The sequence below is a fragment of the Devosia sp. WQ 349K1 genome (genome assembly GCF_016595685.1).
Classification (GTDB): Bacteria; Pseudomonadota; Alphaproteobacteria; order Rhizobiales; family Devosiaceae; genus Devosia.
In genome coordinates, this window is sequence record NZ_JAENGO010000003.1 from 517855 (window position 1) to 574791 (window position 56937).

Annotated in this window: 57 protein-coding genes and 1 tRNA gene (2 of these 58 cut by a window edge); 25 read left to right on the plus strand and 33 right to left on the minus strand. The window is 58.2% G+C overall.

Annotated features, from left to right (window positions below):
- The 8 genes from purD to JHL21_RS08605 form a co-directional block, all read right to left on the minus strand.
- Window positions 1–918, minus strand: partial view of a phosphoribosylamine--glycine ligase gene (gene purD / locus JHL21_RS08570; RefSeq protein WP_200212971.1) — the 5' portion only. 357 nt of this gene lie to the left of the window's left edge; the window shows 918 of its 1275 coding nt (coding positions 1–918); it begins with the start codon at window positions 916–918; the stop codon falls past the left edge of the window.
- Between the two features lie 64 nt (window positions 919–982).
- Complete coding sequence (locus tag JHL21_RS08575; protein WP_169195846.1) at window positions 983–2350, minus strand: glutamate--cysteine ligase; 1368 nt, start codon at window positions 2348–2350, stop codon at window positions 983–985.
- Between the two features lie 72 nt (window positions 2351–2422).
- Window positions 2423–3172, minus strand: a complete 750-nt coding sequence (locus JHL21_RS08580) for a 16S rRNA (uracil(1498)-N(3))-methyltransferase (RefSeq protein ID WP_200212972.1) — start codon at window positions 3170–3172, stop codon at window positions 2423–2425.
- A gap of 164 nt (window positions 3173–3336) precedes the next feature.
- Window positions 3337–3873: a spermidine N1-acetyltransferase gene (gene speG / locus JHL21_RS08585; RefSeq protein ID WP_200212973.1), complete on the minus strand. Its 537-nt coding sequence runs from the start codon at window positions 3871–3873 to the stop codon at window positions 3337–3339.
- Between the two features lie 304 nt (window positions 3874–4177).
- Window positions 4178–5992: a phosphogluconate dehydratase gene (gene edd / locus JHL21_RS08590; protein WP_200212975.1), complete on the minus strand. Its 1815-nt coding sequence runs from the start codon at window positions 5990–5992 to the stop codon at window positions 4178–4180.
- A 121-nt stretch (window positions 5993–6113) separates the two neighbouring features.
- Window positions 6114–6809, minus strand: coding sequence for a 6-phosphogluconolactonase (gene pgl / locus JHL21_RS08595; protein WP_254081972.1), 696 nt, complete (start codon window positions 6807–6809; stop codon window positions 6114–6116).
- 1 nt (window position 6810) lies between these two features.
- Window positions 6811–8292, minus strand: a complete 1482-nt coding sequence (gene zwf, locus JHL21_RS08600; RefSeq protein WP_200212977.1) for a glucose-6-phosphate dehydrogenase — start codon at window positions 8290–8292, stop codon at window positions 6811–6813.
- A gap of 11 nt (window positions 8293–8303) precedes the next feature.
- Complete coding sequence (locus JHL21_RS08605) at window positions 8304–9245, minus strand: BadF/BadG/BcrA/BcrD ATPase family protein (RefSeq protein WP_169195840.1); 942 nt, start codon at window positions 9243–9245, stop codon at window positions 8304–8306.
- Between the two features lie 931 nt (window positions 9246–10176).
- Here JHL21_RS08605 and JHL21_RS08610 point away from each other — a divergent pair.
- The 7 genes from JHL21_RS08610 (at window position 10177) to JHL21_RS17595 (ending at window position 16298) form a co-directional block, all read left to right on the plus strand.
- Window positions 10177–11667: a UbiA family prenyltransferase gene (locus JHL21_RS08610; protein ID WP_200212978.1), complete on the plus strand. Its 1491-nt coding sequence runs from the start codon at window positions 10177–10179 to the stop codon at window positions 11665–11667.
- Entirely contained in the window at window positions 11667–12089 is a 423-nt protein-coding gene (locus JHL21_RS08615; protein ID WP_200212979.1) for a GtrA family protein, read from the plus strand. Before JHL21_RS08610 ends, JHL21_RS08615 begins: the two co-directional genes overlap by 1 nt.
- A 41-nt stretch (window positions 12090–12130) precedes the next feature.
- On the plus strand, window positions 12131–13357 hold the full coding sequence (locus JHL21_RS08620) for a hypothetical protein (RefSeq protein WP_200212980.1): 1227 nt from the start codon (window positions 12131–12133) through the stop codon (window positions 13355–13357).
- 380 nt (window positions 13358–13737) lie between these two features.
- Window positions 13738–14340, plus strand: a complete 603-nt coding sequence (locus JHL21_RS08625) for a bifunctional adenosylcobinamide kinase/adenosylcobinamide-phosphate guanylyltransferase (RefSeq protein ID WP_248306553.1) — start codon at window positions 13738–13740, stop codon at window positions 14338–14340.
- Between the two features lie 203 nt (window positions 14341–14543).
- Window positions 14544–15440, plus strand: coding sequence for a cation diffusion facilitator family transporter (locus JHL21_RS08635; protein ID WP_169195928.1), 897 nt, complete (start codon window positions 14544–14546; stop codon window positions 15438–15440).
- Window positions 15441–15520: 80 nt separating this feature from the next.
- On the plus strand, window positions 15521–15856 hold the full coding sequence (locus JHL21_RS08640; protein WP_200212983.1) for a DUF4282 domain-containing protein: 336 nt from the start codon (window positions 15521–15523) through the stop codon (window positions 15854–15856).
- Between the two features lie 151 nt (window positions 15857–16007).
- Window positions 16008–16298, plus strand: a complete 291-nt coding sequence (locus tag JHL21_RS17595; protein WP_210338871.1) for a hypothetical protein — start codon at window positions 16008–16010, stop codon at window positions 16296–16298.
- Here the strand turns inward: JHL21_RS17595 and JHL21_RS08650 are convergent.
- The 3 genes from JHL21_RS08650 to JHL21_RS08660 form a co-directional block, all read right to left on the minus strand.
- Window positions 16279–16707 (minus strand): hypothetical protein, encoded by a 429-nt coding sequence (locus tag JHL21_RS08650; RefSeq protein ID WP_200212985.1) that lies wholly within the window; start codon window positions 16705–16707, stop codon window positions 16279–16281. The two genes, JHL21_RS17595 and JHL21_RS08650, sit on opposite strands and share 20 nt — an antisense overlap.
- A 5-nt stretch (window positions 16708–16712) precedes the next feature.
- Window positions 16713–16931 (minus strand): alkylphosphonate utilization protein, encoded by a 219-nt coding sequence (locus tag JHL21_RS08655; protein WP_169195836.1) that lies wholly within the window; start codon window positions 16929–16931, stop codon window positions 16713–16715.
- 115 nt (window positions 16932–17046) lie between these two features.
- The gene (locus JHL21_RS08660) at window positions 17047–17736 is read right to left on the minus strand and encodes a hypothetical protein (RefSeq protein WP_200212986.1); all 690 of its coding nucleotides are present in this window, start codon (window positions 17734–17736) and stop codon (window positions 17047–17049) included.
- 98 nt (window positions 17737–17834) lie between these two features.
- Here JHL21_RS08660 and JHL21_RS08665 point away from each other — a divergent pair, with 98 nt between their 5' ends.
- Both JHL21_RS08665 and JHL21_RS08670 read left to right on the plus strand, forming a co-directional pair.
- A complete protein-coding gene (locus JHL21_RS08665) occupies window positions 17835–18089 on the plus strand; it encodes a DUF2164 domain-containing protein (RefSeq protein WP_169195834.1) in 255 nt (84 codons plus the stop codon).
- 111 nt (window positions 18090–18200) lie between these two features.
- On the plus strand, window positions 18201–18557 hold the full coding sequence (locus JHL21_RS08670; RefSeq protein WP_302052375.1) for a DMT family protein: 357 nt from the start codon (window positions 18201–18203) through the stop codon (window positions 18555–18557).
- A gap of 16 nt (window positions 18558–18573) precedes the next feature.
- On the opposite strand, the gene JHL21_RS08675 is transcribed toward JHL21_RS08670, so the two are convergent.
- Window positions 18574–19755 carry a hypothetical protein gene (locus JHL21_RS08675; RefSeq protein ID WP_200212987.1) on the minus strand — a complete coding sequence of 394 codons (1182 nt, stop codon included), beginning with the start codon at window positions 19753–19755 and terminating at the stop codon, window positions 18574–18576.
- 122 nt (window positions 19756–19877) lie between these two features.
- Window positions 19878–20855, minus strand: coding sequence for a zinc ABC transporter substrate-binding protein (locus tag JHL21_RS08680; RefSeq protein ID WP_200212988.1), 978 nt, complete (start codon window positions 20853–20855; stop codon window positions 19878–19880).
- A 169-nt stretch (window positions 20856–21024) separates the two neighbouring features.
- Here JHL21_RS08680 and znuC point away from each other — a divergent pair, with 169 nt between their 5' ends.
- The 3 genes from znuC to JHL21_RS08695 all read left to right on the plus strand — a co-directional run bounded on the left by znuC (window position 21025) and on the right by JHL21_RS08695 (window position 23139).
- Window positions 21025–21825: a zinc ABC transporter ATP-binding protein ZnuC gene (gene znuC / locus JHL21_RS08685; RefSeq protein ID WP_200213053.1), complete on the plus strand. Its 801-nt coding sequence runs from the start codon at window positions 21025–21027 to the stop codon at window positions 21823–21825.
- Between the two features lie 89 nt (window positions 21826–21914).
- Complete coding sequence (locus tag JHL21_RS08690; protein WP_200212990.1) at window positions 21915–22733, plus strand: metal ABC transporter permease; 819 nt, start codon at window positions 21915–21917, stop codon at window positions 22731–22733.
- The gene (locus tag JHL21_RS08695; protein ID WP_200212991.1) at window positions 22723–23139 is read left to right on the plus strand and encodes a Fur family transcriptional regulator; all 417 of its coding nucleotides are present in this window, start codon (window positions 22723–22725) and stop codon (window positions 23137–23139) included. The genes JHL21_RS08690 and JHL21_RS08695 overlap by 11 nt, the downstream gene beginning before the upstream one ends.
- Window positions 23140–23207: 68 nt before the next feature.
- Here the strand turns inward: JHL21_RS08695 and rsmD are convergent, their stop codons facing one another.
- The 8 genes from rsmD to JHL21_RS08735 form a co-directional block, all read right to left on the minus strand.
- Window positions 23208–23768, minus strand: a complete 561-nt coding sequence (gene rsmD, locus JHL21_RS08700; RefSeq protein WP_200212992.1) for a 16S rRNA (guanine(966)-N(2))-methyltransferase RsmD — start codon at window positions 23766–23768, stop codon at window positions 23208–23210.
- Window positions 23769–23865: 97 nt separating this feature from the next.
- The gene (locus JHL21_RS08705) at window positions 23866–25785 is read right to left on the minus strand and encodes a pseudouridine synthase (RefSeq protein WP_200212993.1); all 1920 of its coding nucleotides are present in this window, start codon (window positions 25783–25785) and stop codon (window positions 23866–23868) included.
- Window positions 25786–25914: 129 nt separating this feature from the next.
- Window positions 25915–26628, minus strand: coding sequence for a hypothetical protein (locus JHL21_RS08710; RefSeq protein WP_200212994.1), 714 nt, complete (start codon window positions 26626–26628; stop codon window positions 25915–25917).
- A gap of 74 nt (window positions 26629–26702) precedes the next feature.
- Window positions 26703–27263: a signal peptidase II gene (gene lspA, locus JHL21_RS08715; protein ID WP_200212996.1), complete on the minus strand. Its 561-nt coding sequence runs from the start codon at window positions 27261–27263 to the stop codon at window positions 26703–26705.
- Between the two features lie 159 nt (window positions 27264–27422).
- The gene (gene ileS, locus JHL21_RS08720; protein ID WP_200212997.1) at window positions 27423–30347 is read right to left on the minus strand and encodes an isoleucine--tRNA ligase; all 2925 of its coding nucleotides are present in this window, start codon (window positions 30345–30347) and stop codon (window positions 27423–27425) included.
- A 156-nt stretch (window positions 30348–30503) separates the two neighbouring features.
- Window positions 30504–31475, minus strand: a complete 972-nt coding sequence (locus tag JHL21_RS08725) for a bifunctional riboflavin kinase/FAD synthetase (protein ID WP_169195823.1) — start codon at window positions 31473–31475, stop codon at window positions 30504–30506.
- Between the two features lie 4 nt (window positions 31476–31479).
- Window positions 31480–32346: a TIGR01459 family HAD-type hydrolase gene (locus tag JHL21_RS08730; protein ID WP_200212998.1), complete on the minus strand. Its 867-nt coding sequence runs from the start codon at window positions 32344–32346 to the stop codon at window positions 31480–31482.
- A gap of 80 nt (window positions 32347–32426) precedes the next feature.
- The gene (locus JHL21_RS08735; protein ID WP_200212999.1) at window positions 32427–33641 is read right to left on the minus strand and encodes an EAL domain-containing protein; all 1215 of its coding nucleotides are present in this window, start codon (window positions 33639–33641) and stop codon (window positions 32427–32429) included.
- Window positions 33642–33819: 178 nt separating this feature from the next.
- On the opposite strand from JHL21_RS08735, the gene JHL21_RS08740 reads away from it, so the two are divergent.
- Entirely contained in the window at window positions 33820–35253 is a 1434-nt protein-coding gene (locus JHL21_RS08740) for a sigma-54 dependent transcriptional regulator (RefSeq protein WP_254081973.1), read from the plus strand.
- Between the two features lie 84 nt (window positions 35254–35337).
- Here JHL21_RS08740 and JHL21_RS08745 read toward each other — a convergent pair whose 3' ends face one another.
- The 4 genes from JHL21_RS08745 to JHL21_RS08760 all read right to left on the minus strand — a co-directional run bounded on the left by JHL21_RS08745 (window position 35338) and on the right by JHL21_RS08760 (window position 37386).
- Entirely contained in the window at window positions 35338–35739 is a 402-nt protein-coding gene (locus tag JHL21_RS08745; RefSeq protein WP_200213000.1) for a hypothetical protein, read from the minus strand.
- A gap of 4 nt (window positions 35740–35743) precedes the next feature.
- Complete coding sequence (locus tag JHL21_RS08750) at window positions 35744–36709, minus strand: DMT family transporter (RefSeq protein WP_200213001.1); 966 nt, start codon at window positions 36707–36709, stop codon at window positions 35744–35746.
- Window positions 36710–36729: 20 nt separating this feature from the next.
- The gene (locus JHL21_RS08755; RefSeq protein ID WP_169195818.1) at window positions 36730–36921 is read right to left on the minus strand and encodes a hypothetical protein; all 192 of its coding nucleotides are present in this window, start codon (window positions 36919–36921) and stop codon (window positions 36730–36732) included.
- 105 nt (window positions 36922–37026) lie between these two features.
- Window positions 37027–37386 carry a DUF427 domain-containing protein gene (locus JHL21_RS08760; protein WP_200213003.1) on the minus strand — a complete coding sequence of 120 codons (360 nt, stop codon included), beginning with the start codon at window positions 37384–37386 and terminating at the stop codon, window positions 37027–37029.
- A 186-nt stretch (window positions 37387–37572) separates the two neighbouring features.
- Here JHL21_RS08760 and groES point away from each other — a divergent pair, with 186 nt between their 5' ends.
- The 3 genes from groES to JHL21_RS08775 all read left to right on the plus strand — a co-directional run bounded on the left by groES (window position 37573) and on the right by JHL21_RS08775 (window position 39932).
- Window positions 37573–37863 carry a co-chaperone GroES gene (groES, locus tag JHL21_RS08765; RefSeq protein WP_169195816.1) on the plus strand — a complete coding sequence of 97 codons (291 nt, stop codon included), beginning with the start codon at window positions 37573–37575 and terminating at the stop codon, window positions 37861–37863.
- Window positions 37864–37921: 58 nt separating this feature from the next.
- Complete coding sequence (groL, locus tag JHL21_RS08770) at window positions 37922–39562, plus strand: chaperonin GroEL (protein WP_169195815.1); 1641 nt, start codon at window positions 37922–37924, stop codon at window positions 39560–39562.
- A 136-nt stretch (window positions 39563–39698) separates the two neighbouring features.
- Window positions 39699–39932, plus strand: a complete 234-nt coding sequence (locus JHL21_RS08775) for a BrnA antitoxin family protein (RefSeq protein ID WP_200213004.1) — start codon at window positions 39699–39701, stop codon at window positions 39930–39932.
- Here the strand turns inward: JHL21_RS08775 and JHL21_RS08780 are convergent.
- Window positions 39929–40678 carry a TSUP family transporter gene (locus tag JHL21_RS08780; RefSeq protein WP_200213005.1) on the minus strand — a complete coding sequence of 250 codons (750 nt, stop codon included), beginning with the start codon at window positions 40676–40678 and terminating at the stop codon, window positions 39929–39931. The two genes, JHL21_RS08775 and JHL21_RS08780, sit on opposite strands and share 4 nt — an antisense overlap.
- Before the next feature lie 66 nt (window positions 40679–40744).
- Between JHL21_RS08780 and JHL21_RS08785 the strand changes: the two genes are divergently transcribed.
- A complete protein-coding gene (locus tag JHL21_RS08785; RefSeq protein ID WP_200213006.1) occupies window positions 40745–41692 on the plus strand; it encodes a glycosyltransferase in 948 nt (315 codons plus the stop codon).
- Window positions 41689–42084: a GtrA family protein gene (locus tag JHL21_RS08790; RefSeq protein WP_200213007.1), complete on the plus strand. Its 396-nt coding sequence runs from the start codon at window positions 41689–41691 to the stop codon at window positions 42082–42084. The genes JHL21_RS08785 and JHL21_RS08790 overlap by 4 nt, the downstream gene beginning before the upstream one ends.
- Here JHL21_RS08790 and JHL21_RS08795 read toward each other — a convergent pair.
- The 5 genes from JHL21_RS08795 to JHL21_RS08815 form a co-directional block, all read right to left on the minus strand.
- A complete protein-coding gene (locus JHL21_RS08795) occupies window positions 42081–42245 on the minus strand; it encodes a hypothetical protein (RefSeq protein ID WP_200213009.1) in 165 nt (54 codons plus the stop codon). The two genes, JHL21_RS08790 and JHL21_RS08795, sit on opposite strands and share 4 nt — an antisense overlap.
- 2 nt (window positions 42246–42247) lie before the next feature.
- The gene (hisG, locus tag JHL21_RS08800; protein ID WP_199531258.1) at window positions 42248–42940 is read right to left on the minus strand and encodes an ATP phosphoribosyltransferase; all 693 of its coding nucleotides are present in this window, start codon (window positions 42938–42940) and stop codon (window positions 42248–42250) included.
- Window positions 42937–44001, minus strand: a complete 1065-nt coding sequence (locus JHL21_RS08805) for an ATP phosphoribosyltransferase regulatory subunit (RefSeq protein WP_200213010.1) — start codon at window positions 43999–44001, stop codon at window positions 42937–42939. Before JHL21_RS08805 ends, hisG begins: the two co-directional genes overlap by 4 nt.
- 112 nt (window positions 44002–44113) lie before the next feature.
- A complete protein-coding gene (gene hisS, locus JHL21_RS08810; protein ID WP_169195807.1) occupies window positions 44114–45610 on the minus strand; it encodes a histidine--tRNA ligase in 1497 nt (498 codons plus the stop codon).
- Window positions 45611–45777: 167 nt separating this feature from the next.
- Window positions 45778–46041, minus strand: coding sequence for a hypothetical protein (locus tag JHL21_RS08815; protein WP_199531256.1), 264 nt, complete (start codon window positions 46039–46041; stop codon window positions 45778–45780).
- A 501-nt stretch (window positions 46042–46542) separates the two neighbouring features.
- Here JHL21_RS08815 and JHL21_RS08820 point away from each other — a divergent pair.
- Window positions 46543–48405, plus strand: coding sequence for a pilus assembly protein (locus JHL21_RS08820; RefSeq protein ID WP_200213011.1), 1863 nt, complete (start codon window positions 46543–46545; stop codon window positions 48403–48405).
- Between the two features lie 134 nt (window positions 48406–48539).
- Window positions 48540–48797: a 30S ribosomal protein S21 gene (rpsU, locus tag JHL21_RS08825; RefSeq protein WP_169195804.1), complete on the plus strand. Its 258-nt coding sequence runs from the start codon at window positions 48540–48542 to the stop codon at window positions 48795–48797.
- A gap of 75 nt (window positions 48798–48872) precedes the next feature.
- Here the strand turns inward: rpsU and JHL21_RS08830 are convergent, their stop codons facing one another.
- Window positions 48873–49124 (minus strand): hypothetical protein, encoded by a 252-nt coding sequence (locus tag JHL21_RS08830; RefSeq protein ID WP_169195803.1) that lies wholly within the window; start codon window positions 49122–49124, stop codon window positions 48873–48875.
- A gap of 378 nt (window positions 49125–49502) precedes the next feature.
- Window positions 49503–49579: transfer RNA gene (locus JHL21_RS08835), tRNA-His, on the minus strand.
- 305 nt (window positions 49580–49884) lie between these two features.
- Here JHL21_RS08835 and JHL21_RS17635 point away from each other — a divergent pair.
- From JHL21_RS17635 to JHL21_RS08860, 5 genes are all read left to right on the plus strand, one after another.
- The gene (locus JHL21_RS17635; protein ID WP_216860351.1) at window positions 49885–52752 is read left to right on the plus strand and encodes a histidine kinase dimerization/phospho-acceptor domain-containing protein; all 2868 of its coding nucleotides are present in this window, start codon (window positions 49885–49887) and stop codon (window positions 52750–52752) included.
- 132 nt (window positions 52753–52884) lie between these two features.
- Window positions 52885–54360 carry an ABC transporter substrate-binding protein gene (locus JHL21_RS08845; protein WP_200213012.1) on the plus strand — a complete coding sequence of 492 codons (1476 nt, stop codon included), beginning with the start codon at window positions 52885–52887 and terminating at the stop codon, window positions 54358–54360.
- A gap of 75 nt (window positions 54361–54435) precedes the next feature.
- On the plus strand, window positions 54436–55383 hold the full coding sequence (locus tag JHL21_RS08850; protein ID WP_200213013.1) for an ABC transporter permease: 948 nt from the start codon (window positions 54436–54438) through the stop codon (window positions 55381–55383).
- Window positions 55380–56207, plus strand: a complete 828-nt coding sequence (locus JHL21_RS08855; RefSeq protein ID WP_199531252.1) for an ABC transporter permease — start codon at window positions 55380–55382, stop codon at window positions 56205–56207. Before JHL21_RS08850 ends, JHL21_RS08855 begins: the two co-directional genes overlap by 4 nt.
- A 2-nt stretch (window positions 56208–56209) precedes the next feature.
- Window positions 56210–56937, plus strand: partial view of an ABC transporter ATP-binding protein gene (locus tag JHL21_RS08860; RefSeq protein WP_200213016.1) — the 5' end (the start) only. 838 nt of this gene lie beyond the right edge of the window; the window shows 728 of its 1566 coding nt (coding positions 1–728); its start codon is at window positions 56210–56212; the stop codon falls past the right edge of the window.

The window sequence follows — 56937 nt, forward strand, 5'->3', positions numbered from 1 at the left end:
CAGCGGAACAATGTCGCTCTTCATGCGCATCATCAGCACTTGCGTTTCCGGATCGCCAAAGCGCGCGTTGTATTCGACAAGCTTGGGACCATCGGCTGTAAGCATGAGCCCGGCGTAGAGCACACCAGCATAGGGCGTGCCGCGCTGCGCCATGCCGCGTACGGTCGGCTCAATGATGGTTTCCATGACCTCGTCATAAACTTCGCGCGTCATGACGGGCGCTGGCGAATAAGCGCCCATGCCGCCGGTGTTCGGGCCAACATCGCCATCAAAGGCGCGCTTGTGATCCTGCGCCGTGGTCAGCGGCAGGATCGCGTCCCCGTCGCAGAGAACAAAGAGGCTGACCTCTTCGCCTTCCATAAAGTCTTCGATGACGACGCTTGCGCCCGATGCGCCAAAGGCGCCGGAGAAGCAATCAATGACTGCTTCCTCAGCATCTTCCACATTCATGGCGACAGTGACGCCCTTGCCTGCGGCTAGGCCATCGGCCTTGATCACAATGGGCGCGCCAGCGGTGTAGAGATAGGCCAAGGCGCTGGCTTCATCTTCAAAGCGGGCATAGCCAGCGGTGGGAATATCGAACTCGTCGCAGAGGGCTTTGGTAAACCCCTTGGAGCCTTCCAGCTGCCCCGCTTCTTTCGAGGGGCAGAAGCAGGCAATCCCCGCGGCGCGCACATCGTCGCCGAGACCGGCGACCACCTGTGCGTCGGGGCCGACAACGACGAAATCAATGTTTTGGTCTTTGGCCGCAGCGATCACTGCGGCATGGTCGGTGACGTCGATGGAAAGATTGGTCGCGACGCCATCTGTGCCGCCATTGCCCGGCGCAACAAAGACCGCCTCGACCTGTGGCGACTGCGCGATCTTCCAAGCGAGCGCATGTTCACGACCACCGGAACCAATGACCAAAACGCGCATGCTCGCCTCCATCGCTAATGTATGGAGGCGTATGGACGAGACGGAGCTTTAGGGCAAGAGCTTCCTAAAGCTCAGCGGCCTTGAAGATGGGGGTGATGTCGCCGTTCCATTCGTTGTGGAAGCGATCGAGCCACACTTCGGCCGGGCTCTTGCCGCTGCGTACGGTTTCTTCGAGCGGGGCAATGTGGATGCTTTCGTCTTCGCCCTTGGCGTTGAGACGATTGCGGCGCGCTAGCCCCGCCGAAGCAATGCCCACAGCTTGTGCTGCGATATCGAACAGGGTTGAGCGATCAAACGGCGTGTTCAGCCCCAGACGCGGGACTTCGGAGCGCAGATATTCGCGCTCTTCATGCGTCCAGTTTTTGACCAGCTCCCACGCGGCTTCGAGCGAGGTTTCGTCATAAAGCAGGCCCGTCCAGAAGGCGGAGAGCGCCACCACATGGCGTTCGTCGCCCATGTCAGCGCCGCGCATTTCGAGGAACTGCTTCATCCGCACTTCGGGGAAAATGGTCGAGAGGTGATCTTCCCAATCGCCAATGGTTGGCTTTTCGCCCGGCAGCTGCGGCAGCGCGCCATCGAGGAAAGCGCGGAAGCTTTCGCCCGCGACATTGATGTACTTGCCGTCGCGAATGACGAAGTACATGGGGACGTCGAGCGCATAATCGGCATATTGCTCGAACCCAAAGCCTTCTTCAAAGGCGAAGGGGAGCATGCCGGTGCGGTCATTATCGGTGTTCAGCCAGATGTGGCTGCGGAAGCTGAGGAAGCCACTGTCCTTGCCATCGACGAAGGGCGAATTGGCAAAGAGTGCGGTCGCAATCGGCTGCAGCGCAACCGAGACGCGCAGCTTCTTGACCATGTCGGCTTCGCTGGAAAAATCGAGATTGGTCTGCACTGTGGCCGAGCGGTACATCATCGATGTCCCGAGCGTTCCCGTGCGACCCATATAGTCGGTCATGATGCCGTAGCGCGACTTTGGCATGGCCTTGATCTGCTCGACGGACCACAGAGGGGTTACGCCGAGGCCGAGGAAGTGAATGCCCAACTCACCGGCCACCTTTTTGGAGATGGCCATGTGTTGCGCCAGTTCATCGGCGGTCTGGTGAATGGTTTCGAGCGGCGCACCCGAGAGCTCAAACTGACCACCCGGCTCAAGCGACACGCCGCCAGCGCCTGCGGTATTGCTCAGGCCAATGGCGTTTTCGCCATCGTAGAAGGGCGTCCAGCCGGTTTCCTTGGCCACGCCCTCAAGCAGAGCCTTGATCCCGCGGTCACCGGCATAAGGGACCGAATCCAGCGGATTGGTATAGAAGACGTGCTTTTCGTGCTCGGTGCCAATGCGCCACTGATCTGCGGGTTTGCACCCGCGCGACATTGCCTCGATGAGGTCGTTACGCGATTCAATCAGCGGAGTGGTTTTGGCGCCGGCCATATAGTCCTCGAAGCTTGCAACCATAAAGTGCGCGGCGAACATAACCACCGCAAGGCGGAAAGCAATCGCCTTTTATCGCCAATCACCGATGGTCGCTTGGATAACCGCCATTGCAGCCACCGCCGCCGTATCCGCGCGCAGGATGCGAGGACCCAGGCTAATCGGCCTAACATATTCTAATGAGCGCAGTTTTTCGCGCTCTGCGTCCGAGAACCCACCCTCCGGACCGACGATCAGGCCAAATTTTTGGCCTGCAATATTTGTCAGTTGCTGAACAGGGGAAGACGATGCTTCGCCCTCATCGGCAAAAATCAGAATGCGGTCGCCGTGTACCTCGCCCCAAGTTTCGATCAGTCGCGTCAACGTCACTTCAGGCGCAATTTCAGGCACATTGAGAACCTCGCACTGCTCGGCAGCTTCAATGGCATTGGCGGAAAGGCGTTCCATCTTCAGGCGATGGACTTGCGTATATTCGGTCATCACCGGCTGGATGGTGCTCGCGCCCATCTCCACCGCTTTTTGGATGACGTAATCGAGACGCTCATTTTTGAGCGGCGCGAAGCCATACCAGAAGTCGGTTGCTGGGGACTGCGGGGCGATCTGTTCGACGGTTTGCAGGATCACATGCTTTTTTGAATCGGATGTGAGACGACAAAGCCAAGCGCCATCGCGACCGTTAAAGAGCACCACCTCGTCGCCCACGGATTTGCGCAGGACAGCCGCGAGGTAAAGCGACTGGTCCTTGTTCATCTCGACGCTAGCACCAAGCGTTAGATCGTTCTCGACAAACACGCGCTGCAATTGTGCAAATGACCGGGGCATAGTCTTACTCTCTCAACTCTGCCCCACATATCCGCGCTCCCCGGCTGGGGTGCAAGAGCTGATAGGCACCTTTGATGGTCCAATCGTCGCGAGGGGGCTTGCGGGGTTTAGCCGCCCCACCCCAACCTCTCCGTCAGGGGGAGGCAGGAGCGATGGTGTGTGTACTAGGTCTGTTCTGGTGTCAGGCGCTTGAGGTGGTCGGCTTGGAATAGGCACATGCGTAGGACGGTTCGGTATTCACCGTGCACGAAAAACTCGTCTTTCAACTCGCCCTCGATGATGAAGCCGAGTTTTTGATAGATGTGCAGCGCGCGGGCATTGTCCTTGTCGACGACAAGATAGAGCTTGTGCAGGTTTAGGACCGCAAAGCCGTATTCGAGCGCGGCACGGGCCGCTTTTCCCGCATAGCCTTTGCCCTGATGATCGGGGGCGACGATGATCTGGAACTCGGCGCGGCGATGAATGTGGTTGATTTCCACCAGCTCTACGAGGCCGACTGGCGTACCCGCGTCTTCGGCGACAAAACGGCGTTCGGTTTGATCGTGGATGTGGTCTTCGTAAAGACCCAGCAGCTCGTCAAAAGTTTCGAACGGCTCTTCAAACCAATAGCGCATGACGGTGGCATTGTTGTCGAGGCTGTGCACGAAGCGCAGGTCCTCGCGTTCCAGCGGACGCAGGCGAAAGCTATCGGGGGCAGACATGAAGGCTCCAAAACTGATTTGGAGAGGAACGACGTGAGGGCGGGTTTTGATCCGGGGGGCGTTACCGCCACCTAACTTCTAGCTGGTAGGGGGAGGGATGGGATCCAGTGTGCGGCCGCTGCGAAGCACCGTGGGGACGCAGTAAATAGAGAGCTGATGGAGGAATGCAATCACCCCACCCCGGCCCTCCCCTCAAGGGGAGGGAGAAGAAGGTTCTTTACCTGAGGAGGCGATTTTGGCCCCAAAGGGAAAGGCACAAAAAAGGCCCCGGTGGGGGCCTTTTTATTCTTGGTAACAATCGGGCTTAGCTGAAGACCGATGCGCCGTGGTCGGCGGCGCCGACGAGAGCGCGGAAGCCGGCGAAGAGTTCGCGGCCGGTGCCCCAGTGTTCATTGGTCAAATCTTCCGAGGCCGCAGGACGGGCGTCGAATTCGGCTTGGTCGCCGAGGAAGGTCAGCGTTCCGGCTTCGGCGTCGAGGCGGATCAGATCGCCGTCGCGGATTTTGGCGATCGGGCCACCCTGCATGGCTTCTGGGGTCATATGGATGGCCGCAGGGACCTTGCCCGAGGCGCCGGACATGCGGCCGTCTGTGACCAAGGCGACTTTGAAGCCGCGATCCTGAAGGATGGCGAGGGCTGGGGTGAGCTTATGAAGCTCGGGCATGCCCATGGCCTTGGGGCCGGAGAAGCGAACGACGGCGATCACGTCGCCCGTCAGCTCGCCGGCCTTGAACGCGTCCTGCATGGCCTGTTGGCCGTGGAAGACGCGCGCGCGGGCTTCGACAATGCGGTGCTCTGGCTTAACAGCCGACACCTTGATGACCGAACGACCGAGATTGCCGGTGAGAAGCTTCAGACCACCCGAGGTCTGGAATGGGGTTTTGACCGAGGTCAAAACCTTTGGCAGCGCGCTTTCATCGGGAGCGGGCGTGTGGGCGAGCTTGTCCTCGATGAGCTTGGCTTCAACGCCATAGCCCGAAAGGCCCGTGCCCCAGACGGTTTTGACGTCTTCGTGCAGATAGCCATCCGAGAGCAGTTCCTTGATGAGGAAGCCCATGCCGCCAGCAGCATTGAAATGGTTCACGTCGGCCACGCCATTTGGATAGACGCGCGCCAGAAGCGGGGTCGCATCCGAAAGGTCGCTCATATCGTCCCAAGTGACCTTGAGACCGGCAGCGGCAGCAATGGCGATGATGTGCATGGTGTGGTTGGTGGAACCACCGGTCGCATGCAGGCCAACCATAGCGTTGACGATGGCCTTCTCATCGACGATGTGACCGATTGGCGTGTAATTATTGCCCTGATCGGTGAGCGAAAGCGCGCGGCGCGTCGCTTCGCGGGTCAGCGCATCGCGCAGCGGCGTACCGGGATTGATGAAGCTTGCGCCCGGCAGGTGCAGGCCCATGATTTCCATGAGCATCTGGTTTGAGTTCGCCGTGCCATAGAAGGTGCAGGTGCCTGCCGAGTGGTAGGACTTGCTTTCAGCTTCGAGCAGTTCAGCGCGGCCGACCTTGCCTTCCATGAAGAGCTGACGCACGCGGCTCTTGTCTTCATTGGGCAGGCCCGATGGCATGGGGCCAGCAGGAACAAAGACGGCGGGCAAGTGACCAAAGGTCAGCGCACCGACCATAAGGCCGGGAACGATCTTGTCGCAAATGCCGAGGTAGACGGCGGCGTCGAACATATTGTGCGAGAGCGCAATAGCGGTCGACATGGCGATGACGTCTCGCGAGAAGAGCGAGAGGTCCATGCCAGCGTAACCCTGGGTAACGCCATCGCACATGGCCGGAACGCCACCGGCAACCTGTGCGGTTGCGCCGATTTCGCGGGCCGCTTCTTTGATGATGTCTGGGTAGAATTGGTAAGGCTGATGGGCACTCAGCATATCATTGTAGCTGGTGACGATGCCCAAATTGAGTGTCTTGCTGCCCGCTAGAGCTGCTTTTTCCGCCGGGGTACAGGCGGCAAAAGCATGTGCGAGGTTGCCACAACCGAGATGGGCACGGTGGACGGAAGTCTCACGCTGCGCTTCGAGGCGGTTGAGGTATTCCCGGCGCGAATCACGGCTGCGCGCGGCAATACGGTCGGTCACGTCCTGGATAGCCTGACGGACACTCATTTGGATCTCCATAGCTCGCAAGGACGCGCCAAAGGGGGGCCGCTGGCGCGGATGGGCCTTGCATCAAAAGACTGGCAGCCTCAAACGGCCAGAGCGGTCGATTGGGGACCGCTCCAGGAGTTTATGGACACCAGTAAACAGAGAGTGGCGCGCCGGAGCGCAGCACAGCCCGGACTGGCATATCGGCCACCGGACCATCGGCCAGCGCAGCCTCAAGCACGTCAGCCTTTTCCTGCCCTTCAATGTGCAGATAGAGGCCATCGGTCTTGAGCAGACGCGGCAGAGTAAAGGTAATGCGGCTTTCGCCTGCGCCCGGAGCGCGGATCGAGAGGGTTGGGCCCTCTTGGGTCAGCGCTGCGTCGAGCGTGTCGCCGCCAGGGAAGAAGCTGGCGGTGTGACCGTCGCTCCCCATGCCCAGAATGACGGCGGCAAAAGTGTCCGGCAGCGCCGACAACAGCGCGTTGGTCTTGGCGACCTGCGCATCTGTCGGCTCATCGCCACCGGAATAGAGTGGCAAGAAACGAGCGACCGCCGCCGGGCCCTGCAGCATCTTCTCGTTGACGAGAAGCGCGTTGGAGCGATCGGAGGTTTCATCAACCCAGCGTTCGTCAACCAAGGTGACGGTGACCTTGCCCCATTCGATGTCTTTGGTCTTGCCCAAAACTTGGAAAAACTTTCCAGGCGTTGAGCCACCGGAGACAGCGATTGCCGCACTGCCACGGGTGGCAATGGACTGGCGAATGCGGTCAGCCACCGCCTCGGCCAATTCTTTGGCCAAGGTGGGCTTATCAGCGAAGCTGCGACGGTCGATAGTCAAGTTAGTTCGTTCCTTCGTACCAAGTGCGGCCATCGCGCTCGATCAGCGCGACTGCACCAGTTGGGCCCCAAGTGCCCGCTGTATAAGTTTGTGGAGCGTCTGGCGAACGTTCCCAGCCTTCGCGGATCGGGTCAACCCATGACCACGCCGCTTCCAGCTCGTCACGACGCATGAAGAGGGTCTGGCTGCCACGGATCACATCCATCAGCAGACGCTCGTAGGCCTCAGGCGTACGCTCGGAGAAGGTTTCAGCAAAGGAAAGGTTCAATGGCACTTCGCGCAGGCGCATGCCGCCCGGACCTGGGTCCTTGATCATCATCATCAGCTTGACGCCTTCATCAGGCTGCAGGCGGATGATCAGCTTATTGGCCTTCGGCGCGCCTTCGGCGTGATCGAAGATCGAATGCGGGATCGGCTTGAACTGGATGGCGATTTCCGAAACGCGTTCAGCCATGCGCTTACCGGTCCGCAGGTAGAACGGCACGCCAGCCCAGCGCCAGTTGTCGATTTCGGCCTTGAGCGCCACGAAGGTCTCGGTGCGGCTGCCCTTCTTTTCTTCTGGCAGCTCGTCCTGATAGGACGCGACCTTGGCGGTTTCCGAAGATACGCCACGATACTGACCGCGCACGGTCTTGGTCGCCACTTCACCATTGGTGATTGGACGCAGCGCGCGCAGAACCTTGAGCTTTTCGTCACGCAGGGCGTTGGCATCGTCGGATGCTGGTGGCTCCATGGCCACAAGGCAGAGCAGCTGCAGCATGTGGTTTTGGATCATGTCGCGCAGGGCGCCAGATTCGTCATAATAACCACGGGTGCCCGCACCAACGCTTTCCGCGACGGTGAGCTGGACGTGGTCGATATGGGCCGAGTTCCAGATTGGCTCAAACAGGGTGTTGGCGAAACGCAGAGCCAAAAGGTTCTGGACGGTTTCCTTACCGAGATAGTGGTCGATGCGGTACACCTGATCTTCGTGGAAGATCTTGGCGACGCCGTCGTTGATCTTCTTGGACGATTCCAGATCGTGGCCGAGCGGTTTTTCAATCACAACGCGGGAGTCGCGGCGGTAAAGCTTCTTGGCCTTGAGATACTCAGCGATGGGCTCGAACAGATCGGGCGCTACGGCCAGATAGAAGGCACGAACAATGTTCGCGTCATCGCGCAGAGCAGCGCCGAGATCGCCTGACTCGTCAGGCTTGGAGGCATCGACCGGCACATAGGTGCAGATCGAGACGAAGCGCTCGATTGTGGCTTCGTCCTGATAATCTTTTTCCACAAAAGTATGGAGCGCGTCGCGCACCAGTTTCTGGAATTCGGCTTCAGAGAGCTTGGAACGCGACGCGCCAATGATGCGGCTCGTCTCGTCAAACTGACCATCTTTAAAACGGTGATAGAGCGCCGGAACAAGCTTGCGCTTGGTCAGGTCGCCGGTTGCACCGAACACGACATAATCAAAGGGCTGCACTGGAATAATTCGACTGGACAACGGACTAGCCCCTATTTAGCGGCGAAATTCTGTTTGGCGAGGATTACCGCACCATGCAGAGGTTCGTACTTCGGTAAGGCGACAAAGTCACCATAGCGCTCTTGCAGGCGGGGGAACAAACGCTGCCCCAAGCCGCCAACAATGGCCATAACCTGCGCGCCATGGGATTTGAACCAATTAACGTAGGTATCGATATAGCTGAGCTCTATGGCCAGAAGCTTGAGGGCAACTGGATCATTTTGCTCAAGATGGTCGAAGAACAAAGGCATGAGTTTACCGTACTCGCCCGGCGCGCGACCGATCAGGGCATCGTCGCACCCTTCAGAACCGTCACGGCTGAGGAGCTGCAAGCCCATCTCGGTTGCGAACGCCCAAGTCATAATCGACTGGTTTGAACCGCCGAGCGCTGCAGTGACGGCGGCGGTGAGAGGGGAACCCTCAACCAAGCCATCAGCGGCCTCGACAGTGTAACGCACGAGTTCCCGTCCCAGAATCGCACCTGACATCTGGTCGCCGATTGGAAAACCCCAACCGCCGGCCTGATAGCGCGTGCCTGCAACCAAGGACATGGCTGCCGAACCGGTGCCGATGATCACCACGCCACCCTCTGTGCCACCAAGGGCACCAGCGTGGGCGATATCGATATCGTCATAAACCTTTACGCCCGCGAAGGGCCACACACGAGCGGCGAAAGCTTCGCGTGCGCTATCCATACGACCACCGGCCATGCCGAAGCAGGCATAGGTATTGGCTGTTTCAGCGTAGTCTAAACCGGCGGCTGCGAATACATCGCGCGTGCCATCGAGAATAGCGCGATAGGCAGGCTCGCCGCCATCGATCTGGAGGTTGGAACGACCGTTTTTAACCTCAGCCAAAACTTCGAGGTTTTCGTTCGCTAATCTGACACGGCAATTGGTACCGCCGCCATCGACGCCAAGGTAGTAACGCGCCACGAATGGGACTCCGTCTATGGACTGGGATCTGCGATCGAGAATCCGGGAGGAGCTGAGCGCATTGGTCCCAAGCTAGGGCCTGTTTTCGGGGCGGACCATAATGCGAAAGCCGCTAAGACGAAAGTAGCATTCAGGATAAAATGCGTCTCTTCCGCAGGGTGTTTTCAAACCATTATTGCTAGCGCAGGCAAAGTTTCGGCCAAACGGCCTTCATTGTCCCCGCTACCCACCGCTACGGTTTTGATACCTGGGGGATTTTGACCCAGTAAATGGACTAGGCAGAGTTCTGACCAAGGCAGCCTCGAATCGACAGACGAGACATGGCACCATCAGTACGCACGGCATTTGGCGGTCCGTCTGCAAAGTAAGTGGCAGAGCGTACGATTCGGCGCCTCTCTGTGGAGCCTGCGTCTCCTGCGATTAACCCGCAATGGCCGGCCTCCGCCTCCAAAGCGACGCAGTGGAACCCGGCGAATTTGGCAGATCAACTGCTTCAGGGAGACGTGTCCGACGTCGCGTTAATCGGCGGTAGGCATCGCCACGTTCGGTGCCGAGGCGGTCAAACTACACGGCAATTTGAGCCAACGTCGCTGACAACGGAGAGGTTGGGCAGTCATGCTTAGCTCGGTATTTGTTGAACTGTGTCGGAGGCGATGATCGACGCGGAAAGACAGCAATGCGTGAGGGATCTTTCGGCTTTTCTGGAAGCACCCACTATTGGACCGGCCAGTGCGCCTTCAGAACATTTCCAGACACCCACCACTGACGCCAAAGGCGACACTCGTCGGTAGTAATTATAGATACGAATTATAAATTCTGCTTCAAATTATATTAACCATGCAAGTCTAATACTTTAAAATCCTCTTGCGTAAGTAAAATTCTCTTGCTCAAGAACGTATCTAAATCATCTAGGATTGGATCAGGTCGTTTAATGACCGCCGACAGTGTCACCTCTACAGCCTTTGATACCTGCACGACTGTAGCGGCACCTTTAGTGCTGGATGTCGATGGTACACTGCTACGCACGGATTTGCTGCACGAGACCGCCATTGCTTATGTGAAGGCCAATCCACTCGGACTGATCTTTCTGGTTTGGTGGCTGATCCAAGGCAAGGCTGTATTGAAGCGCAAATTGGCAGAGCGCGTTAGGCTCGATGTCGAGACTCTGCCGATCAATGCCGAATTGGACGCGTATGCGCGCCTCGAACATAGCAATGGCCGAACCGTCTGCCTGGCGACCGCCGCCGATGAGCTGCTGGCGATAAGATTGGCCCAGCGCTTTGATTTCGTAAGCTTCGTAATGGCAAGCAATGGTCGCAGAAATCTCAAGGGAGCCACCAAGGCTTCCGCATTACGTGAGCGGTTCCCAGACGGCTTCGCCTATGCCGGGGACAGCAGGGCCGATCTGCATGTCTGGGCTGAAGCAAGCAGCATCGTGCTCGCCGGAGCGAACGCAGCTACCGCCCGTAAAGCGCGAGCGCTGGGCAAGCCCGTGGAAGCCGATTTTTCACGCCCTCGCCTAGGCCTACGCGGCTGGGCCAAGGCCCTGCGGTTGCACCAATGGGCCAAGAATGTTCTGGTCTTTTTACCGCTGGTACTGGGCGGCCTGTTTACGGACCTCGCCGCTTGGACAAATGCGGTATTGGCGTTTCTTGCCTTGGGTGTTCTTGCCTCAGCGACCTATCTGATCAATGACATTTGGGACATTGAGGACGATCGCCAGCACTGGACCAAGCGCAACCGTCCGCTGGCTAGTGGACTTATGACGGTCAAACAAGCCGCTATCGTTACGCCGCTGGCGTTCGCCGTCAGTCTGGCCCTAGGGGCCATGGTCGGTCCGGCCGTGGTCGCCGTGCTTCTGGCCTATCTCGTTCTTACTCTGTGTTACTCGTTCGGCTTCAAGCGTAAGCCAGTGCTGGACGCCTTTACCCTAGCTTTGTTGTTTACCTTGCGGTTGGTCCTGGGGATTGCCGCCGTCGGAGTGGTGCCATCGCCTTGGCTGCTGGTATTTTCCATGTTCCTCTTCACTTCTCTGTCCTTCGCGAAGCGACAGACGGAGGTGCTGCGCCTCGTTGAGAAGAAACAGGACACCGGCGACAAGATTTCCGGCCGGGGCTATTTCGTTACCGATGCCCCCTTTATTCTCGCCATGGGCGTGTCGTGCGGCATGGCGTCGATCTTGATCATGGTGCTCTATCTGACCCAGGATGCCTTGCTGGTGGATTTCTATGGCAATCCTGACTGGCTATGGGCCATTCCCGCCATGTTGTTCTTGTGGCTGTCGCGCATCTGGATGCTGTCTCAGCGGGGCGAGCTGCTCGACGACCCTGTGGTCTTTGCGATGCGCGATCCGAAAAGCCTGATGCTCTGCGCCGGTCTCGGCCTGTTCTTTGTTATGGCCTGTCTGGGCCTGCCCTACTGATGGAGCGCATCCCTCAACTCGTTCGGTTCCTGCTGCTAGGCGGGCTGGCCGCCGCCGTGAACTGGCTGGTGCGTATCCCCCTCTCAGTTTTTCTGCCTTTCGATATGGCAGTTGCGCTGGCCTACCTAATTGGCATGTCGGCTGGGTTCACGCTCTACCGCAAATATGTCTTTCCCGGTGCCTCGCGGCCGCTCATCGAGCAGGTCGTGGTTTTTCTGGGCGTCAACCTCGTCGGTGCGATCGTGGTGCTGGGCTTGTCGCGACTGTTCGTCGACATGCCGATCGGGGACAGCCTCCCGCCCCTGGTGCGTGAGAGCGTCGCGCATGGCGTTGCCATCGGCATCGGCGCAGTTGTGAATTTTCTGGGGCACAAGCTGCTGACGTTCCGGCCGGCGGGCTCTGGCTCTGGCGCTGACGCCTGACCAGTATCCGCTCATCGCTCTGTACTCGACCTGAGAGAGAAATGTCTGTTCAACGCATCGTAATTTCAGGCCTTCTGGCCCTGCTGGTTCTGGCATTTCTGGGTGTGTTCGGCCTTGCCGTTCTAGGCGAGGCGCCTGGAAGCAATTCTTACGCACTTCTGGCCGAGGGCTGGCTGCAGGGACGCTTCCATACCGAACAATGCTTTGACGATGATTGCGCGCTCTTCAACGGGCTCATCTACATCATCTTCCCCCCGATGCCGGGCATTGTTGCTCTGCCTTTTGTCGCCTTGTTCGGCACCGGTTTTAACTTTTTTGTCCCGCTGACCATCGTGGCTTTCGGCATCACTGGCTGGATGTGGTGGCGTATTTTTATCCGCGAAACGAATTCGCGCGATCTGACGATCCTGCTGCTCCTGATGGTGCTGTTCGCCACGCCTCTCGTCTTTGTCACCCTGCGAGCAGATCATGTGTGGTTCTTTGCCCAGAGCTGGGGCTTTCTGTTTTCGACGGGGGCACTCTATTTCGCGCTGGTCCGGCGCAATGCCTTGCTTGTCGGTCTCTTCATCGGCATGGCTTTCCTGTCCCGCCAGATGACTATTCTCTATCTACCGTTCCTGTATGTACTGTTGCTGCCCTCTGGCACGCCGCTGTTCCAGATCAATTTGGCCGCCATCAAACGCGCCCTGACACTGGCCGCTTTCCCGATTTTAGCTCTGGCAATCTATTTCGCCTACAATTACGTCCGGTTTGGCTCACCGATGGAAACGGGCTATTCTTATATTTTCCCGGTAGAATTCAACGAGGGGCCGGAAGCGGTTTCGTTCTTGGGCAACCGGGTGCGGGAACTCGGAATCTTTTCTGAGCAGTATTTCCTATTCAATCTGGTCTATATGTTCATTGCTGGACCTCATGTGGAGTTCGCTGGGCGCTACATGACCGAAGTTGTCGGGTTCGACATCAACGGTGCTTCGCTTTTCCTGGTCACGCCGGTACTGCTGCTGGCCTTCCTAGCTCCCTGGAGTCGTAGTTTTTGGTTTGGACTAGGCACGGCGGGCCTGATCCTCGTCTTGACTTTATTTTATCATTCCAACGGTTTTTCACAATTCAGTGCGCAGCGTTACGCGCTCGACTGGTTGCCGATCCTGCTTGTGTTCTTGGCGCGAGGGGTCAAGCCAGAATATGCACCGCCGTTGGCCATTCTCACGGTCTACGCGATGGGGGTCACGCTGAGCATAATCGCATTGGGTGGGTTTCTAGCAGCATAATTGGCGGCATAGGGGAAACTGCGGCCTTGGCGAAAATGCCAGGCCGCATGATGGGCATCGCACTATTTGGAACAGTCAGCTTTGCCGCCCGTCTGCCTTTCAATAGCGCCATCACCAATGCCTCGGGCTTAGATCGTCGCTGGCGACACAGATAGAAGTTTTCATCCGATCATTGCCATTCGGGATCGGTTCGAACGCGATCCGGTTGCAATTGGTAGTCCGATGGCTTCGAAGCGTTCGGAACGCGCTATCTCCGCCTGAGCACCACCCGGGCCCTTACTGGTGGCGGCAAGATCGCTCTGGATACAACCAACTTCATGGCTGGGCCTATTCCGGTCGCAACATTGCCTGCGCCTACAATTATGCTCCTGAGGGAACAGATGGTGCGGAGCGTGAGTTGGAGAAGGGGACATCGACGCTTCGGCGCAACGACCGCCCGCAAGGAAAATCCGATGGAAAGACACTGCTTGGTATTGGGCGGCGCGCGATCCGGCAAGACCGGTTTTGCAGAGCGACTAACCCTGAGAAATGGCACCACACCGGCCTATCTGGTCACCACCGCGCAGCGTGACAGCGACATGCGTGAGCGGATCGCCGCGCATCAGCTTGGTGGCATGCGGTACACCGTGATTGAGGAGCCGATTGAGCTGTGCCATGCGCTGATCAAAGCGTCGAAAAACCATGATGTAATTTTTGTGGACTGCGTGACGCTGTGGATCAGCAATATGCTGAAACTGAATAATGACGTCGCCAATGCGGTGAGCGAGCTGTGTGCCACGCTGGTCGAACTCAAGGGCACGAAGGTGATCCTGGTCTCCGATGAAGTGGGGCAAGGTGTTGAGCCCGACACTGCCATGGCGCGCACGTTCCGCGACTTGGCAGGCTCAGCCCACCAAAGGCTCGCCGAAGTGTGCGAGGACGTCTATTTCGTCGTCGCCGGCATGCCGATGACAATCAAAGGCAAGCCTGCCGGATTAAGCTGAAGCGTCCAGCGCGCGGAATTTTTGTGGACGCAAGAGCTGTGGATTGGGTGCAAGCTTTGGAAACACCCTTGTCGATCAATGGCTTGCCACCTGTGGCACTTTGCTCAGAATGCTTCTGAAAATCGTTTGCAAATTCAATCACTTGCTGATCAGGCATGAGCGGCGTAAGGCAGGTTTTTACCAGCCGCAAGGAAGCTTTGCCCATGGCGATCACCAACAAGACACTGGCCATTGCATCGACCAGCCTGGTTGTTGGGGTTCTCGTTCTGGGCCTGAAAGTCTGGGCCTGGTGGGTGACTGGCTCGGTGGCGCTGTATTCGGACGCGCTTGAATCGACGGTCAATGTGGTGACGGCCATTGTGGCGCTGATCGCAGTGCGTCTGGCGCAGCGTCCGGCCAATGCCAACATGCCCTATGGCTACCACAAGGCCGAGTACTTCTCAGCGGTGATCGTGGGCGTGATGATCATTGTCGCGGCCATATTGATTCTGCGCGAAGCTGTGCTGGGTTTCCTCAACCCGGAAATGCCCGAAGCGCCAACGCTTGGTTTGGCGATCAGTGCGGGTGCGACGGTGATCAATGTCGTGTGGGCAATGGTATTGCTCCGCCATGGCCGTCAGGCGCGCTCGCCGGCCATTGAAGCCGATGGCAAGCATTTGATGACGGACGTGGTTTCGACCATCGGCGTGCTGATTGGCCTAGCGCTGGTTTATGCCACCGGCATTGCGCAGCTCGACTCCATTCTTGCAGCCCTTGTGGCGCTCAACATCATCTGGTCGGGCTGGGGCGTGATCAAGGACAGTGTCGGCGGGCTGATGGACGTTGCCGTGCCTGCCGAAACGCAGAAGATTATCCGCGAGGCCATCGCGTGCACGGCAAACGGCGCGCTGGAAGCCCACGATGTCCGCACGCGACAGGCGGGAAAGATTACCTTTATCGACTTCCACCTTGTGGTGCCGGGCGCGATGACAGTGGATGCGGCGCATGAGATTTGCGACCGGATTGAAGCCAAGCTTAAAGAGCTGGTCAAAGACTGCCAGATCACCATTCACGTTGAGCCAGAAGACAAGGCCAAGCACGCTGGCATCGTCGTCCTGTAAATAAGACCTACGGCAATTTACTGAGGCTTATTGTTTCCAAACTAGTCTTCCTGAGGATCCACTCTCAGGAGGACGGGGTATTGCGATCAATCCTTTCGCTGAACAGCTACATCGCCCCCAAGCTTCTGCGTATCGTCTATTGGATCGGCCTTATCTGCATTGGTGTGTTTGCTCTGGCCGGGATTTATAACGCGCTGACCTACACGGGTGACTTGCGCCTCAGCACGCCGCAGACTGGCTTTATGTCCTTGGTCATTGTGATCTTTCTGACCATAGCGGCAACCATCATTTGGCGACTTGCGGTCGAGCTCATCTTAGTGGTCTTCTCAATTCATGACCTGCTTCGAGACATTCGCAACCAAGTGGCGCCCAACCCTCAGCCTGTCTACAATCGGCGGAGCACTGATCCTCGCTAGTTTTGGGCCCCCCCCTGCCCACGGCCAATTTTGGGGGCAGTATCAAAACCCCAGCTTTCACTACGCCATCGACATACCGCCGGGCTTTGAGAGCAGTAGTGCGAATGAAGATGGGACGGGGGCGATTTACTATCGGCTGGACGCCGAACAGGTGCTCTCGCTCTGGGCCGGGGAAAACGCTTTAGGCATTGAGGCAGTGGCCGGGGCTCAAGCGCAGGAGCTGGAAGCACAGGGGTGGGTTCTGGGCATGAACACCAGTACCCCAGACTGGTCCGCCCTCACCGCGCAACGCGACCACCGTATCAGCATCGAGCGGATCATTGAGCTGTGCGAGCCGGGGCAGTATGCGGGTTTCCGCATGGAATTCCACATTCGCGACTTAGCGCCGATCGAGCCCGTGATTGAAGGCCTGACGCGCTCGTTTAGGCCTGAGGGCTGTTAGCGCGCCACGGTGACGTGGTGAACAGCAGGGCCAAGGCGCCGGACAGGCCAACCCGCAAAATCTCGGGAGCGCTAAAGAGGGTTTCCCCGCCGACCGATAATAGGATCAGGTAGACGCCAAGCATGCTGGTCACAAAGCCAATGCCTATGGCCGCACCGCAGCGGGTCGCCGCGGATTTGAGGCGCGGTTCGAGGCGCAAATAGACCAAAGCGGCAAGGATGGCCGGGAGCACACCAAAGAGGAAACCGAAGACCATAAACATGAAGATGACCGGCCCGAGATATTCGAGCTCAGGCAAGCCCTCGACGACGACGTTCAGCGCCAGCATCGAGAGCCCACCGATGATCGGGCCGAGCAGGATGATAGCGAGCAAACGCCGACTTTGCCCATCGACCGACCACTTCGACATAAGCTCTAGGCCTTCTTGAGGAACTCAGTACGCAGGACTAGGCCTTTGACCTTTTCGACATTGCATTCGATCAGATCGGTGTCTTCGGTGAGACGGATATTCTTGCACATGGTGCCACGCTTGAGCGTTACCGAAGTCCCCTTGACCTTGAGATCTTTGATCAGCGTGACGCTATCGCCGTCATTGAGCTGGGTGCCATTGGAGTCGCGGGTAATTTCAGTCACGGTGTCGTCCTAAATTCAATAAAGAGCCCCCTTTCGTAAAAGTGAGCCCAGCAGGCAGTCTCACCACCTTGCACAGATCGGCTACGGGGCCAAGGGCCCCAGATCAGTCGCAGTGCTATTCCTCAACGGGCTCGCCCTCGTCAAAACCATCATAGCCTTCGGGATATTGGTAACCCATGCCGGCGGTCTGCACTTTAACGCCGACTTTGGCGACGAGGGGATCATCGGAGGTTACGGTGACGTCGCCCGAAATCGTCGTGACATCGACGTCCGGCTCTTCCACCGTTGGCGCGAAGCGGATCATCGGCACACAGGGGGCTTCGGTGTTCCAAAGCTTGCCGCCTTCGTGCAGGAAGACATAGCCGCCATAGTCCCACCAAAAGCCCGCAAAGCTAACAGGCTCGCCATTGCGTGCCGCCACTTCAGCCGCCGTTTGACCAACGTAGAGACCTTCTGGGGTGGCCAGCGTTGGCGGAAGGTCGACATAGCTGACGAAACGCGTGTTGGCCTCGTCGAACCATTGGAAGGCAATTTTGCGATCGGGATCGTCGCCATAAACCAAGGTGCCGAAAACAGGCACGCCTTCGACACTGTCGACCTCTATACGCGCCTCGACGTTTTCAGCGCCGAAGTGCGCGATGATCATGTCGACGGTGACGTCGGGGCCAAATACGCCTTCGCATTGCACGCGTTCTGGCGCGGTGTGTGGTGCTGTGGCGGATTTATCCTTGGTTTTTGCAAAGGCAACGGGCGACAAAGCCAAGGACGATATGATTAGGGTAGAGATAGCCAGGCGGGTCAGCATGAGTGTTAATCCTCCTCCCAGAACTTGAATATGCGCATGCATCAAAACGCATCGCAGACAACACCTTGCCAGATGAACGCAAGCTGAAGGCTCCGACAATGAAACCCATCAAATTCGAACGCGACGAAATGAAAATTATCGTTGCGGAAGTTCAAGATTATTTCCAGAACGAGCTCGATAGCAATATCGGCTCCATTCCTGCTGAATTGCTGGTTCAGTTCTTCGCCGAAAAGATTGGTGCGCATTATTATAATCGCGGTCTGCATGACGCTCAGGCGCTGGTGCGCAAGAAGATCGACGACGTAAGCGACGAGATTTTCTCGTTGGAAAAGACCACCCGCACGCGCCGCTAGGTGAGCGGCATGTCTGTTGCGACACCCTTAGCGGGACGCAACAGAACCCCTGTGCAGTTGGCCAGATACTGATATGAGAGTGCACCACTTCAGCTGATTTTGGAGGAAGCCTTGGGCTTCAACTTTGCCACGCTTGCGCCGATTGGCCTCTTGCTTGCGTCCAATGTCTTTATGACCTTCGCTTGGTACGGACACCTCAAATTCCCCCACGCTGCGCTGTGGGTGGTGGTGATGGCCAGCTGGGCGATTGCCTTTTTCGAGTATTGGCTTGCCGTTCCGGCCAATCGCATGGGCTATGGCACGTTCTCCGCCGCCGAGTTGAAGACCATTCAAGAGGTCATTTCACTCTCGGTATTCGTGCTGTTCGCCGTGTTCTATCTCGGTGAGAAATTGACCTGGAACCACGGCATTGGCTTTGCGCTGATCGCGCTCGGGGCCTTCTTCATTTTCAAGGGGCCGCTGAAATAGCGACCCCTTTCTGTGCCTAGTGGTCGGCGGTGACGCCGCCGACAACTGCAATGGAACTGGGCGCACCACCAAGGTCGATCGACCCGGTCACGGCAAAGCTTTTAAGATCGAGCTTGTGGATTTTGCCTGTGGCGGGATCGGTGACCAGCAAGTCATCACCCGCATAGCCAAGCCGCGGCATTGGCGTGCCATGGCCGCCATCGGTGGCGTAAGGCTCGGTTACCTTGGCTTTGCGCAGCAACTCGCCACGCACACTATCAAGCTCCTGCACCGATCCATCGGCGAGCAATAGATAGGCGAAGCGCGAGTTTTCTCCGTTCAGAACAAAATGCACACGCGTGTCTGGAAGGCTGACGAGGCGAATTGGCGTTTCGGCCTCGGGCTCAATAATGGCCACATGCTTGGGACCGTAATTGCCGAGGAAATAGTCGAGGTTCTTGCCGGCCAATAGTGTCCCTACCCGCCCTTCGGGCAGATCGGTGAAGGGAAGAAGCGTAAAGTCCGGCTTGGCCCCATTGGCAATCAGCACCCCGTCGGAACACCCAAAGGCGATAACGTCGCCTGAAGAGGCTTCCCCGTGAACATCGGCGCACAGCTCCGTCGTCCCGACAATGTCGCCACTGGCGTCAAAGACATTAAAGCCACTGGGCAGCTTGCCATCTTCCGAAACCGGCTTAGTGACAATGGCACCGCCACTAAAGGGAACGGCAACGCCGTGGTGCGGCTTGCCGCTGTCGAGCTCCACTGACTCGTATGTTCCCTTTTGCCAGAGCGTTGCATCGGAGAGCTGCACCTTGCCGCTTTCGTCAAAAAAGATGGCAAGCTTGCCATCATGTTCGACGAAATGGGCGGGCTTTTGGCCTTCCGCTTGCGGGGCCAAGAGAGCGGGATCACCTAGTTTGAGGTCGGCATGATCGCCGTGGTCTTCAACGGTCAGGCCGGTTGAAATGGCCTGGACCTGATTGGCTTTACCCTGGACGGCGAAAACGGCATGCCCTCCCTTAGCGGCATAGAGCGTTGCCGGAGCAGCAAGCTTATAGGTCGCGATGGTGTTGTCACTTTCCAGATCAATGACAGAGACATTGGCGCTAGCACTGTCGGCGACAAAGGCCCGCCAAACTGAATGGGTGTCCTCAGCGTAGGCGAGAGGAACATTGGCCGAGGATAAGAGGAGGGCAGCAAGCAAGGCGACGCGCATGGGATTATCCTTGATATGTTAGAACGTTACATTTCGAGAGATGAGAGGCGTGCGAAGACGGCCGTCTGGACGACGCCGAGACCGCCTGCTGGTGCAGGCGGAATAGGATGAAGGGGGAGTTGTTAGTTCAGGCAGTCCACAAGACCGGTCGCAATAGAACGGAGCATTGCGGGATAAAGGTCTGGCCCTTCGGACAGCGCGGACCCTTCAGGATCCAGCACGCCTGACTTGGCGGCCGAGCCCTCAACAATGACGCGCACCACTGCGGGCTCGAAATTGGGTTCCGCAAAGACGCAGGTTGCGCCAAGCTGGGCGACCTTGTGCCGAAGCTCATCGATGCGGGCCGCGCCGGGAGCAACGTCTGGCGAGACGGTGACCGTGCCCGCAAGGGTGAGATCAAAACGTTGTTCGAAATACTGATAGGCGTCGTGGAAGACGACGAAGGGTTTTCCGGCAATTGGGGCGAGCTGGGCCGCGAGTTCGACCGTTAGCGCCTCAAGCGCGGCACGGGTGGTTTGCGCATTAGCCACATAGGTTGCCGCATTGTCCGGGTCGGCCGCGACCAGTGTTGTTTCGATGTAGTCGGCCATAAGAATTGCATTTTGTGGGTCTAGCCAGAAATGCAGATCCTCTCCGCCATGAGAGCCATGGTCGTGCGCATGATCATGCGCGTGGTCATCCTCATGGGCATGAGTCGCGTGCTCTTCAGCAGTTTCGTTCGCATGATCGTGGTCATGCGCCTCAAAGGCTCCGCCTTCGCGCATGGGCAGAAGCTGCAGGCCCGGTGTATCGGCAAAGGCGACAATTTGGGCCTTGGTGGACAGCGTTTTGAGGGCATCAGCCAAGAACAGCTCAAAGCCATTGCCAGTCCAGAAGACGATATCAGCGCTCTCAAGCGCTGCCGCGTCGGATGGGCGGAGCGAATAGGTGTGCGGCGAGGCAGCGCCTTTGACGATCAAGGTTGGTGCAGCGGCATCGCCCATAACGGCAGTGACCAGCGAATGGATGGGCTTGGTTGAGGCAACGACATTGGGCGCAGCCAAAACTGTGCCGGTGAGCAGCATGGTCGCGAACGCGGCGAGGGAGAGCAGCTTGGTCATATGTATGCCTTCAGGGTAATGTTATGTTATTACGCTTGCGGCGATGTTATGCTATAACGTAAAGCTAAGCGTCAAGAGCGTGGGTTAGAGAAACTTGCTTCCCACCGATCACGTTCGCAGCCTGCCCCCCGAAGCCCCCGGGCCAAGTGAGTTTGAGTTGAACAAGACTATGAACAGCGCCAGCACACGCGAAAAGCTCATCACGCTCACCAATGCCGGCGTGCGCAAAGGCGCGCGGGTACTGGTCGAAGGCGTTGATCTGTCAATTGCGCGCGGCGAGATTTTGACCCTGATTGGCCCCAATGGCTCGGGCAAGAGCACCACGGCCAAAATGGTGACGGGTGTTCTGAAGCCAAGCATGGGCGAGGTATCGCGAAAACCGGGGCTGACCATTGGCTATGTGCCACAAAAGCTGGCAATCGACTGGACCTTGCCACTGACCGTCGAGCGTTTGATGACGCTGACAGGAACATTTCCCAAGGATGACATCATCCGTGCGCTCGACGCCGTTGGGGCCAAGCGCTTGCTGGGCGCGGCCGTGCAGGAGCTGTCGGGTGGGGAGTTTCAACGCGTGCTGTTCGCTCGCGCCATGATCCGCAAGCCCGATTTGCTGGTGCTGGACGAGCCCGTGCAGGGCGTCGATTTTTCGGGCGAAGTGGCGCTCTATCAGTTGATCCGTGAAATACGGGATACGACTGGCGCAGGCATTTTGATGATCAGCCACGATCTGCATGTGGTGATGGCGGAGACCGATACGGTCATTTGCCTCAATGGCCATGTGTGCTGTCGCGGCACGCCCAATGCGGTGAAGCGCGACCCCAATTATCTCAAGCTCTTTGGCGAGCGCGCCGCTTCGGCACTGGCGATTTATGAGCACCACCACGATCATGAGCATCACGATGACGGCTGCGTGGTTGGCGCGAAGCATGACCACGAGCATGGGCACCATCATGGGCATAGTCATGAGTGACATCGTGTTGAGGTTCCCCCACCCTCAGTCCCTCCCCGCAAGGGGGAGGGAGGCAGAGTTGCGTATGTTGCTAGGATCGAAGACTAAAAATGTTTGGTGATTTCTTTTCTCGAGCACTGATCGCAGGGATTGGGCTTGCCGCTGTAACCGGGCCTCTGGGGTGCTTCGTCATTTGGCGGCGCATGAGCTACTTTGGCGACACCATGGCGCATTCGGCGCTGCTCGGCGTCGCCCTGGCCATGCTGCTCTCTGTGAATGTGACGCTCGGCGTCTTTGTGGTGGCGGCAATGGTGGCGGGGGCCCTCTTGGTCTTGCAGCGCCAAAACACGCTTTCCGTGGATGCGCTGCTGGGGATTTTGAGCCACGCAACGCTGGCGGTTGGCCTTGTGCTCGTGGGTTTTTTGACCACGGTGCGCATCGATCTGATGGGCTTCCTATTCGGGGATATTTTGGCGGTCTCGGTGGATGACATCATCATCATCTATGCCGGCGGCGCAGCGATCCTACTTATGCTGATCCTCAATTGGCGTCCCTTGCTCGCCTCTACGGTCAGCCCTGAGCTGGCCGAGGCTGAAGGTCTGCGCCCGGAAGTGAGCCGGGTTATTCTGATGTTGCTGATGGCCTGCGTGATCGCCATTTCCATGAAGCTGGTCGGCGTTTTGCTGATCACCTCGCTGCTGATTATCCCAGCGGCAACGGCGCGACGGTTGAGTGCGACACCGGAAATGATGGCGCTCGTCGCTTCAGGCTTGGGCATGATTGCCGTGGTTGGCGGGCTCTTCGGCTCGCGCACTTGGGATACGGCTTCAGGCCCTTCAATTGTAGTGATGGCGCTGGTGCTGTTTTTGCTGTCACTATTGGTCCCGGCCGGACGGCTTTTCGGGAGGAAAGAACACAATGGCGCATAGTCACGAGATTCCCACGGACCTGACCCGAAATCAGGAATTGGTGCTGGGCGCGCTCAACACCTCCCCTGCCCCACTTTCAGCCTATGACATTCTCGATCGCTTGCGCATCGAGGGCATTAAGGCGCCGCTGCAGATTTATCGCGCTCTCGACAAGCTGGTGGAGCGCGGCCTCGCGCATCGGCTAGAGTCCCTCAACGCATTCGTCGCCTGTGCTGACGCGCATTGCCACCGCAAGGGGCTGATTGCTTTTGCGATTTGTGAGGACTGCGGCAAGGTCGCCGAATTTGCCGACGCGGTGATCGAAGAACGCCTGAGCGGGTGGGCGCAATCGACGGGGTTTAAGGTCGAACGGACGACCATGGAAATTCGCGGCAAGTGCGAAGAGTGTTTGCAAAAGGCGGCATAGGATACCCCCACCCTCAGTCCCTCCCCTCAATGGGGAGGGAGGAGAAGAGGAGAGAGGCCCTCGTGGCTTTAAGCTGCTGAATAGCTGAGGAAGCGGACGGCGGCAGCGCCGTATTCGCGAGTGTCTTCCAGCTCAAAACCTGCCGGAATGGTGACTTCGGCATCGGCCGATTCTTCCCAAACGATCAGCGCGCCAGGGGCGAGCCAGCCGTTAGCGGCAATCTCAATGAGCGCCTTTTCACCCAGAGACTGGCTGTAGGGCGGATCAAGGAAGACGAGGTCGAACTGGCCAAAGGTGCCGGGTGTGCCCAGAGCCGTGGCGTCGCGGCGCAGGAGCTTGGTGATGCCCGCCACGCCAAAATCCTGAATGTGATCGCGGATCAAGCCGCGCCCTTCAGCACCAGTTTCAACGAAGGTGCAGTGGGCAGCGCCGCGCGAGAGAGCTTCAAGGCCGAGAGCGCCCGTGCCTGCGAACAGGTCGAGCACGCGCTTTTCAACGAGCACTGGTCCCAGACGCGAACCCAGAATGTTGAAGATCGACTCGCGAGCGCGATCCGAGGTGGGGCGGATGCTGTCGTCGGATGGGGAATTGAGCTGCTTGCCCCGGAATTTGCCGGCAACGATGCGCATGGTTTTTATCTCCACCGATCTAGGCGCTTAAGCGGCCATTCGGTTTGCAATACAGATAGACAAGCCCCCGCTTTCGCGGGGGCTAAAGGTTTGCTGATTAGCCGCGTGGCTTACGCGGACCGGTGGGGCGAGGACCGCCCGAAGATGGACGCGAGTTCGACGGACGACCGCCGGCGGGACGTGCACCACCCGGCTTGCCGCCGAATGGCTTCGCGCCAAACGGCTTTGCACCGAAGGGCTTACGGTCACCGAATGGCTTGTCGCCACGCGCTGGACGATCCGAACGCTGCGGACGATCACCGTAATCGCGCTGTGGGCGATCATTCGATGGACGGTCCGAACGCTGTGGGCGATCAGCAAACGGACGATCCGAGCGCTGTGGACGATCACCGAAGCCGCGTGCTGGACGCTCGCCAGATGGACGCTCTGAGCGTTGTGGACGATCACCGAAGCTACGCGCTGGACGGTCACCCGATGGGCGTTCTGAACGCTGTGGGCGATCACCAAACGGACGATCCGAGCGCTGTGGACGATCACCGAAGCCGCGTGCTGGACGCTCGCCCGATGGACGCTCTGAACGCTGTGGGCGGTCGCCGAACGGACGATCCGAACGCTGCGGACGATCACCGAAGCTGCGTGCTGGACGCTCACCCGATGGACGCTCAGAGCGCTGTGGACGATCACCAAAATCGCGCTTTGGACGGTCGCCAAATGGACGATCCGAACGCTGTGGACGATCACCGAAATCACGCTTTGGACGGTCGCCGAATGGCTTGTCGCCACGTGGCGCACGATCACCAAACGGCTTGTCGCCACGTGGTGCGCGGTCACCGTATGGCTTGTCACCGCGTGGAGCACGATCACCATACGGCTTGTCGCCGCGTGGAGCGCGATCACCATACGGCTTGTCACCACGTGGAGCACGATCACCAAATGGCTTGTCACCGCGTGGAGCGCGATCACCGCGGTCTTCGCGTGGTGCGCCGCTGCCGAAGCTGCGCGCTGGCTGATCATCACGATCAAAGCGCGCGCGTTCCTGAGCGCGTGGTTCGTAGGCTTCTGGTGCGCGACCGTCGTCGTCAAAGTGTACCTTGCGGGTACGGCCTGTCGGACGCTCTTCATCGCGGCTGCCAAAACGCGGCGGGGCGCCACGGGCAGGATTTGGACGGGCATGGTCACGGTCACGTGGGGAGCGGACGCGATAGGTCTCGTCACGAACTGGCGGCACGTACTCTGGCATTTCACTTTCGAAATCGACACCAGCCGATTCAGCAAGCTTCTTGCCGAGCTGATCGCGCAGCATGCGGGACTTGACCATTTCGACGCCACCTTCGGCCAGATCGCCGAGCTGGAACGGGCCATAGGAGACGCGGATAAGACGGTTCACTTCGAGGCCGAGGGAGCCAAGAACGTTCTTAACTTCGCGGTTCTTGCCTTCACGCAGACCAAGAACCATCCAGACGTTGTGGCCCTGCTCGCGTTCTAGCGTTGCTGTGATCGGACCGTATTGGATGCCGTCAACAGTGATGCCGTGCTTGAGCGCATCAAGCTGCGCCTGAGTGACGTGGCCATAAGCCCGCACGCGGTAGCGACGCAGCCAACCGGTGGCTGGCAGCTCGAGGACGCGCTTGAGGCCACCGTCGTTGGTCAGCAGAAGCAGACCTTCGGTGTTGATGTCGAGACGGCCAACAGTGAGGACGCGCGGCAGACCCATGCGGTCGAGCGCTTCGAAGATCGTTGGGCGACCTTCTGGGTCCTTTTCGGTAACAACGAGGCCGGCAGGCTTGTTGTAGAGCCAAACGCGTGTGCCCTGGCGGGCAGCGAGTGGCAGGCCATCGACTTCGATCTTGTCGCGGCTGGTAACGTTAAAGGCCGGGGTAATGACCTTCTTACCGTTCACCGAAATACGGCCATCGGCAATCCAGCCTTCAGCGTCACGGCGGGAGCAGAGGCCGGCGCGGGCGATGACCTTGGCTAGACGGTCAGCTGCTTCGGGTTGTTTAGGAGTGTCGCTCATAGCGGACTTTCAAAACATGCGGGACCCATAATGCCTATGCAGGGGCTTAGGCGGGCGGCGCGGAAAAAAAGGGAAAGCGGCCGGATAGATCCGACCGCTAAATTCGGTTTGGCGTGACGACCGCTACGCTTAGAGCTTTGTCTCGTTAGAGGTGAGACCAAGGCTTGGGCCGGAGTTTGACGAGCTCGAGGATGGCGGTAGTGCTACAGCGCCGCTCCGTTCGATAGCGCGGCGGACATCGCCTGGGCAGCGCGAGTCACGCAAGGAGACGATCTCGCCAGCTGGCGTGCGGCACACAAGCTGAGCATCACCCACACGCGTAAAATACTCGGCAGGTGGCAGGTAAAGCGGACGGTTGTTCGACGCGGTGACAGCCATATTGTTCTGCTTCATACGAGCAGTGAGCTGGCGCGCCTCTTCTTCGGTCAGAGCACGACCGCTGAGCGTACGCATGTCGACAACACGCGCATTGCGCAGACGGGTAATGTCGTCCTGAGACATGTTACTGGTGTCGATACGAACGGTGTTGCTGTCCTTAGGAAGCTGAGCAACAGCAGTCGCCTGCTGCGGCGCAGGAAGAGCACCACCGGAACGCGGCAGGGCCAGAGGCGCACGCGCATTCGTCAGATCATCCTTGGGAGCGTCGCCCGGAATGAGGCCAACGCCTCGTGCGGTCTGATTGAGGACATCGCGTTCAAACGTGCCGAAATCAGAGAGGGCATTGGTGCCTTCCATGGTCGTGCATGCGCTCAGCGCCAGCGCCGCGACAAGCCCAAATGCAACGAGTCGAACTCGTGCAGCAGCGGAAACAGCAGAAACCTGCCCTGTCAAACCAGTACGCATGCAACGTCCCTTACGATCTTGGCGTGCTTATAACGCATAATATTGGCTAAAGCCAGATTTTGGCACGAGCGTGATCATGTTGTTTTGGCAGAATTTCGGCCAAAGCCGAACATATCCAAAAACAGCAAGATCACGCCGAACGTAATCGCGACATCAGCGATGTTGAAAATATAGAAGGACCAATTGCCCCAATAGAAGTGGAAGAAATCTGCCACCGCACCATACATCAAGCGATCAAGCGCATTGGACAGCGCCCCGCCGATGCAGAAGGCCAAGCCCACGCGAACGAGAAAATCGCTTGTGCGCAGCCACCAGACAGACAGAGCCGCCACCGCCACAAGCATAATGGCGCCCAAAGCCCAGACCGGCAGGCCATCGAGAAGGCCATAGGAAATGCCGGTGTTCCAGACCAAAACGTAGTCAAAGAAATTGGTGACTGGGACAATCTCGCCGCCGCGCCAGCCCGTCATTTCAATGGGGCGATAGCCGAACGGGATTTGCGTGCACAGCGCCTGACCGAAGGCATAGCACTCCTGGGCGATGTGATAGCCCTTTTGTGCACGATCAATCCCGAACACAATAACGGCAGCCATCAGGGAGGCGAGAACCGAGGGGTTGCGAAACGAGCTATGCATCCAAAACTCCGTTTAATGCCCCAAGGGGATCACCCCAATGTGAGCAAAGACTGCGCTGCGCCCATCAAAGCTCCGCTTGCGCAGGGATGATAGGCATTTTGCTCAGAAAGGCAAAAATCCTCCCCTCAAGTGAGGGAAGGATTGAAGCGGGAGAAAGACTTATAGACCTGCTGCTGCGCGTTCACGCAGAGCCTGCGCATCGCGGGCACTGACGTCTGGATAGTCTGCATCCGAACCAACGTCGGGCAGAACCTTCCACGAGCGCGCGCAACGCGTGCCTTCAGCAAGGCCCGGCACAACAGAAATGCCGGCCACATCGTCAAGACGGAAGGCTTCAACCGGGCCTTCGTTTTGCAGAACCTTAATCGCCGAGGTGATGGCGATTTCAGCAAGGTCCTGACCTTCGAGCGCAACGGTGTAGCGAGCATCCGAAACGTAAACCACCGGAGCGGCTTCAAGCGACGAACCGATCCGCTTTTCGCGGCGTTCGATTTCGAGCGCACCGGTCACGACGCGGCGAACCGAGCGGATGAGGTTCCACTTTTCGGCCAGCGTGTCGTCCTGCCACTCTGCCGGGATTTCCGGGAAGAGACGCAGGTGAACCGAACTCTCGGTGCCTGGGTGACGCTCGAGCCAGCACTCTTCCATGGTGAAGACAAGGATCGGAGCGAGCCAAGCGGTCAGCGCATTGAACAGGTGGTCAAGAACGGTCAGCGCCGAACGACGCTTAATGGACGAGATCGGATCGCAGTAGAGCGTGTCCTTGCGGATGTCGAAGTAGAACGCCGACAACTCGATGTTCATGAAGTTCGACAGAAGCGTCACGACCTTGCGGTAGTCGTATTCCTTGTAGGCTGCGCGCACGCCAGCATCGAGCTGTGCGAGACGATGCAGCATGAGGCGTTCGAGCTCTGGCATATCCTTGGCGTCAACAACGTCGTCCGCCTTGAAGTGCGCCAGATTGCCCAAGAGCCAACGCAGGGTGTTGCGCAGCTTGCGGTAGCTGTCGACCGAGGTCTGGATGATTTCCTTACCGAGGCGCAGGTCTTCCGTGTAATCGGAGGATGCTACCCACAGGCGCAGGATATCAGCGCCGAACTGCTTGATGATGTCCTGTGGCGCAACGGTGTTGCCCAGGGACTTCGACATTTTCTTGCCTTCGCCGTCCATGGTGAAACCATGGGTGAGCACGCTGTCATATGGCGCGTGGCCATTAGTGGCGCAGCTTTCGAGCAAGGACGAGTGGAACCAACCGCGGTGCTGATCCGAGCCTTCGAGATACATCGAGGCCGGGAACTTCAGATGCGGCCACTTCTGCTTGTTGCGCAGAACGAAGGCATGGGTCGTGCCGCTATCGAACCAAACGTCAAGGACGTCCTTGATCATCTCGTAGTCGTCAGCGTTATACGCGTCGCCGAGGTACTGCTGGGCAGCGCCATCAAAGTACCAAGCGTCGGCGCCCTTTTCTTCAAAGGACTGCGCGATGCGTTCGTTGACGAGGTCGTCACGAAGGATTTCACCAGTGGCCTTATTGACGAAGACGGTGATCGGAACGCCCCAAGCGCGCTGGCGCGACAGAACCCAATCAGGGCGATCGGCGATCATGGCGCGCAGACGATTCTGGCCCGTTGCAGGGTAGAACTTGGTCGCATCGATGGCGTTGATGGCACGCGAGCGTAGGGTGTCGCCTGCCTTGCCGTCGAACTCGCGGTCCATATAGACGAACCACTGCGGGGTGTTGCGGTAGATCACCGGCTTCTTGGAACGCCAGGAGTGCGGATACTGGTGCTTGACGCGGCCACGGGCCATCATCGCGCCAGCTTCAGCCAGAGCGGTGATAACGCGATTGTTGGCGTCGCCCTTCTTGCCGTTGTCGTCGATGACGCGCGCGCCATCAAAGCCCGGTGCGTCCTTGGTGTAAAAACCACCATCGTCGACAACATAAGGAATTGCCGGGTCGATGCCGCGATCCTGCAGGAGGCGGGTCGATTCCATCCAGATGCCAAAGTCATCAAGACCATGGCCTGGAGCGGTATGGACGAAGCCGGTACCCGCGTCGTCGGTGACGTGTTCGCCATCGAGCAGAGCCACGTCGAAGGTGTAGCCACCAGCATAGCCGCGCAGTGGGTGCGCAACGGTGATGGCACTCAGCTCTTCAGCGGTGACGGTTGCGCGCTTTTCGAAAGCGGAAACCTTGGCCTTGGCCATGACTTCGCCAACGAGCTTGTCAGCGATGATCAGCTTTTCGCCAATCTTGGCCCAGTTTTCTTCCGGCGCGTCGGTGATCTCATAGAGACCGTATCCGATACGGTTCGAGAACGAGATCGCGCGGTTGGCAGGGATGGTCCACGGGGTGGTGGTCCAGATGACAACCTTAGCGTCCTGATGCGCACCGGCGATCACAGGGAACTTCACCCAGATGGTGTCGCTCTCGTAATCAGCATATTCAATTTCGGCTTCAGCGAGCGCGGTGCGCTCAACCACCGACCACATCACCGGCTTGGAGCCGCGATAGAGCTGGCTGGACATGGAAACCTTCATCAACTCGCGCGCGATCTGGGCTTCCGCGTCAAAGCTCATGGTCAGGTATGGGTTGTCCCATTCACCCAAAACGCCGAGGCGCTTGAACTCTTCGCGCTGGATGTCGACCCAGCCTTCAGCAAAGGCGCGGCATTCCTGACGGAATTCGACAACCGGAACTTCGTTTTTGTCTTTGCCCTTGGCGCGGTACTGCTCTTCGATCTTCCATTCGATCGGCAGGCCGTGACAGTCCCAACCCGGCACGTACGCCGCGTTGAAGCCAAGCATCTGCATCGAACGGGACACCATATCTTTCAGCGTCTTGTTGAGCGCGTGACCGATATGGATGTTGCCGTTGGCGTATGGAGGGCCATCATGCAGCGTGAAATAGGGGCGATCCTTCGCCTGTTCGCGCTGCTTGGCGTAAATGTCCATGTCTTCCCAGCGCTTGAGCCAGTCTGGCTCACGCTGGGGCAGCCCGGCGCGCATTGGGAAATTGGTTTCCGGCAGGAACAGCGTGGCCGAATAATCGGTTTCGGTCGCGCCTTGTGCGGTATCGTTCATGGATCGGCAATCGGGGTTTTTGGAAGAATTGCGGGGGTTGTAGCAAGGCAAGGCCGCTGGGGCAAAGGTTGATTTGCGTCCCTAGGGCAGAGTTCGCACCGGCCGGGCACTTCTGTGGCCGATGCGCGTCTTGTCTTTAGCGCTTGTATTGGGCGCTTAGCCGAAAAAGCCGAGCTGACGATCAACCTCGGACAGGGGCTGGGTCTCAGCGATAATCTGTCGCGCCTTGCGGGAGTCTCGATCCATCGCGGTGATCAGCTCATCGAGGCCTGAAAAGACTTCCTGGCCGCGAATGTGTCCCACCAGCGCAACCTCCAAGGTCTGCCCATAAATATCTTCGTTGAAATCGAAGAGATGGGTTTCAAACGGAGGGAGCTGATTGTTGAACATCGGCTTGCCGAAGGCGGCAACGCCGTCGAACAGACGATCGCCTAAGCGCGCGCGAACGGCATAAACGCCCTGTGCCAGCTGAAAGCCTGTCGGCGTCATCGTGTTGGCAGTTGGGTAGCCGAGCTCGCGGCCACGCTGATCGCCCTGCACCACACAGCCTTCAAAGAACCAGTGATAGCCCAGAAGACGGTTAGCGGCCGTGACGGCACCTTCGGAGAGAGCAGCGCGAATACGCGAGGACGAAATCGGCTCGTCGCCCTCATCCATCAGATCAAGCTGTTCGACGGCAAAGCCAAGGCGCGCACCGGCGGCAGCCAGGAAGGCTGGCGTGCCCCGACGCTGGCGACCGAAGTGGAAATCCGCGCCGACGATAACGCCTTTTACACCGAGCTGCTCGACCAGAATGGTCGAGACAAAGTCTTCTGCCTCAATCTGGGAAAACGGCTTATCGAAGGGCAGAATGACAATGCCATCCAAGCCCAAGGCTTGCGCCAAGCGCGCTTTCGCCTCGCCATTGGTGAGCCGGAACAGATAGGGCAAGGGCGCAAAAACGTCGCGCGGATGCGGCTCGAAGGTGAGCAAAAAGGCAGGAACGCCCGCCTCTGCCGCCCGCTCGCGCAATTTGGCGATGATGGTTTGATGGCCGCGATGCAGGCCATCAAAATTGCCAATGGCGAAGTAAGCGCCGCGCGCCGCCTCTGGAAAACCACTTAAGCTGGAAAGACGGGTAAAGCTCACCGGATCACCAGGTCAATCGAGGAAGATAACCAGCGGTGCGGGCACGGCTTGGCTCCAAGAGATCGGCAATGGCCTGTGGATCAGGATTGCCGAATGCATCGAGCTCGGCGGCGTGAATTGAGCCGGTGATGAACAGCAGATCAACGCCGAACTGGGCCGCACCCGTCGCGTCGGTGCGCACGCTATCGCCGATAGCGATAACGCGCGACTTATCGAGCGAAGTGCCATTGGCCTTTTCGGCCAAGCGCAAAGCTTCGTCATAAATCGGGGCGTAGGGCTTGCCAGCCATGTAGACCATGCCGCCCATGGCTGAATAGAGATCGCCCAAAGCGCCACCGCAATAGATGATTTTTTCGCCGTGCTCGACGACGCGATCAGGGTTGGCGACGATCATCGGTAGCTTACGTGCCAACCAGCCCTGGGCGCGTTCGCGGTACATTTCTGGGGTATCATCGTCATCATCGAGATCGGTGACGATAACGACGTCTGCCTCGGCGGTGTCGGTGCGGGTAAGGTCAAAACCTTCGTAGAGCGCATCATCCTTGGCTTCTGGGCCAACGTGATGGATGTTTTTGCCCTTGTACTTGGCAATCATCGAGCGGGTTGCATCGCCTGAGGAGACGATATCGTCATAGGCATCACGCGGAACGCCGAGTTCGTCCAGCATTTCGATGATGGGCGCAGAAGGGCGTGGCGCATTGGTGATGAGCACGACACGGCCCCCACCCTTGCGGAAATTGACCAAGGCCTCAACGGCCTCGGGGAAGGCATGAATGCCGTTATGAATGACGCCCCAAACATCGCTCAGAACCGCATCATAGCGACTCGAAATCTCGGAAAGACCGGTAATATTGGGCAGGGACGAGGTCATAATTTGCCTTGATCGTGGCGGGGGTGTTGAGCCCTATGTGGCACTTTCTCCGCCAGGATCAAGCAAAAACTCGGAGAAGATCACACGGCTCGGCTGGCACGCCCTGCCGAGAGGGTCAGGTCGGAGCGAATTGGCCCGGCCTTTGCCAGATGATCGCCCTGCACCAAGACAATGTCATTGTCCAAGAGTTCGACGATCTGACGCTCGCTCACCACGCCTGTTGCCACCAACATGATCTCGTGGCGGGCCAGATAGGCCGCGACGTCGTTAAGGTGGAAATCGGTGTAGGTCTGTGGGTTTTCGATGAACTGGGAGGCGTCGATACGCACCGAGCTCACCCCCATGTCGGCCATGGCCGCCACATCAACGCGCAGGGAGCGCAAGTTGGCGACGCTATAGGTCACGCCCTTGCGGGCAAACGCAGCCACAAAGCCGCGCTCGCGGGCATCGAGGTCGAACCAATCCGCCTCGGTAAAGAGGAAGGTGATCGCTTCGGCCACTTCGCGGTGACCTTCAAGCGTGACGAGCAGCTGCTCGGCCGAAGTATCATCGAGAGAGGCGCGGGAGAGTGGGACGTTGATTTTGGCGAGGGGGCCGCCATTGCGCGAACGACGTGCAATGGTCAGGGCCTCAACAAGGCCAGCATACTCAATCTGACGCAGGACATCGTCACCCTTGCGACGCGGCATGAAATCCGCGGGAACGGCGATAGCATCTTTCTCCATCACCAAGCGCGGGGTGAGGTCAAACAGAGCAGCGCGACGCTGCGGCAGGCGCAACACTGGCTGGATGTGGTGAACCAAACGGTTCTCCTTGAGCGCCGTGCGCACGAGGTCCGCCGGAATAATGGGTTCAGATTCTTTGATCGCAGGAGCGGGCGGCGGGGTGCCAATGGTGTCGTAAGCAGGCATGGGCTGCGCCTTGGTGACGCGCTCTTCCATGTCGGAAACAGCCTCGGCGACCTGACGGATGACAGTCCCAAAAACTGATATATCAGCCTCAACGGTATCGAGGCGCTGACCGGGGTTCAAATCGGTCAAGGTATTGATTCTCTGACCAAGAACGGCACCGGCTTGCGCGTCGGTCGACAGCAGGCGCGACAATTCTTGAATAGCGCGCTCAAGGCGGCGCTCGGTGCGGACGCGGAGGGAGCGTTCGACAGCAATCAAGCAGACGCAAGCGAAGACAATTGCAGCGATAATGGCGTTGGCTGGCGTGAAGGTCAGCGCGAAATATGCCAGACCACCGATACAGGCCGAGGCGAGTGCGATAAATATGTAGATCAGTGCTTGCACGTGTGCCCCGTTAACCTTCGGTCGCCGCTACTAGGATTCGACAACAGAGTCTTAACATCCCATCAGCGATGGCAAAAGCACGACGCTATGCCACACCAACGGAATCTTTACCCTAATCAGGAACAATCAGCGGCAACAAAAACGATCCGGCTGCGGACGAAAACGGGTTTCGAGCGTAATGACAAGCATGACCACGGGTTGCGACCACGCACTGTGCGGCCGGCTTTTGCTGATCGACCGCGACGCGGAAGGCGCAAGTCGCTTAGGAAGCGCGTTGAGAACCGCCCTCTTGGTGAGCCCCAAAGTCAGCGTGGTCGATTGCGGAAGAGCAGCCAATGACCTGCTTCGCCAAATGTCGTTCGACATTATCCTTGCCGATCTTGCGAGCCTTACAGACCTTTCAGCCAGTGCCGAGGACGCCATGGCGCGCCTTGTCCGCTTGGCGGAAGGGGCCTTGATCGTTGCGCTTGCCGACAGCGGTTCGGTGAGCGGGGCACTAGCCGCTATGCGCGCTGGCGCTCACGATTACGTTTCCAAACCAACCAATGGGGAAACTCTGGCAGCGCGCATTGGCGAATTGGCCCAGCGTCATGGTCGCCCCAAGGCGCTTGGCATGGAAACCAGCGTCGAGAGCGGGGTCGCCGACTACGGTGGATTTGTCGGCGTATCGAGCGCCATGCAGTATCTTTACGAGCAGATCGGGCGCGTGGCGACGTCGTCAGCACCTGTGTTTATCACGGGCGAAAGCGGCACGGGCAAAGACGTCTGCGCCGAAGCGCTGCACCAGAAAGGGCCGCGGAGCGGCAAGCCGATTGTGGCCATCAACTGCGCCGCTATTCCGCGTGATTTGATGGAAAGCGAGCTTTTCGGCGTCGTGCGGGGTGCCTTTACGGGGGCGCATGAAGATCGCAAGGGGGCCGCGGAACTCGCCGATGGCGGCACGCTGTTCCTCGACGAGATCGGCGAGATGGACCTTTCGCTCCAAGCCAAGCTTTTGCGCTTCCTGCAGACCGGAGTGATCTCGCGTGTTGGCGAAACTGCCACACGTAAGGTCGACGTGCGCGTGGTTTGCGCCACAAATCGCAATCCGATGCAGATGATTGCCGAACGTAAATTCCGCGAAGATCTCTTCTATCGCCTCCACGTCCTGCCCATTCATTTACCGCCCCTGCGCCAGCGCCCGAGCGACATCATGGTGTTGGCTCGGCATTTCCTCGCGCGTTATGCGCGGGAAGAGAACAAGGTTTTTGGTGGTTTCACCCTCGATGCCGCCCAGCAACTGGCCGGTGGAGACTGGCCGGGCAATGTGCGCCAGCTTCAAAATATGATCCGCCGGATCGTCGTGATGTTCGATGGCGGCGACATTACCGGACGAATGCTCGCGACAGCCGATATTGAAGCGCGCGCTGTATCACCGTCTGCAGTGGAATCGCCGCGCGCCGATGGTCGCCGCACTGTGCAGCCCATGTGGCAGCAAGAGCAGCGCATTATCGAAGACGCAGTGGCCATATTCGGCGGCAATATCTCACTGGCAGCAGCGGCACTCGAGATCAGCCCATCGACGATTTATCGCAAGCGTCAGAACTGGGCGGAAATGGCAGCTGCGGGCTAACGCCCCTGCCCTTTCGCGATCCCCCATAAAACAAAAGGCCCCCGACATAATCGGGGGCCTTGTTATTTCGGGTGATGGTTTGGCTTAGAGGCCGAACGCGACGACCGATACGAGGCCGAGTACAACTGCAGACAGTGGAGCCATGACGGTGCGCTCTGCCTTGCTCTTGGAATTGAGCTTGGTCAGCATGAAGTAAAGAACAACTGCTGCAAAACCCCACATCGCCACAACCAGGCCTGTGTCAGGAACATAGGTGCTGTGGATCTCTTCGCTGAAAACACCAACGGTGCTGAGTGCGGCGTAGCTCACAGCTGCCGAGACAACGATGGCGATGAGGCTGAGAATACGCTGACCACCTTCGAGGCGCTTGTTCTGGCCGCCGAATACGTACTGGCCAAGTGGTGCGCCGAGGATGAGTGCGAGCTGGAAGAGGGAGAAAACGGCCAGGATGACCGTGAGGGTAACTGCTGAAGGTGCGCTGTGCATTTTCTTAAGGAGTACTAGCTTCTTTCGCGCGACGCCGGTCGAGGCCGAGCCAACGTTCGCGCAGGATTACGGCAATGCCGGAGGCGACGATGATGATCGCACCGATGATCATGGTGATCGTCGGTACATCTGAAAAGAGTAGATAACCGATAATGATCGTCAGGAGGAGTGAGACATATTCGAACGGTGCAATAACCGACATGTCTGCGTAACGGTAGCAGGATGTCAGGAGTAGCTGCCCTAACCCACCAAAAAATCCTGCACCAATCAGAAGTGCCGCCAACTCAGGCGTTGGCATGACCCAGCCAAAGGGCAAGGTGACGAGGCTCAGGACGCTCGCGCTGACAAAGAAATAGGTCACGATGGTTTCAGTGCGTTCGGTTTGAACGAGTTTTCGCACCTGCAACATGGCAAAAGCGGAAAGAATTGCCGCTCCCAAGGCCGCTAACGCGCCGATTGTCTCGGCAGAATCAGCGCCGGACTGGCCGCTGAAGATGGTCAGGCGTGGCCACAGAATGATCACCACTCCCACAAGACCGATAATCACCGTCGTCCAGCGGAAGATATAGACGCGCTCGTGCAGCAGAATGGCCGAGAGGATGACAATGACCAGCGGGGAGGCATAGCCTATGGCCGTGGCCTCTGGCAGGGGCAGCCGGGTCAGCGCGAAAAAGCCAAGCGCCATCGAACACACGCCGATGAGCCCGCGCAACACATGCCCAAAAGGGCGCGATGTTTTGAAAGCAGTGGAGAGCCGGCCCCGCAGCGCAAGAAACGCGAGGACCGGCACGAGTGCGAAAAAGCTACGGAAGAACACCATTTCCCCGGCGGGGATGGTGTCAGCGGCTTTCAACATGGTCGCCATGACCACGAAGCAGCATACGGACAGGATTTTAAGGAAAATGCCTCGGAGAGGTCCGGCTACGCCGCCTAATTCGGCGGTGCTGGAATTTCGAGGCGAGAGATCCACATTATCTCCTGTCGGCGGGCTTACTTGCCAGCCGCTTCCAGCTTTTCCTTAGCAATACGGGCAGTTGCGAAAGCCTTGTGCTCAGGACCGACGGCAGAGCCAGTCTTGAGGGCCTTGCCTTCCGCATCCTGGACTTCCCAGTGCCAGTTGGTGTTTGCGCCAACGCCGCCGACGCGGCGCAGTTTGATCTGAAGTGTCGATTGTTCGCTCATATGCGTCTTATGGCCTTGAATGATTGGAAGGGAAAGAGGGGGAGTTGGGCATTTCCATGATCTGGTGCCACGAAATGCGGATTTGCCTGTGCCAGTAGCCGTATCCTAGCCCCCTGTCACCTGAATAGAGATGCGATTGCCGCCAAAGGTGATCAAATCGCGTAGCTCAGCGTAATCACCCTCGGCATAGGGGTAGTACCAAGCCAAATCTTCGCCATCGGCGGTGAGCGTCTTTATATTGTAGTAATGCGCTTCGCCGAGCCCATCCTCCTGCCGCTTGGTATCAGAGGCTTCCAAAATGGAGGGGTGAACATCCTCGATGGGGAAGTAGTAGCGCGTCTCACGCCCCGGCTGTTCGAGCTTTAGCGCTTTGGAAGTGCTCGCGATTTCGTCGCCGTCAAAAAAGATATGAACGCGGTTTGAGACGGGACTTATGGTCCGGCCCTGTGGGTTGAGTGTGGACATGGGGCTATCCTTATTTTCCACGTTTGTCATGACGCTCTAACGCACGAGAAAAAACTTAGGTTCACGTCCCTTGACTCCACTTGGAGGGCGTTCCTATATCCAGTGCAGCGATGTTAGCACTCAGATGTAGCGAGTGCTAACAGTGCACAAAATTGCATTCAGAAATGATGCCAAGAGGATATTACCATGGGCTTTCGTCCCCTGCATGACCGCGTAGTCGTCCGTCGCGTTGACAGTGAAGAAAAGACCAAGGGCGGGATCATCATTCCAGATACCGCCAAGGAAAAGCCGTCTGAAGGTATCGTCGTTGCTGTGGGCCCAGGTGCTCGCGACGACGCTGGCAAGACCGTTGCCCTCGACGTAAAGGCAGGCGATCGCGTGCTTTTCGGCAAGTGGAGCGGCACCGAAGTTAAGGTCGACGGCGAAGACCTGATCATCATGAAGGAAAGCGACATCATGGGCGTGATCGAGGCTTAATTGCCTCTCCGCTTTTGACTGTCTCTCCCATTAATTAGAATTCTTAAGGAGCCACACCATGGCCGCTAAAGAAGTAAAGTTCTCCGCCGAAGCTCGCGAAAAGATGCTCCGTGGCGTCAACATTCTCGCTAACGCTGTTAAGGTCACTCTCGGTCCAAAGGGCCGTAACGTTGTGATCGAAAAGTCCTTCGGCGCTCCACGCATCACCAAGGACGGTGTGTCGGTTGCTAAGGAAATCGAACTTGAAGACAAGTTCGAAAACCTCGGCGCACAGCTGCTGCGTTCGGTCGCTTCCAAGACCAATGACGTTGCTGGCGACGGCACCACCACTGCAACCGTTCTCGGCCAGGCAATCGTTGTCGAAGGCGTGAAGGCTGTTGCTGCTGGCTTCAACCCAATGGACCTCAAGCGCGGTATCGACATGGCAGTTGCCGAAGTCGTCGCTTCGCTCAAGGCATCGTCCAAGAAGATCACTTCCTCTTCGGAAGTTGCTCAGGTCGGCACGATCTCGGCTAACGGTGAATCGTCCATCGGCGACATGATCGCTGAAGCGATGCAGAAGGTTGGTAACGAAGGCGTTATCACAGTCGAAGAAGCCAAGACCGCTGAAACCGAACTCGATGTCGTTGAAGGCATGCAGTTCGACCGTGGCTACCTCTCGCCATACTTCGTGACCAACGCAGAAAAGATGACTGCGGTTCTCGAAGATCCAGTGATCCTGCTGCACGAAAAGAAGCTCTCGAACCTGCAGGCTATCCTGCCGATCCTCGAAAGCGTTGTTCAGTCCCAGCGTCCACTGCTGATCATTGCAGAAGACATCGAAGGCGAAGCACTCGCGACCCTCGTTGTGAACCGTCTGCGTGGCGGCCTCAAGGTTGCAGCTGTTAAGGCTCCTGGCTTCGGCGATCGTCGTAAGGCAATGCTCGAAGACATCGCGATCCTGACCGGCGGTCAGGTCATCTCGGAAGACCTCGGCATCAAGCTCGAAAACGTGACCATCGACATGCTCGGCACTGCCAAGCGCGTTGAAATCACCAAGGAAAACACCACCATCGTTGATGGTGCTGGTACCCAGGAAGACATCCAGGGTCGCGTTGGCCAGATCAAGGCGCAGATCGAAGAAACCACTTCGGACTACGACCGTGAAAAGCTGCAGGAACGTCTTGCTAAGCTTGCTGGTGGCGTTGCTGTCATCCGCGTCGGCGGCTCGACCGAAGTTGAAGTTAAGGAACGCAAGGACCGCGTTGACGACGCTCTGAACGCAACCCGCGCTGCGGTTGAAGAAGGCATCGTACCAGGCGGCGGCGTTGCTCTGCTGCGCGCTTCGAACTCGATCACCGTTAAGGGTGCGAATGCTGACCAGGAAGCTGGTATCGCTATCGTTCGTCGCGCTCTTCAGGCTCCAGTTCGCACCATTGCGAACAATGCTGGCGCTGAAGGTTCGGTTGTTGTTGCTCGTATCCTCGAAAACAACGCAGTATCGTTCGGCTACAACGCTGCGACCGACGAATACGGCGATCTGGTTGCCCTCGGCGTTATCGACCCAGTTAAGGTCGTTCGCACCGCGCTCCAGGACGCAGCTTCGGTTGCATCGCTCCTGATCACCACCGAGGCGATCATCGTTGAAGCCCCTAAGGCTGACGCTCCGGCAATGCCAGGCGGCGGCGGCATGGGCGGCATGGGCGGCATGGACTTCTAGTAGTCCACACGCTCCGACCAACCGGTCTAAAGCTAAACGGGAAAGGCGTCGTGGAAACACGGCGCCTTTTCTTTTGAGTGATTGAGACGGGACGACCTAGCGCGTGTAGAATGCGCTCACACAAGGACCCATACATATGCGACCACCAAGACGCGCCAGCGCCCTCGATACGGCTGAAGCGGCCTTCAAGGCGGCGACCAGCAAGCCAAGCACAGACGCTCCAGCAGCGCGTGTTCACGCGCCACCCGAAGGCAAAGAGCTGGTGAGCCTAAAGCTCGACCGGGCTGTGTTGGAATATTTTCAGGATGACGGCCCCGGCTGGCAGGACCGTATCAACGCTGCACTGCGCACGGCTGCCGGCCTTGATTAAGGCCAGAACAGCAGTTTTACGGCCATCGCAATTGAGACCACGACGACCAAGGGGCGGATCAGCGTTGCGCCGAACCTAATGCCGGTGCGCGCGCCAACATAGCCCCCAATGATCTGGCCAAGGGCCATAGCAATGGCGAACGGCCAGACCACATGGCCCTGCGGAATGAAGATCACGAGAGCTGCAAGGTTTGACGTGCAGTTGAGGATTTTGGTGTGGCCTGTGGCGCGGGTGAGGCCGAGGCCGAACAAGACAACAAAGCCAATCGAGAAGAACGAACCTGTACCGGGTCCAAAAATCCCATCGTAAAAGCCGATCAGGAAACCCATGACCGGGATGAAGATGTGCTCGGGCAGGCGCGCGACACGATCCGCATCGGAGAGTTTTGGCGCGAATAAGAAATAGAGCGCAATCGCAATGAGCGCCACCGGCACGGCGACGGTGAGGAAGGTTACGTCGATAGAGGCGACAGTGAAAGCGCCCAGCATCGAGCCGAAAAACGTCAGCACCACCGCAGGAAGCAGCTTCTTGATGTCGACAAAGCCGCGACGCCAATAGGTGAGGCCCGCCATGCCAGTGCCGATAATGGACTGCATTTTATTGGTCGCCAGCGCCGCTACAGGCGAAATGCCGGTCGCCATAATGGCAGGCAGCGCAATCATCCCCCCGCCCCCGGCAATCGCATCGACAAAACCTGCCAACATGCCCACACCCATTAGGGCAAGAAGAAGCAAGGGATCGAGCATAGGATCGTTACACTTTTTTTGATGATGTGCCGGTAAGATGGCCACGTTTCCGGGGGGAGATTACGCGTGACCAAGCTTTATCGGGGCAACCATGTAGCGGTTATCCTGCCATGTTACAACGAGGCTAACATCATCGCCGACGTGGTAGCGGCATTTCGCGCTGCCTTACCGGAAGCCAGCATCTACGTTTTTGACAATGCCTCGACCGATCACACGGCCGAGATCGCTGCGGCAGCGGGTGCCATCGTCCGGCATGTGCCCTATCGTGGAAAAGGCAATGTGGTGCGCAGGCAGTTCGCCGATGTCGATGCGGACGTTTATGTCATGGCAGATGGCGATGGCACATATGACGCCAGCCAGAGCCAACTCATGGTCGACCAACTCCTCGACCAGGGGCTCGACCTCGTTGTTGGCACACGCCAGCCGGTTGGGGATGGGCAGGAATATCGTCCGGGGCACGTCCTTGGAAATCGACTGCTGACAGGCACGGTGGCCCGCATTTTTGGGAGTGGATTTACCGATATGCTCTCGGGCTACCGCGTCCTCTCGCGCCGGTTCGTGAAATCTTTCCCAGCGCTCTCCCAAGGCTTTGAGATCGAGACAGAGCTAACCATTCACGCGCTTGAGCTCCGCGCACCCTATAGCGAAGTGCCGACGGCCTATGGCAGCCGCATTGAGGGTTCGACGAGCAAGCTCAGCACCTATCGCGACGGGCTGCGAATTCTGGAAATGATCGTGCGCCTTTACGCTCGCGAACGACCGCGACAGCTTTATCTTTGCACCGGGGCGATCATCGCGATCATCTCGATGCTGCTGGCCGTGCCCATCATCATTGAGTATCTCGACACCGGCCTTGTGCCCCGGTTCCCCACCGCAATCCTGGCTGGATTTGGCGTCTTGTGTGGGGTTGTTTTGGGCGCGACCGCGGTGATCCTCGACAGCGTTGTCACCGGTCGAAGAGAAACCAAGAGACTGCGATACCTTGAAATGCGCGCACCGGCGGCCCTGCAATGAGCGCGGTTCGACGGCTCGTGCCCTTCGCCTTCGCTGGCGGATTGGCCTTTGTAGTGGATGCTGGGGTGTTGGTTTTAACAGCGCCCTACATCGGACCGTTCTGGGGCAGAGCGCTGTCGTTCCTCGCCGGTGTTGGCACCACATGGGTGATCAACCGCAATGTCACGTTTAAAGATCGCGTGGCTGGGGTCAGCAAGGGCGAAGAGTTTTTGCGCTATCTGACGGCTATGTTGCCGGGCGCGGGGATGAACTGGCTCGCCTATGGCATAGTCGCCAGTATTGTTCCCCATACCAGCCTCGGCCTAACGCTGGCTGTTGCGGCGGGCAGCATAGCCGGGCTCGGCGTCAACTTCCTTGCCGCCGATAAGCTGATTTATAAAAAACCGCGTTAAGGCTGAGGCTCGCTTGGCGCTTCAGCAGGTGCCACGTCAGCAGGTGGCGCTTCAGGCGCCGCCACTGGGGCTTTTTTCCGATCTTTTTGCGGGTACCAACCCGCATAAAGAATGGCGCTGACACCGATCAAAACGACGAGCAAAATCAGCGCCAGTTCCATGATTAGTTCCCGAGCTTGTTGAGGAGGTCGCTCAAAATCGCCTTGCGTTCCACATCCCAAGGAGCGGTCTTCGAGACGATGAGATTGGCTTCACTCTTGAGCATGACGCCGTCTTCCAGAACACGCAAGCCATTGGCGACAAGCGTCGAACCGGTCGAGGTGATGTCCACGACGATGTCCGCTACGCCCGCTGCGGGAGCCGCTTCGGTGGCGCCGAGGCTTTCGACGATGCGGTATTCAGCAATACCCGCGCGCTCAAAATGCTGGCGCGTGATGGTGATGTACTTGGTAGCGATCCGCATCCAGCGCTTGTGGCGCGAACGAAAGTCGGAGGCGACGTCTGCCAGATCATGGAAATGGGTCACATCGATCCAGGATTCGGGGACAGCGACAACAACGTCGGCATGCCCAAATTCCAGATCGCGCACGAACTCAACCGATGCGGGACCGGCTTCGCTGGTTTCGTGGATCAAATCGCGCCCGGTCACGCCGAGGTCGATATTGCCACGGATCAGCTCGCGCGCAATTTCGGAGGCCGGATAGAAGCGCACGGTGATATCCGGCATGCCCTCAATGGCGCCAAGATAGGAGCGTGCACCTCCCGGACGGGTGATCGTCAAACCGCGCTGGGCAAACCATTCGCGGGTCAGTTCTTCGAGACGGCCCTTGGAGGGAACGGCAAGAGTAAGGGTCATTTTGGCCACTCCGCTTCAAGGCGGTCGACCCACAAGGCGCAGCCCGATGCTGCGATTGGGGCGGTCGCGCCAAGGCGTTCGAGGAGGCGATCGTATTGGCCGCCGGAGGCAAGGACGGTATCGCCCTGCCCGCGCATCTCAAAAACGATGCCGGTGTAATAATCGAGGCGTGGCGAGAAGCTGGCGTCAAAGGTGACACGTGCTTCGCCCAAACCATCGAGATGACGGCGGATCGCACGGACAGGCGCGCCAAGGAAAAGCTTATGCTTTTCGCCCAAGGCTTCGATTTCGCGCAGCGCAGTCAGCACATCGCCCTTGATAGCAAGATAGGTACGCAGCAAGGCAATTGTTGCGGCAGGTACATGTTCCGCATCAAGCGTTTGCTGGGCCAAATACCGATCAGCAATTTCTTCTGGCGTACGGCCTTCGGTGAGGCTAAGACCGGCAGAAACCATGCGCGCGGTGACGTCTTCAACCAGCGCATCGCGTGCCACCACAGCGCTGCTGGTGCTGTCGCCGCTCTGCTCAAGGCGAGAGAGCAAACGCTCCATTGCTTCTTGGTGGCCGAAACGGTGACGAATGCGGCTGCGCCAAGCGGCGGGCATATCGGCCTGCGCGAGCAATGCCTCAAATAGACCGACACCACCAAGGCGCACTTCGGGGCTGACGCCATAAAGGCGCAGCGCCGCGCGGGCAAAGGTGAGCACCTGATCGAGCGCGATATCGCCGTCGGGCTGAGCAAGGAGTTCAACACCGGCCTGCTCAAACTCGGCGGGGCCGGTTTCGCGCTGGCGGAAAATCGGGCCGAGATAGGAGAAGGCTGCCGGTTCGCGGGTGCCGTTGGCGATATAGTCGGCAACGATGGGCAGGGTAAAATCGGGGCGCAGGCAATATTCTGCGCCAGTCACATCGGTGGTGAGCAGCAGACGGCGACCGAACTCTTCACCTGCAAGATCGAAATATGGGTCTGCCTTCAAGAGCAGTGGCGGGGTAGCGCGATAGCCGCCCTGCGCTTCAACCAGCGCTTCGAGTTGGGAACGACGATAGGCGGCGTTTGTCATTGGAGACCGCTCACGAGCTGAAGAAGAAAGTTAGCCCCCCTCACCCGGCGCGGCGCGCCGACCTCTCCCCGTGGGGGAGAGGACAGAAGGCGTTCGTTGGCGGCTCCGAGCATCATTGTTCGCTCAAGAGCTTCTGGATAGCAGAGACGAGGTCTTCACGCTTGATTTCGAACTGGCCCGGGCGGGCAGCCTTCCATTCAGCGTTGTCCGTAATGCCTTCTGCGGCTTGCTTGCCAGCAACCAGGTCCTTGATCTGCAAAATGCCCTGTTCGCGTTCCATCGAGCCTTCGATGATCACGGCCGGGGCATTGCGCTTATCGGCATAGGCGACCTGCTTACCAAAGTTCTTGGTGTTGCCCAGGAACATTTCAGCGCGAATGCCAGCGTTGCGCAACTCGGCAACCATGGCCTGATAGCCAGCCATCTGGTCCTTATCCATAACCAGAACCACAACTGGGCCAGCAGGCTCGGTGGTGGCAAGATTGCCCGTGAGTTTGAGCGCATTGGCAAGACGCGAAACGCCGATGGAGAAGCCTGTCGCCGGAACCGGCTCACGACGGAAGCGCGACACCAAACCATCGTAACGACCACCGCCGCCGACAGAACCGAAGACCACGTCCTGGCCCTTTTCGTTCTGCACCTTGAAGGTCAGTTCAACCTCAAAGACAGCGCCGGTGTAATATTCAAGTCCACGCACGACCGATGGGTCGAGAATGACACGACCTCCGAAGCCCGCGGCGTTAACGAGGCCGAAGATCGACGCCAGTTCCTGAACGCCAGCAAGGCCCGCTTCCGAACCACCGATCAGACCTGCGAGGGTGTTGATGGTGGAGATAACGTGCTCGTTGGAGCCCTTTTCAACGCCGTCAGCAGGAATACCGCTGTCGATATAGCCCATGATGGGATCGATCTGCTCAGCAGACAGGCCCGCGCCCTTGGTGAAGTCACCCGACTCGTCCTTACGGCCCGCGCCGAGGAGGAGTTTGACGCCCTCAGGGCCGAACTTATCGAGCTTGTCGATGGCGCGCAAAACGGTGAGCTTTTGCTCGTCCGTGGTGACGCCTGCTGTGGCCAGCACGCCGTCGAGAACCTTGCGGTTGTTGACGCGCACAATGTACTGGCCCTGCAAGCCAAGCGCATCCATGACGTCAGCCATCATCATGCACATTTCGGCGTCCGCTTCCGGACCACCGGCGCCAACAGTGTCGGCGTCAAACTGCATGAACTGACGGAAACGACCCGGACCGGGCTTTTCGTTGCGGAATACATAACCCTGACGGTAGGAGCGATAGGGCTTTGGTAGGGTTTCAAAATTCTCGGCGAAATAGCGAGCGAGCGGCGCCGTGAGATCGTAGCGCAGGCTCATCCACTGTTCGTCGTCGTCCTGCAGCGAGAACACGCCCGCGTTTGGACGGTCGGTGTCGGGCAAAAACTTGCCGAGCGTATCGGTATATTCAAACAGCGGGGTTTCGACCGGGTCAAAACCATAGCGTTCGTACACGGCCTTGATCTTGCCGATCATGGCGCCAACGGCAGCGATATCGCCGGGAGTACGATCTTCGAAACCACGTGGGAGACGTGGCGTGATGAGCTTGGTCTTTTCGGACATGCTTTTAAAACCTGCGGAAAGTCGGCTTGTTCCTAGACGATAGGCCGGGGGGAGACAACAGGGGAGGACAATTGGCACTTGGAGAAAATGATCCAAATGCCCTCCCCGACTCTGATTGGTGTTTGGTGTGAGCGTTAGGCGGCCGGTGGTCCGGCCGCCTTATGATCTCAAACCGAGCCCCTATTGGGGGGATGCAGGCGGTAGGCGTGCAGGTCTACGCCCAACCATTGGGAGCTCAAGTGGTCTTCCGGCGGCAGCCCCACGTCTGCACGCAGGTAATGTGGGACCTCAGGATAGTTTTGCTTTTGCTCAGCCCAAGCACTGATCGCGGCAACTAAAACCGCAATCAGGCCGCGCTGGCGCACAGCATCAGCGATTGAGAACTCCAGCTTCATGATGATTGGAGGCTGGGAAACGGAGGCAATAGACATAGTGATCTTCCGAAGCGTTTTACGCTTCGGCCCTCATTGGATTGAATGAATCGCTGGAGACCAAAGGGGCGCAAAGCGACCCGGTTTCAGCGCGCAAGAGATGTGAAAGTTGAGATATCCGCGGTCAGCATGTGACCTAGGCGACTGGCGAGATTAGACGAGCCAGCTGCGATGGAGACCAAACGAGAAATGGCGATGGAACATTACAGTCATGTTGCGCCTCCTCTGTTTGGCGTTACGGATGACGAATGGATAAGTCACGATCCGGTGTAAGACAATCCATCCAGACACGATCTACTCAGATCATGTCCACGTGTTGCTTTGATACAACGCCAGACGATTTGCTTTACCGCAGAGTAACCAGTTCGTTTGACCTAAAATTTTCGTTTCAGATCGATACTGTAGCTAACACATAAGGTCATAGGCTGGTTGGCGTTACAGCGCGAAGGCGCGCGCAAACCGACCTTTTCTTTGGTGACAGAGATCAGGAGACGTAGGGTGATGCTGCAATTTTGCCGACTGCTACAGCGCTTTCGCCGCGATGACAGCGGCGTCTTTGCAGTTGTATTTGGCATTATGGCAGTTGTCTTGGTGGCCATGGGCGGCGCAGTCGTGGACTACGTGACCCTTGAGCAAGCCCGAACCCGCTCGCAAACGGCACTCGACGCGGCCACATTGGCCCTACAGCCGTCGATCAACGATCCAGCCGAAACCGACGAGACTATCCGCGAAAAGGCCGAGGCGCTGGTGCTGGAGCGGCTCGGTACACAAGGTATCCACGAAGCCAAGATAGATACGGTGGTGGTCAACCGCGACAAGGGCGAGCTGATGCTCTCTGGCAGCTTTGCCGTCGAAACCATTTTCGTCAAACTTGTCGGCGTTGACCTGCTCTACGCGACAATAACCTCGCAAGCCACCAAAGGAATCGCCAATGTCGAAGTGTCGATCGCACTGGATGTCACCGGCTCAATGAGCATCACGCTCCCTTCAGGCGCAACGCGCCTGAAGACTTTGAAAGACGCAACTCACTCGCTCGTCGACACAATCTTGGCGCTCAATAGAACCGGAAACTATGCCAAGGTGGCGCTAGTACCTTATGCGCAGTCGGTCAATGTTGCCCCCTATGAAGAGGCTATCAGAGGCCCGATACGTCCGCGGCGAGACATTCAAACCATTTCATGGACAGCGACCGGCTACCAAGCCATCACGAATATTTCGACCGCCAATCCTGCAGTGTTCACCTCATCCCGGCACGGGCTCAGGGTGAATGATTATGTCTATGTGCGCGACACCGGCGTCAGCAAATTCGATACGCAAAGACTCCGCGTCTCGAGCGTTTCGACAGACACTTTCACCTTGGACATTAGCGGAGGTATCAACTCTGTTGTTGCCAACAAGGGAAGCTTTGCCAAATGCCGCCGCTCGGACTGCATGGCTGTGTTCACCTCGCCGGGGCATGGCTACGCCGAGGGCGAAGAGATATGGGTCCAAGACGTCGCTGGACTGACCAGCTACAATAACCGAAAACACATCATCAGCGCTGTAACCGCCAATAGTTTCGTCATTACGGGCACTGCCCCCAATCGAAACCAAACCCATCAAGCCAACACCGGACGCTTTTGGTGTCGTTGGCAGACCGAGAGTGTCGGCTGCGTCGAATTTGAATTTACCGACATCGGGTACACTCGACGCGTGCAGCAAATCAGCACTTGCGCCACTGAGCGGGCCCGAAACGCCGCTACAGATACGCCGCCAAGCACGACATTTATGGGCCGCAACTATCCCTATATCGATCCAGACCCAGACTATAGCAACGTGTGTAGCTCGAGCAAGATCGTGCCATTGACCACGAGCAAGGCAACGCTCACCTCAGCGATAAACGGCCTGACAGCAGGTGGATCAACCTCTGGGAGCACAGGCATATTGTGGAGCTGGAATATGCTCGCACCAAGTTTTGGTTACGTCTGGCCAACGAGCGCTCCTGCCCCTTATCATCAACGACACCTGATGAAGGCCGCCATCATCATGACCGATGGTGAATTCAACACGGTTCACTGCAATGGTGTCGTTTCAGGGATCAGCAGCACCGGCGGCAGCGGGAATGCCGAAAGAATCAATTGCGCGTCCCCCAACGGCGGCCCTTACAAGCAAGCCAGTGACTACTGTACGGCAATGAAAAACAACACGGGCATACAGGTCTACACAGTCGGCTTTGGAATCACCAAAGGATCACCAGCAGCGATCGCACTTGAAAACTGCGCGTCGAGCCTGGCAAACCATTTTCTCGCTGACAATGCCGCATCGTTGAACGACGCATTCGATCAAATCGCCCGCCAAATCACCGCTTTGAGGCTTACACGGTGATTTGAGTGCACGAGAAGTGTGATTCTTGTGCTGACTCCATTTGGTCATTTCGAGAAATGCTGATAAGGCGTCTTCCCAGAAGCACCAAGCTCACTGCCTGCTCGTCAGGCAACACACCACGTTAGGATAGATTTTTGCAGGTACAGGTTCGCGACAACAATGTCGATCAAGCCCTCCGCGTTCTGAAGAAGCGTCTTCAGCGTGAAGGCATTTTCCGTGAAATGAAGCTCCGCAACTATTTCGAGAAGCCTTCTGAGAAGCGCGTTCGCGAAAAGGGTGAAGCTGTTCGCCGCGCTCGCAAGAATGCTCGCAAGCAGGCAATCCGTGAAGGTCTGATTGCAGCACCAAAGCGCCCAGTGCGCGCAGGCGCTCCAGGCCGTACGGCTAACTAAAAAAATAGCCCGCCCTGTCCGCATCAGCTGACAGGGCAGGCTCTATTCCGAAGCGATTCGGTTTAAACGTGGTCTTTACAGGCCGCGTATTTTTTTGCCTGCAATCAGCAGATCCTGATGCATTTTGGCAATCTGCGCCGGGCCGAAGCTCTGGCCATCCACTTTGAGCAAAGCACCACGCAGGTGCACAGGCGCGGCCTGCTCCATGGCGAAGCGCACCGCATTGCCGGAATTGCGGAAGTGACGCGGGCCCTGTGCCTTCGCCGCTGCGAGATCAGACCCCAGGAACAATTGACCGGGGGTATTCAAAATATTGGTTTTCATCATCTTCATCATCATGTCGTACGGCCAACAAAGCCGGCGTGGACGCGCTATGAGCGCCGTCCGCAGCTAAGTGTCGGCAGGATAGGGAAAGTGTGCGCTGCGGGCCCCAATGGCCGCGATAACCACGCAAAGCCTCAAAAGCTTGGCTTACGAACCGAACTATAAGAGGGGTGAAAGAGTTGCAGACCACTCGCGAAGGCCGAATTGCCGGAGAGCGGAGAGCGGAACCTGACAGGTAGAAATGTAACCAGTCGATACAACACGACGGTTACGTAGGAATGATCGAGCGATTGTTCAAGAGATAGTCGGGAAACAATCGATCAGCGAAGCCGTATAACACGTTTCGCGCGCCCACCATACATCATTGTTATGATTTGGGGGTGGTACCACCTCTCGGGATCGAACCGAGGACCTCTAGATCCACAATCTAGCGCTCTAACCAACTGAGCTAAGGCGGCACACCGTCTGGGGAAGTGCTAAGCATTTCCCTCAACTTGGGCGGAACATACGGTCAGATTTTGCATCTGACAAGCACCGATTTTTAGCTGTGGACAGCGTGTCGCAATGTGCCCGGTTTCCGGCCCTCGTGACCAATAATTAGGGATCGGCACTTAACCATGCGGATAGAACAAAGATGTGATCTTGCGTGTCTGACTGGATTCGTTGTGGTGAGCACGTTATTGAAGTTTCATTAAGTATGCCCAAATCTTGTCCCGAAATGAGACAAGGGTTTAGGCGCTAAGGGATCGGACCGATACGGCCCATGAACGACAGCTGGACGACATTGCCGAATGCGGATCGCGTGCTTGCGCATGCTTCGGATTCGCGGCCGTCATGGCTATGGTCTGGCGATGGACAAACGCTGTTGTGGCACAATGCTGCCGCCGAACTGTTTTTGGCGAAAGTCAAAAAAAGTGGTCTGAAGCGCACCCCCTTGGCCAAACCCATTAAGGGTCAGGTTCAGCGCACGATCCGACTTGGGTCACAAGGCCGTACGAGCCTGGCGCGCATTCAGTTTCTAGCGGGCGAAAAGCCGACCTCTTCGACGTGCGCGACCACGCCCCTCGCTTGGGAAAACGACGAGAGCGTGCTGCTGATCGTTGCCGTTGATCCGATTACCGAAGAGGTTTTTGAGGCAGCGGGCGTTCTTCAGTTCGCTCAAGCTGCTGCCGAAGCCGAGCAACACGCCGTAGAAACCGCGCAGACAGCTGAGGCTTCTGAGGCTCCTGAGGCTCCTGAGGCTCCTGAGGCTCCTGAGGCTCCTGAGGCTCCTGAGGCTGAAACACGCACGGACGAGCCGCAAGCGCTATCGAGTGACGCTCCTCCCGCAACTGACCCTGATGGGCTAGAGGCAGAAGACGCGTCGCTAGAACACCCCCTGCCGCCCATTGAGGCGGACCACACCTATTTGCGTGAACTGGAAAGCTGGCAGGAAACCGACGCCGAAGCGGTTTATGAACCCGCGCCGCGCCCTGACCTCGATCCAAGCATTGATGAGCCTGCGCACTGGCAAGAGGCGCTGGATGCTGACTCCGCGCCGGTGCAAGTCACAGCGCCAGCTCAGCAGGCAACAAAGGTCGCACGCCGTCTCAGCGACCTCGTGGCGAAACTGTCCGAGGGTGATACGCTGTTTGCCCCGCTTACAGAGCGCGACGACACTCCTCCAGCGGTAACACAGCCCGCAGCAGTCACTGACACTCCCGCCACCATCCTCCAACTCGTCCCGGAAGACGAAGCTGTCGAAGCTGTCGAGGCTGTCGAGGCTGTCGAGGCTGTCGAGGCTGTCGAGGCTGTCGAGGCTGTCGAGGCTGTCGAGGCTGTCGAGGCTGTCGAGGCTGTCGAGGCTGTCGAGGCTGTCGAGGCTGTCGAGGCTGTCGAGCAACCGCCTGAGTCGCCAAAACTGTTCAAGATCGTTGGTCGAGGGTTTGTCGCGAGCCACAAGCCGCCTACGCCTTCAGAACCGACGCGCTTTGTGCTGAACAGCGACGGTAGCGAGCCTATCGAGAATCCCCGGAACGAGGCAGACCACGAGCCCCTTGCGGAGCCTGTGCCGGACCTTGAAACCGTCGAGCGCGTCTCGCGCTACAATTTCGATGAACTCTCGCGCATTCTCAATGATCGCGTCGGTGGCTTGCCATCGCAGGAGAATAAGGCCCGCCAGCCCAATGTGCCTCAGGTTGCGGGATCGGGCGCGCTGATCAATCTCGGTGGCGAGACACTGGTGCTCAACCGTTTGCCACTGGGCATTCTCGTGTTCCGCGACCAGCAAATCCTGTTTGCGAACCGCGCTATTACCGCAATGGTGGCCTATGAGAGCGTCGACGCTCTGCGTCAGGCTGGGCTCGGCGCTCTTTTCCCCTCGTTTGGCGGTGAAGACCAGCAGGCTGGCCCGATCAATCATCTTGTGCAGCGCGACGGTACTCTGGTGCCGGTCACCGCGCGCCTTCAGTCCATCTCTTGGCAAGGCCGCCCCGCGCTTATGCTGTCTGCCAGCACGTCTGAAGTGCGCACCAGCCACGAAGATGCTGTGCGAGACTTTGCGCGCAGCTACGCTGATTTGCGCCAGGACGGCTATATCGAGGCGAACCGCTCCGGCGTGATCAGCGATGCCAATGATACGGCCACGCAAACGCTGGGTAGTGGCAAAGCGATTCTGGGCCGTCTGCTCTCCAGCATTGTCGCCGATGAGGACGCCCCTGCCCTTCGCCGCTTCATGGAGCGCCCTGCCCGCTTTGCTGAATCTGCACGTCCATGCCTTGCCCTGCGTATGCGCGATGGCAAAGCCGACCTCTTGCTGTTCGCGCTCGGACAGGCAGGCATAATTTCGGGCTATTTTGGATTTGTGCGGAAGCGCGAAACCATGCCCGTGCGCACCAATTCGAACGATGTTGACCCCGCACTTCTGGGTCGTATCAGCCGTGGCGTACGCCGTCCGCTCAACACCATCATCGGCTTTTCCGACATCATGCGCACCAAGAGTTTTGGTGAGCTGGATGATGATCGCTATGCCGGTTTTGCCGACGATATCGCGCGGGCCGGACAGGAAATTGCGGCGCTCGTCGATGAGCTCGATGACTACTCGCGCTTGCGTGACGGGCGGTACATGCCGCAACGCGCGACGCTTGATCTAACGAGCCTTCTCGAAAGCTGCGTGATCCGCATTCGCGAGCAAGCCAGCACCGCGCGTGTCATCGTGCGCAACGCGATCTCGGAACAACTCCCCCGCGTCACTGCCGACAGAGCATCGCTGGCGCAGGCCGTGCTGAACCTTCTCGCCAGTGCAATCGACCAGACGCCCAAGGGCGGCGCAGTGGTGATTTCGGCGCATCGTCTGGACGATGGGGCTATCGCCATTCAGGTGCGCGACAGCTCGGCCCGAACCGTTGATCTGACAGAACGGTTCGTGGTGTTCCGCGATGGTCTGGATCGCAACGGCAAGAGCCTTGCACCCGTCCGCTCCAGCGTTGGCCTGGCGCTGACCCGCTCGCTTTTGGCGGTCAACACGGTGACACTGACCGTTGATCCGGCAGGCAGCGATGGCATGTTGTTCAGCCTGCGCATCCCTTCTGACCTGATCGACGATCGACCACTCGTCATCGACAGCGAAACACCATTCTCTCCGCAAGCTTAAGCCGAGTGCATAGCGCCTTTGCGGCGCCCACATAGGCGAAAAGTTTGACAGACAGGGGCGATGCGTGCGCAAAGCGTTTTGCCTATACATATCTCTGCCGAGACGTGGACAGTTCGGCCTCAGGAGACACCCATGACGATGACCAAATCCCTAGCGCTGGCCACCGCCGGCCTGATCTTGGCCACCTCCGCCGCTTTGGCGCAACCGAGCGAGCTCAAGCTTGGCGTCGTATTGGAGCCACCAGCGCTCGACCCGACCGCAGGCGCGGCTGAAGCCATCGACATCGTTGTGTTCCAGAACGTGTTTGAGGCGCTTGTGCGCATCGAACAGGATGGATCTGTTTCCCCCGGTCTGGCCAAGAGCTGGAGCGTCTCTGAGGACGGCAAGTCCTACACCTTCGTGCTCAATGAAGGCGTGACCTTCCATGACGGCACGAGCTTTGACGCTGAAGACGTAAAGTTCACCTTTGATCGGATCTTGGCTGACGACAGCGTCAACGCACAGAAGGCGCTGTATCAGGTTATCGACAGCGTCAACGTGATTGATCCGCTCACCGTCGAGTTCACGCTCAAGCGTCAAGATGGCCTGTTTCTCTTCAACATTGGTCGTGGCGACGCTGTGATCGTTGCGCCAGAAAGCGCCGAAAACAACGCGAACGAGCCGATTGGGACCGGGCCGCTGCATTTCGTGCAGTGGGATCGCGGCAGCCGCGTGGTTCTGGAGGCCAATGGCGCCTATTGGGGCAAGCCCTTGGCGCTCACCAAGGTGACCTATCGCTTTATCGGCGATACCGCGACCATGACCAATGCACTGCTCGCAGGCGACATCGACGGCACCAATAATTTTGGTGCGGAGGCGCTGGCTATTTTCGAGAACAATCCGCAGTTCAAGATTGTTACCGGCACGACGGAAGGCGAGACCATTCTCTCGACCAACAACCAGCGTGAACCGTTCACCCTTCTCAAGGTCCGTCAGGCGATGGCCCATGCGATCAATCGTGACGAGCTGGTGGCCGCGACCTATGGTTATGGCACGCCGATTGGCACCCATTTCGCGCCACACCACGCCGACTATCTCGACCTGACCGCGACCTATCCCTATGATTTGGAAAAGGCCAAGGCACTGCTCGCAGAAGCTGGCTTCCCCGATGGCTTCTCGGCAACGCTGAAGCTGCCACCGCCAGCTTATGCACGCACCTCCGGCCAGATCATCGCCAGCGAATTTGCCCAGATCGGCATCAAACTTGAGCTGATCAATATGGAATGGGCGCCTTGGCTGGAGGATGTGTTTGGTAACAAGGATTTCGACCTGACCATCATCAGCCATGTCGAGCCGTTCGATATTGGCATCTATGCCGACCCGAACTACTATTTCGGCTATGATAACCCGGAAGTTCAGGCCCTCAACGAGACGCTGAATGGCACCATCGATCCCGCCGAACGCAAGCGTCTTGTGCAAGAGATCCAAACCATCATCGCCAAGGACGCCGTCAACGGTTACCTCTTCCAGCTGCCACAGACCGGCGTTTGGAACGCCAAGCTCGACGGCATGTGGCAAAACTCGCCGATTGAAGGCGTGGTGTTGCGCGACATTCACTGGACGGAATAAGCGACTGCTACAGGTCAGCCACAACTTTTCGATTTACGGCCTTCCCCGCAACCTCGGGGAAGGTTTTTTGCTGTCGTGATCCTCTATCTCGCCCGCCGCATTGCCGGATTTGCCGCAACGCTCCTGATTGCAGCGCTGGTGATCTTTTTCCTATTGAACTTGCTGCCCGGTGATCCGGCGCGCTTCATTCTGGGCATCAATGCGCGGGAAGAAACCGTCGCTGCGCTGCGCGCTCAAATGGGTCTTGATGCCCCTGCCTATCAGAGGTTTCTCACTTGGGTGTGGGGGATGATGAACGGCGATTTCGGCGTCTCTGCGACGCAAAAGCAGCCGGTGATGCAGCTCATTGTTGAGCGACTGCAGGTGACCTTGCCTCTCACCGTTATCGCTATGATGGTCTCCGTTGTCATTGGTCTGCCCATTGGCATTATGGCCGCGCAGAACCGCGGTAAGCCCGCCGACACGGCGCTGATGATCGCTGCGCAAACGGGTGTCGCCATACCAAACTTCTGGTTCGGCATGTTGCTGACGCTGGTCTTTTCGGTGTCACTGCGCTGGCTGCCAACCGGGGGCTTTACGCCCTGGAGTGAAGATTTTGGCGCAGCGGCGCGCGGCATGATCTTGCCCGGACTCGCGCTTGCCCTGCCTCAGGCATCCATTCTGGCACGTGTCATGCGCACGGCGCTGGTGGATATGGCGGGCCAAGATTTCATTCGCACAGCCCGCGCAAAGGGGCTCACCAAAAGCCAAGCGCTGTGGCGGCATGGGGTACGCAATGCCCTCTTGCCGGTGATGACCATCCTCGGGCTGCAGTTTGCGTTTCTCGTCGCGGGGACCATCATCGTCGAGAATGTTTTCTACCTTCCCGGCCTCGGACGGCTGATTTTTACGGCGATTTCTGAGCGCGACCTCATCCTTGTGAGCGGGACGACAATGGTGCTGGTTTTGGTGGTGAGCCTGACCATGCTGATCACCGACATTGCCTATGTGCTGATTGATCCGCGTTTGCGGGGGCGCACATGAAACATATGCTTCGCCACCCCAGCCTCGTCATTGGCCTCAGCGCCGCGCTCGCGTTTGCGCTTTTGGGGCTGCTCTCGCTCATCTGGACGCCATACCCCATTGAGCAAATCGCCGTGTCACGTCGTTTCCAAGCCATGGGCGCCGAGCATTGGCTTGGTACCGATCAGCTTGGTCGCGACATGCTCTCGCTGATCATGAGTGGCACGCTGACGAGCTTTTCCGTAGCTGCCGTAGGTACACTCATTGGTCTGTGCATCGGTGTGCCGCTAGGCCTTGCAGCCGCGGCTTGGGGCGGCGCGGTTGAATGGCTGGTCTTGCGGTTTTCCGACCTGACGTTCGCCTTTCCATCGGTGATTGTCGCCATTTTGATGACCACACTGATTGGGCCGGGCGAGATCAACGCGATGGTGGCCATTGGTATTTTCAACATACCCGTTTTTGCGCGTGTGGCACGCGGCGGTGCGCTCGCCGTCGCGACGCAGGATTTTGTGTCGGCTGCACGGCTCGCGGGCTTGGGCAATATCGCCATTTCGGCGCGGCATCTGCTGCCCAACATCATGAGCCTGGTCATTGTGCAGGCGACCATTCAGCTCTCGCTCGGCATCCTCTCGGAAGCAGGGCTTTCCTACATTGGTCTTGGCACCCAACCGCCAGCGACCAGCCTCGGGCTGATGCTGCGCGACGCGCAGAGCCTCTTCCTCATTCAGCCCATGCTGAGCATTATTCCAGGGCTCACCATTGTGCTGATCGTCATCGCCCTTAACCTGGCTGGCGATGGACTTCGCGATGCGATTGATCCGCGTCTGCGCCGTGAGGGGCTGTAACCATGGCGCTCATTGAGCTTGAAAATCTCACGATCCACTTTGGCTCCTACGCGGCAGTTGACGGCTTGAGCCTTTCGATTGCCAAGGGAGAGCGCTTCGGCATTATCGGGGAGAGTGGGTCTGGCAAATCGATGACGGCGATGGCCATTGCCGGCCTGTTGCCGGACCTTGCCAAAGTCTCCGGTCGTATTCTGTTCGATGGCGCGCCGCTGCCGCAGAACGAGCAGGACATGGCGCGTCTGCGCGCACAAAACATCGGCTTTGTTTTTCAAGAACCTATGACGGCGCTCAATCCGCTGATGAAAATCGGCAAACAGATTGAAGAAGCTCTTGTGCTCTCTGACGCACCAAAGCGTGGCGACACGGCAATTGCAGCGCTGCTCGACGAGGTCGGGCTTGAGGCCAAACACGCCGAGCGCTATCCGCACCAGCTTTCGGGCGGACAGCGCCAGCGCGCCATGATCGCTATGGCTTTGGCTGGCGAGCCGGAATTGCTGATTGCCGACGAACCAACCTCGGCGCTCGATGTGATCACGCAGCGCAAAGTGCTTGATCTGATCGCAGAGGTGAGCGCGCGGCGGCAAATGACGCTTCTGTTCATCAGCCATGACATCAAGGCTGTGGCGGTGCTCTGCGAGCGCGTGGGCGTTATGCAGAAGGGCAAACTGGTCGAGATCGGCGCCACTGCCGATGTGATTGCCAATGCCAAGGACAGCTATACGCAAAAATT

Bases quoted from the DNA above. Each gene is read 5' to 3' on its own strand.
- groES (WP_169195816.1), top strand. From the start codon at position 37,573: ATGGGCTTTCGTCCCCTGCATGACCGCGTAGTCGTCCGTCGCGTTGAC.
- JHL21_RS08745 (WP_200213000.1), bottom strand. From the start codon at position 35,739: ATGCACAGCGCACCTTCAGCAGTTACCCTCACGGTCATCCTGGCCGTT.
- JHL21_RS08620 (WP_200212980.1), top strand. From the start codon at position 12,131: ATGTCTGTTCAACGCATCGTAATTTCAGGCCTTCTGGCCCTGCTGGTT.
- JHL21_RS08665 (WP_169195834.1), top strand. From the start codon at position 17,835: ATGAAACCCATCAAATTCGAACGCGACGAAATGAAAATTATCGTTGCG.
- JHL21_RS08740 (WP_254081973.1), top strand. From the start codon at position 33,820: ATGACAAGCATGACCACGGGTTGCGACCACGCACTGTGCGGCCGGCTT.
- JHL21_RS08805 (WP_200213010.1), bottom strand. From the start codon at position 44,001: ATGACAAACGCCGCCTATCGTCGTTCCCAACTCGAAGCGCTGGTTGAA.
- JHL21_RS08775 (WP_200213004.1), top strand. From the start codon at position 39,699: ATGCGACCACCAAGACGCGCCAGCGCCCTCGATACGGCTGAAGCGGCC.
- JHL21_RS08695 (WP_200212991.1), top strand. From the start codon at position 22,723: ATGGCGCATAGTCACGAGATTCCCACGGACCTGACCCGAAATCAGGAA.
- JHL21_RS08730 (WP_200212998.1), bottom strand. From the start codon at position 32,346: ATGACCTCGTCCCTGCCCAATATTACCGGTCTTTCCGAGATTTCGAGT.
- JHL21_RS08705 (WP_200212993.1), bottom strand. From the start codon at position 25,785: ATGAGCGACACTCCTAAACAACCCGAAGCAGCTGACCGTCTAGCCAAG.
- JHL21_RS08755 (WP_169195818.1), bottom strand. From the start codon at position 36,921: ATGAGCGAACAATCGACACTTCAGATCAAACTGCGCCGCGTCGGCGGC.
- JHL21_RS08690 (WP_200212990.1), top strand. From the start codon at position 21,915: ATGTTTGGTGATTTCTTTTCTCGAGCACTGATCGCAGGGATTGGGCTT.
- znuC (WP_200213053.1), top strand. From the start codon at position 21,025: ATGAACAGCGCCAGCACACGCGAAAAGCTCATCACGCTCACCAATGCC.
- JHL21_RS08815 (WP_199531256.1), bottom strand. From the start codon at position 46,041: ATGTCTATTGCCTCCGTTTCCCAGCCTCCAATCATCATGAAGCTGGAG.
- JHL21_RS08675 (WP_200212987.1), bottom strand. From the start codon at position 19,755: ATGCGCGTCGCCTTGCTTGCTGCCCTCCTCTTATCCTCGGCCAATGTT.
- JHL21_RS08625 (WP_248306553.1), top strand. From the start codon at position 13,738: ATGGTGCGGAGCGTGAGTTGGAGAAGGGGACATCGACGCTTCGGCGCA.
- JHL21_RS08615 (WP_200212979.1), top strand. From the start codon at position 11,667: ATGGAGCGCATCCCTCAACTCGTTCGGTTCCTGCTGCTAGGCGGGCTG.
- edd (WP_200212975.1), bottom strand. From the start codon at position 5,992: ATGAGTGTCCGTCAGGCTATCCAGGACGTGACCGACCGTATTGCCGCG.
- JHL21_RS17635 (WP_216860351.1), top strand. From the start codon at position 49,885: ATGAACGACAGCTGGACGACATTGCCGAATGCGGATCGCGTGCTTGCG.
- JHL21_RS08760 (WP_200213003.1), bottom strand. From the start codon at position 37,386: ATGTCCACACTCAACCCACAGGGCCGGACCATAAGTCCCGTCTCAAAC.
- JHL21_RS08795 (WP_200213009.1), bottom strand. From the start codon at position 42,245: ATGGAACTGGCGCTGATTTTGCTCGTCGTTTTGATCGGTGTCAGCGCC.
- ileS (WP_200212997.1), bottom strand. From the start codon at position 30,347: ATGAACGATACCGCACAAGGCGCGACCGAAACCGATTATTCGGCCACG.
- hisG (WP_199531258.1), bottom strand. From the start codon at position 42,940: ATGACCCTTACTCTTGCCGTTCCCTCCAAGGGCCGTCTCGAAGAACTG.
- JHL21_RS08820 (WP_200213011.1), top strand. From the start codon at position 46,543: ATGCTGCAATTTTGCCGACTGCTACAGCGCTTTCGCCGCGATGACAGC.
- JHL21_RS08575 (WP_169195846.1), bottom strand. From the start codon at position 2,350: ATGGCCGGCGCCAAAACCACTCCGCTGATTGAATCGCGTAACGACCTC.
- JHL21_RS08680 (WP_200212988.1), bottom strand. From the start codon at position 20,855: ATGACCAAGCTGCTCTCCCTCGCCGCGTTCGCGACCATGCTGCTCACC.
- JHL21_RS08650 (WP_200212985.1), bottom strand. From the start codon at position 16,707: ATGTCGAAGTGGTCGGTCGATGGGCAAAGTCGGCGTTTGCTCGCTATC.
- lspA (WP_200212996.1), bottom strand. From the start codon at position 27,263: ATGCATAGCTCGTTTCGCAACCCCTCGGTTCTCGCCTCCCTGATGGCT.
- JHL21_RS08845 (WP_200213012.1), top strand. From the start codon at position 52,885: ATGACGATGACCAAATCCCTAGCGCTGGCCACCGCCGGCCTGATCTTG.
- JHL21_RS08710 (WP_200212994.1), bottom strand. From the start codon at position 26,628: ATGCGTACTGGTTTGACAGGGCAGGTTTCTGCTGTTTCCGCTGCTGCA.
- JHL21_RS08660 (WP_200212986.1), bottom strand. From the start codon at position 17,736: ATGCTGACCCGCCTGGCTATCTCTACCCTAATCATATCGTCCTTGGCT.
- JHL21_RS08855 (WP_199531252.1), top strand. From the start codon at position 55,380: ATGAAACATATGCTTCGCCACCCCAGCCTCGTCATTGGCCTCAGCGCC.
- speG (WP_200212973.1), bottom strand. From the start codon at position 3,873: ATGTCTGCCCCCGATAGCTTTCGCCTGCGTCCGCTGGAACGCGAGGAC.
- hisS (WP_169195807.1), bottom strand. From the start codon at position 45,610: ATGTCCGAAAAGACCAAGCTCATCACGCCACGTCTCCCACGTGGTTTC.
- JHL21_RS08610 (WP_200212978.1), top strand. From the start codon at position 10,177: ATGACCGCCGACAGTGTCACCTCTACAGCCTTTGATACCTGCACGACT.
- JHL21_RS08635 (WP_169195928.1), top strand. From the start codon at position 14,544: ATGGCGATCACCAACAAGACACTGGCCATTGCATCGACCAGCCTGGTT.
- groL (WP_169195815.1), top strand. From the start codon at position 37,922: ATGGCCGCTAAAGAAGTAAAGTTCTCCGCCGAAGCTCGCGAAAAGATG.
- JHL21_RS08830 (WP_169195803.1), bottom strand. From the start codon at position 49,124: ATGATGAAAACCAATATTTTGAATACCCCCGGTCAATTGTTCCTGGGG.
- JHL21_RS08780 (WP_200213005.1), bottom strand. From the start codon at position 40,678: ATGCTCGATCCCTTGCTTCTTCTTGCCCTAATGGGTGTGGGCATGTTG.
- JHL21_RS08580 (WP_200212972.1), bottom strand. From the start codon at position 3,172: ATGCCCCGGTCATTTGCACAATTGCAGCGCGTGTTTGTCGAGAACGAT.
- rsmD (WP_200212992.1), bottom strand. From the start codon at position 23,768: ATGCGCATCGTTGCCGGCAAATTCCGGGGCAAGCAGCTCAATTCCCCA.
- JHL21_RS08790 (WP_200213007.1), top strand. From the start codon at position 41,689: ATGAGCGCGGTTCGACGGCTCGTGCCCTTCGCCTTCGCTGGCGGATTG.